Here is a 57671-nt window from a genome sequence, read left to right on the forward strand (position 1 = left end):
TGATGATCGGGAGAGCGATTGACGCCTCTCCGGAATTGATGAACCCGGTTCACGTAATTTCAAATCCGCGTTCGCCGTGCAGAGCATTGTCCAGGCCCTGGATCTCATCATCACGTTCAACGCGCAGGCCGCCGGTCAATGCCTTGGTGAGGTAGGCGACAATCCATGTTCCCACGGCGGTGAAAGCGGCGGTGGCGACAATGGAGACAAACTGGGTCCACAGCTGCCCGGGATGGCCGTAAAAAAGGCCGGCCTTGCCTTCGGTAATGGCGGGATTGGCAAAAAGCCCCGTGGCCAGGGCCCCCCAGACACCGCACATGCCGTGCACACCAAAAGCGTCCAGCGAATCGTCGTACCCGAGTCTTTGTTTGACGACGGTCACAAAAAAATACCCCAGTGAACCGGAAACCAGGCCGATAACCAACGCAGCGGGCAGGTTGACAAATCCGGCCGCCGGGGTGATGGCCACCAGCCCGGCGACCACACCAGAAGCAATCCCCAGCACGGTCGGTTTGCCGGTGACGATCCATTCGCAAAACATCCACACCAAGGCCGCCGTAGCAGCGGAGGTGTTGGTTACCAAAAAGGCCGATGCGGCCACCCCGTCGGCGGCCAGCTGGCTGCCCGCGTTGAAACCGAACCAGCCGAACCACAACAGCGCCGCACCCAATGCGGTGAGGGCGATACTGGAGGGGAACATGGACTCTTTACCATAGCCGACGCGTTTGCCCAACACCAGTGAAAGTACAAGGCCGGCCACACCGGCGTTGATATGCACCACATTACCACCGGCAAAGTCAAGGGCGCCCATCTCTCCCATCCATCCACCCCCCCACACCCAATGGGCAATGGGGCAGTATATGAAGGTGATCCATAGCAGGGTAAACACGATCCACGCGGAAAATTTCATGCGGTCGACAATGGATCCCAGCACAAGGGCCACGGTGATACCGGCAAAGGTCATTTGGAACAGCGCAAATACATAGGTGGGAATGGTGCCGGAGAGGCTGTCCACGCCGATACCGGCCATGAAAAAATGTTCCAGGCCGCCGATGATACCGGCCTGGCTCGGTCCGAAGGCGAGGGTATACCCCCACATCATCCAGATGACGCTGGCCAGACAGTAGGACACAAAGGTCATGGCCAGGGTGTTGAGCAGATTCTTGTAGCGTGACATGCCGCCGTAAAACAAGGCCAGCCCGGCCGGCGTCATCATCATCACCAGAGCCGTGGAGACGATCATCCACGCCGTGTCACCGCTATTGAGCACATCATCGGCAAACGCCGGAGTTGCCATCAATCCGAACAGCAAGGTCAGCCATATGGGTTTAAATTTCATGGTGTGTTTTCCTCATGGGTTTATTTTCCGGTTGAACGACCAATTATCGATCTCTCCATGAAAGATTGTTCAGCCATGGATCGGATCTTCACCCGGGAGAATTTCCTTGATGGCTGCCCTGACGGCCGCTACCTGCTGCGGTGCGTCCACCTTCTGGCCGTCAAAATCCCTCACATAAAATACATCCACCACCTGGTCGACTTTGGTAGCGATTTTGGCGACCCAGATATCCAGGCCACATTTAAAAAGGGCATCGGTCACCCGGTACAACAGGCCGGGAAAGTCGAATGTCACCACTTCGACAATGGTAAAAAAGCTGGATGTTGCATTGTCCACGACAATCTCGGTAGGGCGCTCAGCCGTATATGGACGGATCGGTGTGGCACCGTTCCTTTTGCGAAGCAATGCGCTGCCCAGATCCAGTCGGTCTGTCAAGGCATCCTCAAGATTCCGGCGGGCCCGCTCCCAGCGTTCATCTTCGAAAATCGGGTCCGGCGGGGGATTTACCTCGAAGACATCCAGGGCGATGTTGTTGCGCCAGGTAAAAATCTGTACGTCCAGGATGTCTATGTTGTTCAAGGTGAAAACGCCGGCTATTCTTGAGATGAGGCCGGGGCGGTCCTTGGCGCAAATGGTTACCGTGCGGGTATCCACGCCCGGGGACTTTTCAACCTTCCAGACAAAGGGGCGGTCGCCGATCGCCGCGTAAAGCTGCACATGTTTCGGAATGGTCTCCACAGGCGTATAGAGCAGATATCTTGGAGACATGAAGTTGAGCAACCTTTCCAGCTGGTCCGGCGCCATTTCTCCTGGCATGGCCTCGGCCACGGATTGCCGCTTCTTTTCCACGGTTCTCACGGCGCGGCCGGTGGCGAGTTCACCGTGCTCGAGAACGTTGAGCACCTTGAAAAATAGGTTCTTGAGCAGCGAAGATGTCCAGTCATTCCAGGCCTTGGGACCGGTGGCCATCGAGTCGGCAACGGTGAGCAGGTAGATCATTTTAAGTAGATCAATCTTCTGGATAATCCGGGCCATGGTGATGGCGGTCTCTTCATCGTTGATGTCCCGCCGTGTGGCCGTTTGAATCAGCAGCAGATGATGCTCAACGAGGAAGGCGACGGTTCTGGCTTCGATCGGGCCGGCGCCCTTTTTCAGCATTATTTTTTCGGCCAGATCCGCCCCCCGCTCGGAGTGGCCGCTTGCGGGATCTCCTTTGCCGATATCGTGGAGCAGGGCCGCCCAGTACAGCAGCTTTTTCTTTTTCAGCTCCTTGAATATGCTGTGGGCAAGCGGGTCCCCCGGTTTTTCAACATCGGCATCAAAACTTTTCAAGAATTTTATGGTGTATAGCAGATGGCGGGCCACCGGGTAGAGATGGTACTGATCGAACTGGATGCGGTTGACCACGGCTTTGAACTCGGGGATGAAGCGCACCAGAAAGCCGGTGTTAAGCATCTGGTTGAGTACTTCGAAAGTCCGCGTGGACCGGATCAGAATTCGCTCGAACTGCTTCACGATTTCAGGATCGCTCCTGAAGCTGCTGTTCACCAGGTGGCTGAAGTCCTTGACCAGCCGCTTGGCTTCGCTGTTCAGTGGCGATTTCTGGGCGGCACTCTCGGCAAAGATGTCCATCAACAGTCTAGGGTTGTTGAGAATCTTTTCCGGCGAGATGAAATTCAGCATGCCCCGATTGAATTTAAGGCCTGGGACCTGGGTGGTCTTCAGGCCTTTGTTTTTCCTTTTCAGTCGTTTGTTCTGTTCCATCTCGTAAAGGAACATCTCGTGCTGCTGTTTGACATACTCCATATGGCTGTGAAGTTGGCCCAGCAGCTGTTCCACGGGCAGGTGGCCGTTGACCGCCTGAACACCCATGACTTCCGCCAGCTTACGCTGCTGCTCCAGATGAATCTGATCACTTTTTCGATTCATCATCAGGTGAAACCGGTTTCTGACATTCCAGATGAAGCCAAGGGCGGCGCACAGGCGGGTGAAATCGGCATGGGAGAAATAGCCATAATACTCCAGATCCCGGCGCTGTTTGATGCCGGATTTGATTTTGGCAATCCACAGCATGGTATGATAGTCGCGCAATCCGCCCTGTCCCTCCTTGAAGTTGGGCTCCAGCAGGTAGGAAGAATCGCCGAAACGCCGGTGCCGTTCCCGGTTGGTTTCCACCAGCCAGGTGATGATCGTGTCGGGTTTGAGGTTGATGAACTTGGTCCGGACCTGATCCATCAGTTTCATAAACAACGGCGACATCCCGCAGATGAAACGGGCGTCCAAAACCGATGTGAGCACCTCGAAATCGGTGCGCGCCAAGGCGACGCACTCTTTGATGGAGCGCGTGGCATGGCCCACATCCAGGCCCATGTCCCACAACGGGTAGATGATCTCGCGGACCAGCTCTTCGGCCGCACGGGGCACCCTTTTTTCGAAAAGGAAAAGCAGGTCTATGTCAGAATAAACACACTGCTCGGCGCGACCGTATCCTCCCAGGGCAACCACCGCATATGGGTTTCGAGCGATATCCATCTTCGGACCCACGACGCTTTTTTCGTAGCTCTGGCGAAAATAGTCGTCTATGAGTCGGGCGTGGTCATCGAGGAACTCTGGCGCTTTGCCTGCCTGAAGGTCTGCGATGAGTGCGGCCCGCCCTTTTTTCAGGGTCAGGGAGACATCGGCGTAAAGGTTGTCGTGGATCTTGTCGGTCACATCCATATCCTTTGCGTTGGGCTAACGGGGATTGAGTACAGCAACCCGCGTGCCATCCAGTAGAGTTAACATTATATTTAATAATAAAGGCTGCTTGTACATTTTTGTAGAATCTGTGGAATTGTCGTGAAGGTTCCAAAAATGTAATTTAAATGTCGGAAAAGTTACAAAATTGGAATTGATGGGTCAAAATGAAAAACTGGTGGCAAATGACCGGTTCCAATGCAAAATGCACCTCGAAGCCGCTGGACCAGGCGCTTCAAGGTGCATTTTGGGGAGGAACGCAGGTGGATAGTCGATGTTATAAAAATTACGCAACCGATTCGATTATGACTGAATGGCCGGTTCTGTGGACGCGGCAAAGCTGGGTAATCCCGATGATGGCGGACCGGAAATGGATGAGATCCCGCCATGGGTGGAAACACCGAAATCCGGATAGGCAATACCACCATGCTCGGCGTAGTCCAACCCTTCCAGTTCTTCTTCCGGCGCAACCCTCAGTCCGATGGTCTTGTCAATCAATTTGAACATGAAGAAAGCCATGGGGAAGGTCCAGAGAAAGCACGCTGCAATGCCGAGCAGTTGAACACCGATGATGCTGCCGGTCGTGCCGCCGATGTTGAAGATGCCGGCGGCCAGGGTGCCCCATGCGCCACAAACGCCATGCACGGAAATGGCCCCGACCGGATCGTCAACTTTAATCCTGTCGAAAAAGATGACCGAGAAGACCACGATGACGCCGGCGGCAGCCCCGATAATGATAGCGCTGGAAGGCGACACATTGGCACAGCCTGCGGTGATGCCCACCAGGCCGGCCAAGGCGCCGTTGAGGCTCATGCCCACTTCGGGTTTGCCGAATTTCATCCAGGAGACGATCATGGCCAGGCAGGCTCCTGCGGCGGCGGCCAGGTTGGTGTTGACAAAGATCATGGCGATGCTTGTGTCTGCCGTGGTTGTGGAGCCGGGGTTGAAACCGAACCACCCTAACCACAGGATGAACACGCCCAGCGCAGCCAGAGGAAGGTTGTGGCCCATGATGGGCTTGGTTTTACCGTCTTTGGTGTATTTTCCCAGACGGGGGCCGAGAACGATGGCGCCCGCCAGGGCTGCCCAGCCCCCGACCGAGTGGACCACTGTGGAGCCGGCAAAATCGATGAAGCCGAAGCCTTCCAGCCATCCGCTGCCGTTGAGAAGGCTGCCCCAGGCCCAGGAACCGAAAATGGGGTAGATGATCGCAGAGACAACCATGCTGTAAAGAATATAGCCGGTGAATTTGGTGCGTTCCGCCATGGCACCGGAAACAATGGTGGCGGCTGTGGCGGCAAAGACCACCTGGAACATCCAGAAGGCCAGCACCCAGGGATCGCCGTCCGGTGTGAAGTCGCTGAGGAAAAAACCCGTGGTACCGAACCAGCCGGTGGAGGTGGCACCGAACATGAGGCCGAATCCGATGGCCCAGAAGGCGATCGAGCCGATGGAAAAGTCCATCAGGTTTTTCATCATGATATTGATGGCGTTCTTGGCGCGGGTGAAGCCCGCCTCAACCATGGCAAAGCCGGCCTGCATGAAAAACACCAGCGCGGCAGCCACCAGGGTCCACAGATAGTTGGCGTGGGTCTGAACCAGGTCGATGGCTGCCTTGTTGGTCAAAACGGTGGGCTCGGGATCGGCGGCCATGGCCGCGGGGACACTCATCAGGGCGAACAGGATCAGCAGGCTGAGGGTTTTCAGTTTCATTTTTGGCTCCTTTTTAAGATAGGGGTGGTGGTCATGTGAAAAAGTGGAAACACTTAAATGGCCTCCTTGCCCGACTCGCCGGTTCGGATGCGGTAGGCCCCTTCGATGGGCATGACGAAGATTTTACCGTCTCCCACACTGCCAGTTTTGGCCACCTCGATGATGGTCGAAACCACTTTGTCCGCCATGTCCGAATCCACAATCAGATCGATTTTGACTTTGGGTACGAAGTCGGTCTGGTATTCGGCGCCGCGATAGATTTCCTTGTGACCGCGCTGGCGCCCGAATCCTTTAACTTCGCTTACGGTCATGCCCGACACGCCGATGCGGTTTAGTGCGTCTTTCACATCATCCAGCTTGAATGGTTTGATAATCGTTTCGATCTTCTTCATGGGTGGCATCTCCTGAAAATTAAAAGGTTGCGCGATTCCGGGTATGGGCTGCTGGTTGCAGGGGTACACAGCAACCGATGTGCCACCACGGCCTAAAATAATGCAACCAACTTTAATAATTAGTAAAAATTAATCTTAACACCGAGTCAGGCCCAATGTTAAAATACATTTTTTATGATTTTGGGAAAATAAAATACAAAAACAGTAATAATAATAGAATAAATTACAATAATGTTATTTATGGTGCACACATTGCCCCGGATTGAATGTGAAGCGGATAGATGGCCGAAATTATCGCTTGAATTTTCTTGGGGATCTCCATAAGTTATGGCATTGTCGGTTTTCAATTCAAGGTGCGGCAGTCCCTATCAGGCGAGCCGCTTGAGCAGGTACAGGAGAAAAGAGAGATGACCGTGGCACGTAAGATCAACGACATCATGGCCAAATCGTCATGGATTCGCAAAATGTTCGAAGAAGGCGCCCGGCTCAAGGCCCAACACGGTGCGGAAAAGGTGTTTGATTTCAGCCTGGGCAACCCCAACCTTCCGCCGCCGGAAAAGTTCAATGAGATTCTGCGGGACACGGTGGATTCCTGCGGACTCGGTGATCATTGCTACATGCCCCAGGCCGGTTATCCCCAGGTGTGCGTCTCCATTGCCGATTACCTGACCAAAGAGCAGGGCGTAGACATCACCTTTGACCATATTATCATGACCTGCGGGGCTGCAGGTGCCCTCAACGTTATTTTCAAGGCCTTGCTGGACCCGGGTGACGAAGTGTTGACGCCCACACCGTGTTTTGTGGAGTATCGGTTCTATGCGGATAATCATGGCGGCGTTCTAAAAATGGTCAGCACCCGACCCGATTTCACCCTCGACCTCGACGCGCTGGAAGATGGCATAAGCGAAAAAACCAAGGTGGTATTGATCAATTCGCCCAACAACCCCACCGGTCAGATATACAGCCAAGCAAGCCTTGAGGGGTTGGGGAGGCTGCTGGTCGCAAAGAGCCGCGATTATGGGCGCATCATCTACCTGGTTTCCGATGAACCTTACCGAAAGATTGTTTACGACGATGCCCAGGTTCCCTCTATATTCCAATGTTATGACCAGAGTATTATTGCCACCTCGTATTCCAAGGACATCTCCATCCCGGGTGAACGCATCGGCTTTGCAGCGGTGAACCCTGCCGCCACCCATAAAAAAGAGCTGATGGCCGGCATGGCCCTGACCAACCGGATTCTGGGTTTTGTCAATGCACCGGCCCTGATGCAGCGGGTGGTCGCCTGCATGCAGGGGATGAGTGTAGACATCGGCGAGTACAAACACAAAAGAGATCTGTTGTGCAGCGGGCTGGCTGATGCCGGCTATCAATTTACCACGCCGGCGGGCGCGTTTTACCTGTTCCCGCGCACGCCGATTGCCGATGATGTGGCCTTTGTCAAAGCGCTGCAGCAGGAACTGATCCTCGTGGTTCCGGGCAGCGGTTTCGCCGGCCCCGGGCATTTCCGGATTGCCTTTTGCGTTGACGACCGGACCATCGTCAACGCTCTGCCGGGATTCAGGAAGGTTATGAAAAAATATCAGTAAGATAAAGGGAGGTGTGGCGCATGAAAATCTTGAAAATCGACCATTTGGGCATCGCGGTGAACAGCATCGATGACGGCAAGGCGTTCTGGTCGGGCGTTCTGGGGCTGGAATTCGAAGGCGCCGAAACCGTTGCCGAACAGAAGGTCACCACGGCTTTTTTCCCCGTTGGTGAAAGCGAAGTGGAACTGCTGGAGTCCACTGCACCGGACGGTCCGGTGGCCAAATATATCGAAAAGCGGGGCCAGGGCATTCAGCATGTGGCCTTCAGGGTCGAAAATATCGATGCCGCCCTGGCCGAACTGAAGGAAAAGGGGGTTCAACTGATCGATCAACAGCCCAGAATCGGTGCCGGTGGCGCCAAGATTGCCTTTTTGCACCCCAAGGCCACCAACGGCGTGCTGGTCGAGCTTTGCCAGCGCGACTGATTGGCCATGTTCCAGCATAAGCGGCGCTAGCCATTCATACCGGAGCGGCTGGCAGCCGCTCCGGTTAACCCCTGTTTGCGATCGACCCTGGTGAGGTCTGTTGCGCTGTGGTCAATTCGATGCAGCTTCAGCAGCAAGCATTTATCGTGGCTGGCGTCGACGCACGCAAGTCCCGTCCTTTATTTGGATCCAAACGCCCATCCATTCAAGTTTTACGGCAGTTGTTGTTTTCCATTTAGATGCAGTTGCCCATATTGGTCATACCAATAGCCGCTTTTAGCCGTTGTCATTGGAATCAAACGCAAATAATAAAATTCCAGGAGCCTTTCATGGAAAAGAAAGCCATCGCGTCTGCAACTATGCACCCAATGCTCTCCCCTTTACCTCCTGACCGGGCTAAAAAAGGAAAGGTTGTGTCGGCTGAAGAGGCTGTCCGCATCATCCGCAACGGTGATACCATCGCCACAGGCGGCTTCGTGGGCATCGGATTTCCCGAACAGATCGCCATCGCCCTGGAAGTGTATTTTCTGGAGCACGATCGTCCCCGGGACCTCAGCCTGGTCTATGCCGCCGGCCAGGGCGACGGCAAGGATCGAGGGCTGAACCATCTGGGGCACCTGGGCCTGGTGAAGCGGGTTGTCGGCGGCCACTGGGGATTGGTTCCCAAGCTGCAGAAACTGGCGCTGGACAACAAAATTGAAGCTTACAATCTGCCCCAGGGGGTCATTTCTCATATGTATCGGGACATTGCCGCCCACAAACCACGCACCATCACCACCGTCGGCCTGGGAACTTTCGTTGATCCGCTCAATGGCGGCGGAAAAATGAACGGTGTCACCACCGAGGACCTGGTGGAACGGGTGCAGTTCGATGGCAATGACTACCTGGCTTACAAGACTTTTCCGATTAACGTGGCCATTCTGCGTGGAACCACTGCCGACACGGACGGCAACATCACCATGGAGAAGGAAGCCCTCACCCTCGAAGCGCTGGCTATTGCCACGGCGGCCAGAAACTCCGGGGGGTTCGTCATGGTCCAGGTCGAGCGCGTGGCCGACCGTGGCACCTTGAACGCGCGGCAGGTAAAGATTCCCGGGATCATGGTGGACTGCGTGGTCGTCTCGGAGCCTGAAAACCACTGGCAGACCTTCGGCACCCGGTACGACCCCTCTTTCAGCAGTGAAATCAAGGTGCCGGTTCAATCCCTGCCGCCCATGCCGATGGGAGACCGCAAGATTATCGCCCGGCGGGCCGCCTTCGAGCTGATTCCCAACAGCGTGGTCAACCTGGGCATCGGCATGCCCGAAGGCGTCTCCAGTGTAGCCAACGAGGAAAAGATCATCGAATACCTGACCCTGACGGCGGAGCCGGGAGTGATCGGCGGATTGCCGGCCGGCGGCCTCAATTTCGGTGCCGCGGTCAACACCGAGGCCCTCATCGACCAACCTTCCCAGTTTGATTTCTACGACGGCGGCGGGCTGGATCTGGCCTTTCTGGGCCTGGCCCAGGCCGATGAAGCCGGCAATCTCAATGTGAGCCGGTTCGGCCCCAAGCTGGCCGGTGCCGGCGGATTCATCAACATCAGCCAGAGCGCCAAGCAAGTGGTCTTTGTGGGCACGTTCACCGCCGGCGGTCTCAAGGTTTCGGTCCGGGATCGCAAGTTGTCCATCGATCAGGAAGGCCGGCTGAAAAAGTTTGTCAAACAGGTTGAGCATGTTACCTTTTCCGGTGCTTACGCCGTATCCAAAAAACAGCCGGTGTACTATGTTACCGAACGATGCGTCTTCTCGCTGACGCCGCACGGCATGGAACTGGTCGAAGTCGCCCCGGGGATCGACCTGGACAAAGACATCCTGCAACACATGGAGTTCAAACCGGTGATCAAGGGGACACCGGCGCTCATGGACGAACGGATTTTCAGTCCCGAACCCATGGGGCTCAAGGAGCATCTGTTGGCCGTCTCCCTGGAAAAGCGCCTGGTCTATGATCAGCGTGAAAACCTTTTTTTCGTCAATTTCGAAGGCTATGCGATTCGCACCGTTGCGGATATCGAAAAAGTCCGGTCCGCCGTGGTTAAGGTTCTGGATCCCTTGCACCATCGGGTCTACGCCGTGGTCAATTATGATAATTTCAGCATTTTGCCGGAGTTGGTGGGCGCGTATACCGACATGGTCCAGGGACTGGTGAACCGCTATTACACCGGTGTTACCCGCTATACAACCAGCACCTTCCTGCGCATGAAAATCGGCGAAGCACTCCAGGAACGCAAGCTGGCGCCGCACATCTATGAAAGCCGGGAGGAGGCTGAAGCGGCGCTAAAAGGGAAAAGCCGGCCAATTCATGGGCCGCTGCACAATGAGCAGCCAATTTGACACATTTCGTACCCGATCCTGCTAAAGAAAAAAATGAATGCCGTTCATCCTCTGGAGCATAAAATTATTATTGACAGGCTCCGGGTAATATAATATTCGAACTGATCATTGGTATGACCATATGGTTTTCAAACCTTTTATCCTTCAACAAAAACGTTTGATGGTCCAGAAAGGAGGTGAATCCCTTCAACCTACCGGTTTCCGGCCGGTTGATTCGTTTTCGGTTCAGGTGCTCGCAACCCATTTGATCAAGAGGGAGGAAGACAGTCATGAAAAAAGCGTTTAGCAGCATGTTGTGCATTGCTTTTGTCCTTTGTTTTCTCACCACCGCCGCATTTGCGGCGGAAAAGCGTGAAAAGTTCGGAACGGACAAGCGCACCCCTGTGGCCAAAAAGATCGATTTCAAAACCTCTACCGAGACCATCCGCTGGAAGATGGTCATGCCTTGGGACAAGGGCATCCTTTTCTACGACATTGCGGCCCACTTCTGTGACAGTGTGCGTCTGGCTTCCGCCGGCCGCCTGGACATCAAGCCCTTCTCCGCCGGCGAACTGGTCCCGGCCATGCAGAGTCTCGACGCCGTGAGCCAGGGTGCTGCCCAGGTGGGTCACGATTGGCCCGGTTACTGGAAGGGTAAAAACGAAGCTTTCAACGCCTTTGCATCGGTGCCCTTCGGCCTGGACGCCGAAGGATACAACATCTGGCTATATGAGCGTGGCGGGCTGGAGTTGATGCAGGAACTTTACGGCAAGTTCAATCTTTTTGCCCTGCCCGGCGGCCAATGCGGTCAGGAGATGGGGCTTTTCTCCAGCAAGCGCGCCACCAAGATGGAAGATTTCAAGGGTATGCGCGTACGTACCGTGGGTTGGTACATGGACATCCTGAACAACCTGGGCGCTTCGGTCACCCCGCTGCCGGCCGGCGAGATCTACCTGGCCCTGGAGCGCGGCGTCATCGATGCGGCCGAGTTCTCCACACCGGCCATGAACGTGCCGCTGGGCTTCGACGAGATCACCAAGTACGTCATCCAGCCCGGGGTTCATCAGCCCGGTATTCAGTGCGCCCTTTTTTTCAATAAGGATGCATACGACAAGCTGCCCCAGGACCTGAAGTGGATCGTGGATATCGCCGCCAAGGAGACTCAGCTGTGGAGCTACAACTGGTCCAACAGTCTGAACCCCGAAGCGATCCGGCTGTTTAAAAAGAAGGTCGAGTTCGTCAAGATGGATACCGAAACGATGATCGAGTTCCGCAAGGTTACCAAAACGTATCTGGATGAAATCAAGGCGAAGTTCCCGGATGCCAAGAAAGCTTTGGAGTCCCAGGAAGCTTTCATCCAGGACTATGCCGAGTGGCGTGAGATCCGCGGCGGCGTCACGCCCTGGCCTTATGAAACATACGTCGGCGGCAAAACCATGGAGTAATCCGGCCATAGAAGCCATTGCGGCGATCCTGTCCTGCAGGACAGGATCGCCCACATCAGGGGAGATCGATTGATATGCTGGAAAAAACAGCCCATACCATCACCCAATTCAACCGCAAGGCCGGGGATTGGAGTTCCCTGCTCATGCTGCCCATGCTCTTTGTCGCGGTCTACGAAGTTTTCATGCGCTACGCCTTCAACGCGCCGACGTCATGGGGCTTCGAGTTGACCATCTTCATCTACGGCGTGCATTTCATCCTGGGATATTCCTATACCGATGCCCATAGCGGCCATGTGCGCGTGGATATCTTCAGCAGTCGCCTGGTACCCCGTAAAAAGGCCATTCTGGAGATCGTCACGCTGCTGGTTTTTTTCTTTCCCTTCATGACGCTGATGACGGTTTTCGCCGGCAAGTTCGCCCTCCTCTCCACGTCCATGAGGGAACTGGCCTCTACCAGTTGGGCGCCGCCCATCTGGCCTGTCAAGATCCTGATGGTTCTGGGTTTCTTTCTGCTCTGGCTGCAGGGCCTGGGCTCTCTGCTGCATAATCTTCATGTCGCCCTCAACGCGAAGGCCAATTGAGAACCGAAAGGGGTAATCACCCATGAGTGCCGAATTTCTCACGGTTGCCATGTTCACCATTTTGCTCCTCTCCATTGCCTTGGGGCACCCCCTGGCTTACACCCTGGCCGGAGTCGCCACCCTTTTTGGATTGATCGATTACGGTTTCAACTTTACCGGGCTCTTCATGCAGTTCGCCAACCTGGCCTGGGGTTTGATGAACAACTACACCCTGGTGGCAATCCCCCTGTTCATCTTCATGGCCAACCTGCTGGACTGCTCCAAGGTCTCAGACGAGCTTTTCGATGCCCTCTATGTGGTCTTGGGCGCCCTGAAAGGCGGCCTGGGACTGGCGGTCATCGGTGTCTGCACGGTCTTTGCCGCAACCACAGGCATTATCGGCGCTTCGGTGGTCGGGATGACCCTGCTGGCCGCGCCCCCCATGATCCAGCGCGGCTACCAGAAGGAACTGACCGCCGGCCTGATCTGTTCGGCCGGCAGCCTGGGGATTCTGATACCGCCCAGCATCATGATGGTTGTCTTTGCCGGTCTGGCCGGGATGAAGGAGACCACGGTCGGCAACCTCTTCGCCGCCGCGATCATCCCCGGCATCGTCCTTTCCGGACTGTTCATGCTCTACACCTGGACGCGCTGCACCCTCAACCCCTCACTGGGGCCCCCCATCAGTAAAGAGGAGGCCGCCAAGTACTCCGCCGCACAGAAGTGGGGCATGACGCTCAAATCCCTGCTGCCGCCGGCGGCCTTGATCTTTGCCGTCATGGGCACGATCCTGATGGGGGTGGCAACGGCCACCGAAGCGGCCGCCATGGGCGCCTTGGGGGCCCTGATTCTGGCCCTGATCAAACGCAAACTCACCTGGGAAGTGATCCGCAGAGCCTGCTCCGCCACACTTAAAACCACATCCATGGTGATGCTGCTGTTCATCGGCGGCACTTTTTTCAGCAGCGTTTTTCTGGGAATGGGCGGCGGGGACGTGGTCGCCGATCTTCTGGTCGGCTCGGGACTCAACCGCTGGGTTGTCTTCTTCATCATGATGTTCATCGTCTTCATCCTGGGGATGTTCATCGACTGGGCGGCCATATTGCTGATCACCGTGCCGATTTTTCTGCCCATCGCCATGGACATCGGCTTCGATCCGCTCTGGTTCGCCCTGGTGTTGTGCGTCAACCTGCAGTGCTCCTTTCTGACGCCGCCCTTCGGCTACGCGCTCTTTTATTTTGCCGGGGTGGCCCCCCCGGGTTACACCATGATGCACATTTACCGCGGGATCATTCCTTTTGTGATCCTGCAGGTCATCGGGTTGATCCTCATGGCCGTCTTTCCTTCGATGACACTGTGGCTGCCGGCTGTTTTCTTCGGCAGGTGATGCCGTTCACCTTAGAGGTGACCTATATGAAGACCCGCAATGATGCCGCCGGATCCGACACGGCTTATTTTTTCGGGACCTGCCTGATGGATGCCGTCTATCCCGATGCCGGGATGGCGGCCATCCGGCTGCTGCAAGCCCAGGGGTTGAAGGTTATTTTTCCCCGGGACCAGTCCTGCTGCGGCCAGCCGGCCTATAATTCGGGTTTTACCCGGGAGGCCAGGGCTGTCGCCCTCAAGCAGATCAGGGTGTTTGCCAAACCGTACCCGGTTGTGGTGCCGTCCGGATCCTGTGCCGGCATGATGAAGCACCACTACCCGAAATTGTTTTCCGGCACGCCGGAAGAAGAGGCCGCGCGCCGTTTTTCCGGCCGGGTTTATGAGCTGTCCGAGTATCTGGTCAGGGTGCTGGCGGTGAAGCTCGAAGACCGGGGCGACCCGTTGACGATCACCTGGCACAGCTCTTGTCACGCCTTGCGCGAGATGGATGTCATTCGGTATTCCAAGGCGTTGCTCGAACAGTTGAAAAACGTGACCCTGGTGGAACTGCAGCGCGAAACGGAATGCTGTGGGTTCGGTGGAACGTTTGCCGTCAAGCAGCCGTCGATCTCGGCCGCCATGGTCAAGGACAAGGTGGCGGATATCCGTCAAACCGGCGCCGCGACGCTCGTGGCCGGAGACTGCGGCTGCCTGATGAACATCACCGGAGCCATGGAACATGCCAATGTGGCGATCGCCGGCAAGCACCTGGCCGAATTCCTGTGGGAGAGAATCAATGGGCAATGAGACGGCATTCGACTTCGCACGCAATGTCGACGGTGCGCTGAAAGACGATCAGCTCCGCAAAAACCTGCGCAAGGCCATGGACATCCTGGTCGCCAAGCGTCAAGCGGTCTTTCCGGACAACGCAGCCCTGGAACAACTTCGCTCGGCCGGCAATGCCATCAAGCGTCGTGCACTGCAGCAGCTGCCCCGTCTGCTGGAGCAACTCGAAGCCAACTGCACCAAAAACGGCATCCAGGTCCACTGGGCTGAAGACACGGCCCAGGCAAATGGCATCGTGCTGGAGATCCTGCGTCGCCACGATGCCCACGACATCGTCAAGGGCAAGTCGATGGTGTCGGAGGAGATGCACCTGAACCATTTTCTCGAGGCACACCATATCGAAGCCATCGAGACCGATCTGGGCGAGTTCATTATCCAGCTCAACCACGAGACACCCTCGCACATCATCGTGCCGGCCATCCACAAGAACAAGGATGAGGTGGCCGCCATCTTCCACGACAAAATTCCGGACACGCCATACACGGAAAACGTGGAGGAGCTGACCGCCATCGCCAGACGGGTGCTGCGCAAGCGCTTTGCCGCGGCCAAGGTTGGACTCTCCGGCGTCAATTTTGCCATCGCTGAAACCGGGACCCTGCTGCTGGTGGAAAACGAGGGCAACGGCCGCATGTGCACCACGGCACCCGATGTGCACGTAGCCGTGATGGGACTGGAAAAGGTCATCGAGAAGCTTGCCGACGTGCCGCCCCTGCTGCGGCTGCTGACCGGATCGGCCACCGGGCAGATGATCACCACCTATGTCAACATGATCACATCACCCCGCCGTTCGGGTGAAAAGGACGGCCCCAGGGAGGTACACCTGGTCATTCTGGACAACGGCCGCTCGCGCATGCTGGCCGATCCAGAGTTCCGCCAGACCCTGCTTTGCATCCGCTGCGGCACCTGCCTGAACCATTGTCCCGTCTACGTTCGCATCGGCGGCCATGCCTACGGGCACGTCTATCCGGGTCCCATCGGCAAAATCCTGACCCCGCAAATGGAGGGGCTCGAACGGGCCGGGGTGCTGGCCACCGCATCCAGTCTTTGTGGCGCCTGCGGTGAAGTCTGCCCGGTGAAAATTCCGATTCCCGATTTAATCCGTCGCTTGAGAAATGAAAGCTACGACCAGGACGGCAGTGCCGTGGTGGCGGGTGGGGGCTACAAAAAAAATGTGGCCGAGACGCTGGTGTGGAAAGGCTGGGAACTGGTCAACCGTTCGCCGGTGCTCAATGAAATGGGCACCCGCCTGGCTGGAAAGATTGGAAAACGCATGCCCAAAGCCGGTCCACTCAAAAAATGGACACGCGTCCGCTCGTCGCCCAAAGTGGCCCGTACCAGCCTGCATGAATGTGTGCGCAAGGAAGGGGTGATAGATGAGTAATCCGCACAAGGCCCGTGATCGTATATTGGTCCGCCTGCATGCCGCCGGTACGGAGCAGACCGTGGTTCCAGAGGCGCCACTGCCGCAAGAGTTGTCGCTCGATCGGGATGCCAGGATGGAACACCTCGCAGCGATGATGACGGCCATGCGCACCGAGGTCCACATCGTGGAAACCGACACCTGGATCGACACGTTCAAGGAACTGGCCCGGGAGCGGGGCTGGAAACGGCTCCTGTACGGCCCGGGGGCGCCGATCGGCCCGGCAATCGAAGCGTCATGGACATCCAATGCCGAAGGACTGCCGGAATTGGTGGCCTATGTCGAGCCGGTGGAGACCTTCAAGGCGGATCTTTTTCAGATCGATGTCGGGATAACCAGCGTTCGCTCGGGGGTGGCCGACACCGGCGCTGTGGTCCTCTGGCCCACACCGAACGAACCGCGGCTGATGTCCCTGGTGCCGCCGGTCCACGTGGCGGTGCTCGATGCCGACACGATCTACAACTCGCTGGCCGAGATGATGACCGTCGAAAAATGGGCCGACGGCATGCCCACCAACGCCGTGTTGATATCCGGCCCGTCCAAGACCGCCGACATCGAGTTTACCTTGGTGTTCGGGGTCCACGGGCCTAAAGAACTGGTCCTGTTGATACGGAAATAAAAGGTAATTTGTCATGATCGCCGAATCGCTTGTGCGTCAGTTTAAAACCATCGTGGGTGACGATAACGCGTGGACCGATGCCACGGATCTGCACACCTACTCTTACGATGCCGCTGTCGTCGAACCGGTCCAGCCCGGACTGATCGTTCGGCCCACCACCATCGAGGCCCTGGGAAAGACGGTGCGTCTGTGCAACGACAACGGCGTGCCCCTGACTGTGCGGGGTGCCGGCACCAACCTGAGCGGCGGTACGGTGCCCCTTCCCGGCGGAGTGGTCATCGTTACCAACGGCATGAAAGCCATCCTGGAGATCAACGAAGCGGATATGTATGCCGTGGTCCAGCCCGGCGTGGTCACGGCCAAACTGGCCGCGGCCGTGGAAGCCAAAGGGCTGTTCTACCCGCCCGATCCCGGCAGCCAGGCTGTCTCGACCATCGGCGGCAACGTGGCCGAAAATGCCGGAGGGCTGCGCGGCCTGAAATACGGGGTCACCCGCGACTACGTGATGGGCATGAGCTTCTTCGACGTGGAGGGCCGCCTGGTGAAGTCCGGGTCCCGCACCGTCAAATGTGCCACCGGCTACAACCTCACCGGGTTGATGGTGGGCTCGGAAGGTACCCTGGGCGTTTTTTCCGAAATCATCCTCAAGCTGATCCCGCTGCCGGCCCATCGCAAGGCCATGATGGCCGTCTTCGACTCCCTGGAAAAGGCCTCCGAAACCGTGGCTGCCATCATCGCCGCGCGGATCGTTCCGGCCACATTGGAGTTCCTCGACAATTTCACCATCCGGGCGGTGGAAGATTTCAGCAAAGCCGGTCTGCCGAAAGACGCGGCGGCCATGCTGTTGGTGGAGATGGACGGGCATCCGGTGCAGGTGGAAGAAGACGCCGATCGGGTGGAGGCCCTTTGCCGGTCCATGGGTGCGACCTCGGTGCGTGTCGCCCGGGATGCGGCCGAACGGGACCGGGTCTGGGCAGCCCGCCGAGCCGCTCTCTCCGCCCTGGCCCAGCTGAAACCGACCCTGGTGCTGGAGGATGCAACGGTGCCCCGCAGCCGCCTTCCGGAAATGGTTGTCGCCATACAACAGATCGCCAACCGTTATGACCTGACCATCGGCACCTTCGGGCATGCCGGCGACGGTAATCTGCATCCTACCATCTTGACCGACAAACGGGACGCCGCCGAATGGGAGCGCGTGGAGAAGGCCATTGACGACATCTTTGACGAAGCGTTGAAAATGGGAGGGACCCTTTCCGGCGAGCATGGCACCGGTCTCGCCAAGTGCCGTTATTTGGAGAAGGAGACCAGCGCCGGAACCATCCTTTTCTCTTCTCGGATTAAACGCGCCATGGACCCCAACAACATTCTCAACCCGGGCAAAATCATCCCCGCAAAGGCATAGCACCATGGCATCCATGGAAGAACTGGCCCGCCTTATGCGGGAACTGGAAAATCAGCTCGTCGTTTGTATGAAATGCGGCATGTGCCAAGCGGTCTGCCCGGTGTTCGACCAGACCGGACGGGAAGCCGACGTGGCCCGCGGCAAGCTGGCGCTGCTGAACGGCCTGATGGAATCCATGTTCGACGATCCCGAGGGCGTCTACCAAAGACTCAACAAATGCCTGCTGTGCGGCTCCTGCGCCGCCAATTGCCCCAGCGGCGTCAGCGTGCAGGAAATTTTTCTCAAGGCCCGGGCCATTCTGACCGGCTTCATGGGGCTCTCGCCGGCCAAGCGCCTGATCCTGCAAGGCCTGCTGGCCAACCCCAAGCTGTTCGATCATCTGACCGAATGGGGGGCTCGCTTTCAAAGGATTTTTACCCGGCCGGTCAACGACATTATTGGGACTTCCTGTGCGCGGGTGATCTCCCCCCTGATCCAGGACCGCCATTTTCGGACCCTGGCAGCCGTTCCCTTTCATCGCCAGGTGCCGTCTCTGGACCGGCCGGCCGGTGCCTCGGGCCTCAAGGTGGCCCTGTTCACGGGCTGCCTCATCGACAAGATGTTTCCCAATATCGCCCACAGTACGCTGGAAGTGCTGGACTACTGCGGCGTGGGGGTCTACCTTCCCGAAAACCAGGGCTGCTGCGGCATTCCGGCCCTGTCCAGCGGTGATCTTCCCACTTTTCAAAAACTGCTGGGCCATAACCTGGAACGCTTCAATAACCAAGCGTTCGACTTTCTGGTCACCGCCTGCGCCACCTGCACATCCACCATCCGTGAAGTCTGGCCGAAGATGGCCGATGCACGCAGTCGCGATGCTGCCAGCCGGCTGGCCCGGCGGACCATGGACATCAATCAGTTCCTGGTCAAGGAGGCAAAACTCCAGCCCCTGAAGAACGCTACGGGTAAAGCGGGGACCGTCACCTACCACGATCCGTGCCATTTGAAGAAAAGCCTGAAGGTATTCAACGAACCGCGTGCCGTGATCAAGGCCACCTCCGGATGCACGTTGGTCGAGATGGCCGAGCCCGACTGGTGCTGCGGCATGGGTGGCAGTTTCAACCTTCAATATTATGACATCTCCAAAGGCATCGGAATGAAAAAAGCGGCCCAGATCATCGCCACCGGTGCCAATGTAGTCGCCACGGGATGTCCGGCTTGCATGATCCAGATTTCGGACATGCTCTCCCAGGCCGGCGCGAATGTTGCTGTACGGCATCCTATCGAACTGTATGCGGAAGCCCTGAAAAAATGAAAATCCGACTCAAGCCCATCAATCCCAAACGCATTTCCGATCAGGTGTTTGACCAGCTGCGGGAGCTGATCTTCCGCGGCGACTACCAGCCCGGCCAGAAAATCATGACCGAGCGGGAGCTCTCCGAAGCCCTGAACGTCAGCCGCAACTCCGTCCGGGAGGCCATTAACAAGCTGGTCACCCTGCGGTTCCTGGAGCAGCGCCAGGGGCAGGGTACCTTCGTGCGTTCGATGGACGAAACGGTGAAAATTCCGCTGGCCACGGTCATGGAGACCCAGGATGCCAGCCTGATCGACCTGATGGAAATGCGCATGGGGATTGAGTGCACCGCCGCGTCGCTGGCGTCCCAGCGGGCCAGTGCGGCCGATCTGGGTGCCATTGAAAAGGCCATCCACGATATGGAGACCGATACCCGCAGCGGCGGCCTGGGTACCGAGGGCGATCTTTCCTTTCACATGGCGATTGCTCTGGCAACCAAAAATCCCATGCAGATCTATATCATGAAGAATGTTTCTGACTTTCTGCACGTTGGAATCCGGGAAAACCTGCTGCACCTTTACCAGGACCCGGAGAACATCGTGGCGATTCTGCAACAGCACAGGGCGATCTTTCAGGCCATCCGCAGCGGTGATGCCGAGGCCGCCTACAAAACCATGCAAAATCATATCAATTATGTAATCCGCTTTTTCAGCAGCCGCCAATAAGGCAGCGGCATTTTTTGGGGGTCGTTTCCCCTGGCGGGCTTTTTCCTATCTGCTGCTCCGATACCAACTGCTGATAAAAAACTTGCACCCGCATGGTTTATGCGGACCCAATCCGTTTTGACTGCAGGCAATGAAATTGTCTTTTTCAATGGGGGCTGGTGGCCGTATCGATTTTACCAATTTGATTTTCCCGGCAACGGCGTTTACTTTGGCGGGAATGGCGGCAGATAGGGGGAATATGGCTGAATATGGGTCGGCTTGCATTGTACCCCGAATGACGGTATTGGATATCATAAGCCGATACCGCACAACCGAGGCGGTGTTCAGGGCGTGGGACAGTCGCGCGGGCGCGTGCATCTGCTGCGGGGCACTGTTTGATACGGTCCAGCAGCTGGCTGACCGATACAACCTGAATATGGGTCAGTTGATTAAAGAGCTCAATGCCGCCGCCGGTTTGACGGGTGAGGTCTCAAGGGAATGAAAACCCACACTGCCCCATTTACCCTCTGACCGGGAGAAACAACATGGCCGAAAATAACCCATCCCCTAAACCCCTTCGCCTGACTGAAACGGTCAAGGGGGCCGGCTGAGCGTCAAAACTGCCTCCAGGGGACCTGGACAAGGCATTATGCGGGCTGGATTTTCCAACAGACCCCAATGTGCTGGTGGGCCTTTCCCGGGCCGACGATGCAGGGGTCTACAAAGTGTCCGAGGATCTGGCCCTGATTCAGACGGTGGATTTTTTCACACCGGTGGTGGACGATCCCTACTGGTTTGGCCAGATCGCTGCCGCCAATGCACTGAGCGATGTCTATGCCATGGGCGGGGAGCCGAAAACAGCCATGAATCTGGTTTGCTTTCCGCTTAAACGCATGGCGCTGTCCGTCCTCAGGGAGGTGATCCAGGGAGGAATCGACAAGGTCAGAGAAGCGGGTGCGGTGTTGCTGGGCGGCCACAGTGTGGAGGACGAAGAACTCAAATACGGGCTCTCTGTGACCGGGTTTATCCATCCCAACCGGATTTTGACCAAACAGGGGCTCAAGGTGGGGGATCGCCTGGTGCTCACCAAACCACTGGGAACGGGTATCGTCAACACGGCCATCAAAGGCAATCTGGCTTCGGGAGAGATTACCCGGAAAGTCACCGCCATCATGGCCGCGCTGAACCGGACTGCCGCCACCGTGATGCGAGAGTACCCGGTGCATGCCTGTACGGACATCACCGGCTTCGGGCTCATCGGCCATCTGGCGGAAATGGTGCTGGGCACCGGATTAGGACTGAAGATCTTCCTGGAAAAACTGCCGATCATTGACGTCGCGCTCGGATTTGCAGCGATGGGCATGGTGCCGGGCGGCACGCACAAAAACCGCAGTTTCAGAACGTCGATGGTAGACATGGATGAGGGTGTGGATCCGGGTATGCAGGACATCATCTATGATCCTCAGACTTCAGGTGGCTTGTGCATTGCCGTTGCACCGACTTCGGCAGACGGCCTGGTGGACCATCTGCAAAGCGAAGGTGTGGAGCATGCGACCATCATCGGCGAGGTGGTGGATTACCCGGCAGGGATCATTCAGGTGATTTGACCTGCCACCACAAGGCAGCAGGAAAACAACATGCTGGATATCGTCACCGCCATGCAGGTGGCTGATAAGGTGATCAGCACCTGACGGTTTCACCGGAAATGGCACACCAGACGGCGTTTGATAGCGCATCCCCGCGGTTCCCGGAGTTCCAGCTTTGCTGCCGGGCTTGCTGCATGGACTGATCATGACCCTTTCGCACCTCAAACCGGCTGTTCCCAAGTGCTGGCTCTTTGCCGTTTCGGGAGTGGTGTGGAGTCTTGTCGGCCTCATGATGCTGGTCACCGGGCTCGGATGGCTGGCTCCTGAAGGGTTTATGCGTGGCACTGGATTTATGCTGGCTGGACTGGCGCTGGCTGCGATGGCTTTTCGCTGGGGGTTCAGCGGGATCGCCCGGAAAAACATCCGGCGGCTGCGGCGATTGCCGCAGCGGGGCTGTTTTTTTGCGTTCCAGGCCTGGCAAGGTTATCTGATCATCATGACGATGATTGCCTTTGGCGTTGTCCTGCGGCAGTCCTCGATCCCCAAAAGTGTTCAGGCCATCGTTTACACTGCTATCGGGGGAGCCCTGTTGATGGGCAGTCTGCATTATTATTTCCACCTGACGCGCATGATGCAAGGTGCAGCCCGCCGGTTTGCCGACCGACGCACCGGCGCCTAGGGCCTGTCAATTAATCGAATGTCAGAGACGATTTATCGATGTCCACGATGCGCTCCCCTTGCACATAATCCTTGGTTTCGTAGCGGGTGATGCCCATGAGCTTTTGGGTAATGGCACCCATGCGCTCCACCTGGGATTTGATTTTGGCGATTTTCAGATAAACGGGGTCACTCCGGTCCAGGATGCCGATCAGCAGCTCCGTGTGGCCGGAAATTGCCATCATGGGTTGGTTCAATTCGTGGCAGATGGCACCGGCGGTTTCCAGGACGGCCTGTAGCTTTTCGCGGTAGATCCGTTCGGATTCGCTGCGGTGGCGGTGGATGGCAACCTCGATGGAAACGATCAGACTGCGGGTTTCAAAGGGTTTGACCACGTATCCGAAGGGCTCCATGATTTTGGCCCGCTCCAATGTGGCCGGGTCGGTGTAGGCGGTCAGGTAAACCACGGGAATACGAAACCGGTCACGGATCAGGCCGGCGGCTTCGATGCCGTCCATTTCGCCTTTGAGGCGGATGTCCATGAGAACAAGGTCCGGTCGCATCTCCCCCGCATGGGCCACGGCTGTCTGACCGTCATGGGCGACGGCACAGATCGTGTAGCCGGTTTTTTCCAGGCGGCTTTTGATTTCCTGAGCCACGATGCCTTCGTCTTCCACAACCAGAATGGTCGCCGGTGTCATGTGAAAATTCCTTTTGGGGGTTGTTCGGGGATGTTCAGCGTGATGCTGAAGCGGGTTCCCTTGTCGGTTGTGATGGCAAGTGTACCATCCAGCTGCGTGGTCAGTGTATCGATAAGCCGAAGACCCAGGGTTTTTTTATCACCATCGACAGTCAGATGGGTAAGACCGACGCCGTCGTCGGCCACCACGATTTCCATCCGGCCAACGCCCGGGGTTCGAATAATCATGTCAATGGTTCCGCTGGCATCGGGCGGAAAGGCATGCTTGAGGGCGTTGGACACCAGCTCATTGATAATCAGGCCGCACGGTACGGCCATGTCCACGCCCAGGGCGATGTCATCCGCGCGGACCTTGAGGCGGATGTGGGCCGGATCAATCCCGTAGGCGTCAAACAAGTTGGCCGTCAGCCCCTGGACATAGCGGCCAAAGTCGATTTTGGCCAGATCGGTTGTGCCATAGAGCTGCTCGTGGATCAAGGCCATGGACTTGACCCGATTCTGGCTTGCCCGCAGAATTTCAACCCCCTTGGCATCCTGCATATGGTCTTCCTGCAGGTAAAGCAGGCTCGAGACGATCTGCAAATTGTTTTTCACCCGGTGGTGTATCTCCTTAAGCAGCGACTCCTTTTCCGATAGGGACTGCCGCAAGTGTTGGTCTGCAGCCAGCAGCTCCTTCTCAGCCGTCTGCCGTTCGAAAAGCTCCCGTTTCAATTCGGCGGTTTTCCGTCCGACCACCCGGTTTTGCCGAATGTAGCCGAGAAAAATGGCCGCCAGCAGCACGGCTACCCACATGAATACCCAAAAGAGGCTGGTCTGCACGGGGTTTTCCATGCCGACGGCATATGCCGGGCCGGCTGCCAAAATAATGGCTGCGATCCCGCAGGGGCGGCAGGCGGCGGCAATCGAGCGGGGGTGAAGGGCATGTCCGAAAAGCATCAGATCAGCAAATGAACCCGTTCTGCCAGGTCATGAATGGCCCGGGATGCTTTGCAGCCGGGCGTCTGTTCAATAAAGGGCACCTGGTCCAGCACCGCCTGGCGAACCGCCCGGTCTTCCGGAATACTGCCCAGGTGCGACAATTCAAGATTAAGAAACCGCTGGGTAACCCGTTTGATGGTATCCACGGTATGATTGCCCTCACGAATCCCGCGAACGAAATTGAGTACCACGTTGAACCGGTTGATGCCGTGATCCCGGGAAAGCAGTTTGATCAGTGCATAGGCATCGGTCATGGATGTGGGGTCAGGGCTTAGGATGAAAATATTGTGGTCGGAAAACCGATTGTACCACAGCACTGAAGACCCGATGCCGGCCGCCGTATCGATGATGACATAGTCAAAATCCGATGAGATTTCCTTAATAAACCCGGCCAGCCGTTTTTGCTGGCTTTCACCCAGCGACACCATTTCCGGCACACCTGAACTGCCTGGAAGCACCGCCAGGTTGGGGCGCGCGAAAATCAGTGCCTGCCGCGGAGTCGCGCCGCTTTCGAGGATGTCCCGGATATTGGCCTTGACCGACAATCGCAGCAGTACGTCTACGTTGGCCAATCCCATGTCACCGTCAACAACCAGGACGCGCCTGTGGTTGCGGGCCAGTGCAAGGGCGAAATTCACCGAAAAGCTGGTTTTGCCCACGCCGCCTTTACCGCTGCTCACACAAAGGGTCCGCGGCGTCTTTTTGCTCAAGGCCATGATGATTCCATTGGGTGCAAATTGGGGGTTGATTAAACTGTTACTCCCAATATCGGCCTCCAGCAAACTTTCTTTAACATGCGGTCAATATAAAGACCATGCGTGATTTTAAATAGTTTCAGGCCCTATTTATTAGAAAAACTAAAAATTATATTGACAAAAAATTAGTTTCATTTACTTTACGCGCTCACTCATTTCGGAGGCGTTTATGACCGATCAAGATACACTGGTGCATGCCCGTTTCATTTTTACCACAGGCAGGCTGATCCATGACCGAATCATGCGGATAACCGCTGGCGCCTGCATGAATGCCGCCAGGGATGATCGTTTCGCAGATTTGTCCGTACCGCAGATGAACATGCTGCTGATGATCCGGGTTCGCGAGGCGGTCTCGGTTACCGAATTGGCCACCCTTTTGGGTGTATCCCCGCCGTCGGTATCCACCATGGTGGACCGTCTGGTGGAACGGGGGCTATTGACCCGGGTACCCAGTGACCAGGATCGGCGTAAGGTCGTTATCCGGGTCTCCCCCGAGGCGCTCGAAGGAATTTCCCGAGTCGAGGAGATGATTTTGGGTGCTTTTGTGGAGATGGTCGAAGCGGTTGGGCCCGAAACCACCCAAAAATGGTGCCAGGTGCTCCAGCAGATCAAACAGGTTCTGAGCAGTAAATAACCATTACCTTAATCCAGGGTTATTGAAATGAATAGCAAGGAAGAAAGCCGGCCTAAAAAACACGTGATGATCCGAATTGCCGCCTGCATGCTGATTCTATTGTCGGGCTGGGCGGGAATGAACGGACTGGCCAGCCTTAAGGAGCCTCCCGCCGAAGCCAAAACCGAAGAACGGCCAATAAAGGTTCAGGTCACCACCGTTCAGCCCGGGGACTATCCGGTAGCCATCACCGGTTACGGTGAAGCCAGGGCGCTGACCGTGGTGACCATTTCACCGGAGGTCTCCGGCCGGGTGGTATATACCCATCCCAGCCTTAAGGCCGGGCAGATCATTCCCCCTGGCGAGGTCATGTTCCGAATCGACCCATCCGATTACCAGGCCGGTCTCCAGGAGGCCAGGGCCGGGGTTGACCAGTGGCGGACGGCTGTGGCGCGTTTGAAAAAGCAGTTGGCCATCGACACCCAGCGAATGAAAACCCTTGAAAGAAGTGCGCAACTGGCTAAAACCGAATTCGAGCGGATCAAGGGGTTGTTCGATGCGGACCGTGTGGGGACTCGGTCCGGTGTGGATCAGGCTGAGCGCGCCTATAACAGTGCCCTGGATCAGGCGGATCAGATTTCCCAGGCCGTAAGCCTTTACCCGTTGCAGATACGTGAAGCCGAAAGCAGTCTGGCGTCCATGCGGGCGCGCCTCTCGGTGGCGGAAACCAATCTGTCCCGCTGTACGATCACGGCCCCCTTCTATGCCCGAATCCAGTTCGCAGCGCTGGAGGTCGGCCAGTTTGTGTCCCCCGGGCAGACCGTATTGACCCTGGTCGATGATACAGTCCTGGAAATTCAGGTCTCTCTGGACAGCCGTGATGCCCGTCGGTGGCTGCAGTTTGAGCCGGTCAGCGACAGGCAACCCATCGCCTGGTTCACCGCGCTCAAGCCGGTCGAATGCACCATCCGTTGGACCGAAGATAAAACCGGATCGGCGTGGACCGGCATCCTGAACCGAGTGGTGAAGTTCGACCAGCAGACGCGGACCCTCACCGTGGCCGTGCGGGTCAACCCCCAATCTGCCATGGGCGACCGCCACCGATCGCTGCCGCTGGTGGAAGGGATGTTCTGCACGGTCGACATACCCGGCCGAACCATGCGCGCCGTATACCGATTGCCCCGCCAGGCGGTAAGCTTTGAAAACAAGGCCTATCTGGTCAATGCCGACAAGCGGCTCAAAACGGTGGATGTGCGCGTGGAACGCATCGAAGGGGAGCATGTGTATGTCGGCCAGGGGATCAACGCGGGTGACACGGTGATTCTCACCCGGCTCATCGACCCACTTGAAAATGCACTCCTTGATGTTGCCGAGGCCACGGGTGGCGGGGGGGCCGCATCATGAAACGGGTGCTTGCCGCATTTGCCAGGAACACCGTGTTTGCCAACATCATCCTGGTGATGATTTTGATCGCCGGCACCATCGCTACGGCCAACATGATCCGTGAAACCTTTCCCGAGTTTTCCCTGGACATGATCACCATTGCGGTGCCCTATCCCGGCGCCGATCCGGAAGAGGTGGAAGAGGGGATCAGCCGCAAGATCGAAGCGGCCATCGAGGGACTGCAGGGCATCAAGCAGTACACCACCGAATCGTCCGAAGGGCTGGGTTCGGCCAATATTGAAATCCGCGAGGACTACGAGGTGGACGAGGTTCTCGACCGGGTGCGCACCCAGGTCAACGCGATCTCCACCTTTCCGGTGGACGCGGAAAAGCCGGTGATCAGCGAGTTGCTGCTCAAGGATGTGGTGACGCTGCTTTACCTGTCCGGGGATATGTCCGAGCGGCGGATCAAGGAGTGGTCCGAGCAGGTCAAGGACGAAATACAGCAGCTACCCAATATATCACAGGTGGAAAGCTTCGGTGCGCGCGATTATGAAATCGCCATCGAAGTCTCCGAAGAGCGGCTGCGTCAATACGGCCTTGCCTTTTCCGACGTGACCGAAGCCGTCCGCAGCAGCAGCCTCAACTTGGCCGGCGGCACCATCCGGACCCGCGAAGAGGAGATCCGTGTGCGCACCATGGGGCGCAAGTATACGGGTGAGGAGTTGGCCTCGGTGGTGGTGCTGGCGCGTCCGGAGGGGGATGTGGTCACCTTAGGCCGGCTGGCCCATATCGACGACGGATTTGCCGAGGACCCCATTGCCGCGACCATCAATGGCGAGCCTGCCGTTTTGCTGATTGTATACAAAACACCCGAAGAAGATGCCCTGGTGATCTCGAAAACCATCCACCGGTACATCGACGAAAAGCAACAGCAGGTGCCGAAGGGTGCCAACATTGAGATCCTCTACGACAACACCGACATGCTCAGGGCGCGGATCGACCTGTTGATGAAAAACGGCATTATCGGCCTGTGCATTGTCTTTTTGCTGCTGTGGTGTTTTCTCAATGCACGGCTCTCCTTCTGGGCCGGCATGGGCATTCCCATTTCGATTGCCGGCGCCCTGGTCATCCTCTGGGCCATGGGCGGCACCATCAACATGATCTCTCTTTTCGGCCTGATTATGGTGCTGGGCATCGTGGTGGATGACGCCATCGTGGTGGGCGAGGCCATCTATGTCCACCGCATGCAGGGCAAGACAGCCCTGAAAGCCGCTGTCGACGGAGTCTCGGAGGTGGGGATGCCGGTGATTGCCGCCGTGCTCACCACCATTGTGGCTTTCACGCCCCTGTTCTACGTAGGCGGCATCATGGGGAAATTTATATCCATTTTGCCCGCGGTGGTGATCGCCTGCCTGGTGGTGTCGCTGGTTGAGTGCCTCTTTCTGCTGCCGGCCCATTTGAGCCACCTGCCGTCCCCCAACCGGCCCGCCGATCAGGAAAACAAGCTGGTCCGGCGGCTATCCCGTGTGCAACAAACCACCTCCCGGTGGATGGAGCTGTTTGTGGCCCGCGTGTACATGCCCTTTCTCAGCAAAGCCCTCCACTGGCGGTACATATCCCTGGCCACGGCCATCACCGTGCTCATGCTCACCGTCGGCCTGGTGCGCAGCGGAATCATCAGGTTCGAGGTTTTTCCCAAGCTGGACGGGTTCGTGATGACCGCCACGGCGGAGTTTCCCAGCGGCACCCCGCCTGAGGTCACCCGCCGGGCCATCGCAGAGGTTGAGGCATCCCTGACGCGGCTGGACAAAACCCTTCAGACCCGATCCGGCGATCCATTGGTCCGGGATCGGTTGACCCTGGTGGGCCAGACCCTGAGCGACTTGCCCCAGCTGGGACCGCAATATGGCTCCGTCCAGGCCATTTTACTGGATTCCGAAGCCCGGGGCATCCATACCGAAGAGCTGATGGTGCTCTGGGAAAAGGAGATCGGCACCCTGCCCGGCATCAAATCGCTCACTTTTACCGGCATGGAGGCCGGCCCGCCCGGTGATCCCATCGAAGTCTGGCTGCAGGGCCATGACATGGACGATATGTTGCGGGCCGCTGATGAGTTGATGGCGCGGCTGAGAAAATTCGACGGCGTGTACCAGATCCGCACCGACTTTTCTCCCGGCAAGAACGAGATGCGCCTGAGCCTCAAGCCGGAAGCGCGGGCGCTGGGACTCACCGTGGAGGATCTGGCTCGCCAGATCTACGCCGGCTACTATGGCGACGAAGCGCTCCGGCTTCAACGGGGCCGGGATGACATCCGGGTGAAGGTGCGCTACACCGCCGGGGAGCGCAACCGGCTGTCCGACCTGGACCAGGTTCGCATCCGCACCGCCGGCGGGCTTGAGGTGCCGCTCATGTCCGTCGCCGATGTCACCTTTGCCCCCGGATACTCCACCATTACCCGTACCGACGGCATGCGCCGGGTGGCGGTGAGCGCCGGTGTGGACACCCATAAAGCCAATGCCAACGAAATCTTTGCGGAGTTGTCGGCCAACTACTTCCCCGAGTTGAAGAAACGCCATCCCGGGATGTTCGTGGCCCTTCAGGGAGAGCAGAAGAAGATGCGCGAATCCTTCGGCAGCCTCTTCATCGGGTTTCCGCTGGCGGTGCTGGGCATCTTTATTGTCATCGCCACCATGTTCCGTTCCTACGCCCAGCCCATCGTGATCATGTTTACCGTACCTTTTGGTATAATCGGCGCCGTGTTCGGCCACATGCTCATGGGCTACGATCTGTCCATTATGAGCATCTTCGGTATGGTGGCCCTTACCGGGGTGGTGGTCAACGACGCGATTGTGCTCATCGAGCGCATCAACGAGAATATTGCCTGCGGCATACCTTTTTTTGATGCGATCCTTCAGGGAGGCACCCGGCGCTTCAGGGCTATTTTCCTGACGACATTGAGCACGGTGGGGGGGCTGGCCCCCTTGATTCTGGAGACCGATTTTCAGGCCAAGTTCCTTATTCCCATGGCGTTATCCATCGCCGCCGGGGTGGCCTTTGCCACCATGCTTACGCTGGTTCTAATTCCCAGCCTGCTGGTCATCCTGAATGACCTGCGGCTGGTGGTTCACCGTTTCAAACACGGCCATTGGCCCAAGCGTCTGGATGTGGAACCGGCCAGAAACCGGCATGAGGATCCCCTGGCCGATGACCAGGGGCAACAGCCATTGCCGACTGTGGATGTCTGCAAGGCGTGTCTCCCGAAAAATTGTTGAGCGGGGAAGGAAAATACCTTTTGCAGCAGAAAAAGAAAGTGTGAACCCAATGAAAAAACAGACCAGCTGGTTTATCTTACCCATGCTATGTTGGCTGGCTGCCCTGCCGCTGACCGGTTTTGCCCAGGAAACCAGCGCAGCGGTGCCTGACGCTGGGGGAAGTCCTGCCAGTGCCGATGCGGTTGGCTGGGAGGCCATGTCGACCCTTGATCTCGAAACCGCCGTCAGAATTGCTCTGACCGGTAATCCCGGTTTGGAAGCCGCCGCGGCCAGGGTCCGTCAGGCCAAGGCGCAGGTGGAACAGGCGCGTTCCGCCTACTGGCCACGACTGGATGCCAATGCCTCAGGTTCCCGGTTGGATCTCTCCAACACCGCCTATGAGGAGCGTCTGGCCGCTACCCGGTTTTTTATCCCGGGTGCTTCCATCGATGATCCCGAAAACTATTACCATGCGGATCTGACCGCAACCTGGACGCTGTTTGACGGATTCGAACGCAAATTTTCCAATGCCGCGGCCAATTATGGAGAACAATCCAGCAGCGCCGCATTGAATGATGCCCGCCGGCTGTTGATTTCCGCTGTGGCAGATGCTTATTTTTCGGCCCAGCTTGCCTTGGAGAACATTTCCATCGCCAAGGCCGACGAGGCCTTCAACCAACGGCAGCTTGCCGATGCCGAAGCCCGCCAGCGTGTGGGCACCGGTGCGCTGAGCGACGTGCTCAACTTTCAGGTGCGCAAAAACCAGGCCAAAACCACCCGCATCAACCAGGAATACCGGCTCGAGATCGCCCGCTACGGGTTGGCCGCCCTGCTGGGGCTTCCCGACTCCCGGCTTCCGGTAAACATGCAGCTGGCCCCTCTCACCCCGGAGACGGCCGCGGAGCTCTCCATCCCACCGGTGGATGCGCTGATCGCCACTGCCATGGAACATCGCCCGGATATCCAGCAGACCCAGTGGAGCATCAAACAGACCGAGGCACAGGTCAAAATCGCCCAGTCCGACAACTATCCCACGGTTGTCCTGGCGGGAAGCCTGGACGGCGAACGGGTCGATGACCCGGGGTTCGGGCAGGATGATTTCGGCAACCGCGTCCAGGTAGGCCTTGCTTACAACTTATTTGCCGGCGGTTTTACCCGGGCAAAGGTCCGGGAGGTCCAGAACCGGCGGGTGGAGCTTGAAAAACGTCTGGAGGAGCTGATGCTTTCAGCCAAATCCGAGATCCGCAGCTCCGCGGCGCTGGTAGCGACCGCCCAAAGCCAGGTGGCGCTTCAGCGCGAAAATTACGACCTGGTTCAGCGTACCCGGGATCTGGTCGAAAAGGAATATAACGCCGGCCAGGGGTCTCTCGTTCGCCTCAACGAGGCCCAGAGGGATCTGACCACCGCCCAGAGCAACCTAGCCCTGGCCCTGGTCGGCCTGCGCCAGGCCTGGATAGCGCTTGAGACCCGCACGGGAAATGTCCTGGCCACCTATGGACCGACCCAGTAGGTGGCACTTGCCTGTAGCTCCTCTTCCAGGACGGCAGGACCAACGCGGCGGCGTTTACGGCATCGGCAATAGGCTTGCGCAATGCGTCTTGGTTTTTAATCAGGCAGGCCAACCGAAATTGCCGCGCCATCTGCGGCGGCTTTGCCACAGCCAGGCGATACAGATGCAGGCCGCAAAAAAAGCACTCAGCGCTCCGGCTTCAGGCAACACATCCACCAGGTTCCCTCCTCTGACGAACACATCCAGGGCCCCGTTCAACCCCCAGGCCAGGGGAGAGATGACGCTGATGGTCTGCATGAATTCCGGCATGGCGTAAACCGGCACCATGATCCCCCCTATGGCAGCGGCGATGACGATGGAGATGGGACCGAACATGGAGGCCTGTTCGTAGGAGTCGACCACCGTTCCCAGCAGCGTGCCGTATCCCGTGGCTGCCAGAATGGCGCTGGCGATCATCACCAGAAGGGCCAGGGGCGTGCCGCCCATCTCCAGGGGTGGGGTTCCCCAAAGCGGCAGCACCCATTTGCCGATGCATCCGATCAAGGTGCATTGGACCAGGCAAATTCCCATATAAGCGAGGATTCGTCCTGACGCCAGGGTCAGGTAAGCTACCGGCATGGCCAGCAGGCGTTGGTGGGTTCCATTGATGCGTTCCTGGATAAAGGCGCCGGCCATGGGCAGAACAATGAAAAAGATGCCGAACAGGCACCACGCCGGCACGTTCTGTTGTACCGAGGTGGGGAGGACTGCCCGCATTTCACCCAGTGCCCCGCCGTCTTCAACCCGCAGCAAGGGGAGGTCGGACCATTTTAACTGCAGATCCATCTGCGGCGGCGGAACATTTAAACCGGCAACTGGCTCAAGGGCTGCCGTTATTGACCGGTTGATGCGTTCGGGCAGTATCCGGGCCAGGGCGGCCATCTTTTCGTTCACCTCCAGCCTGAGCGTCATCAGATCCAGGAGGTGTCTCACCGCCGAGCGGAACCCTCCCAGAACGGTCGGATCGAAATAGACTTCGATTACCGGTGGCGGGGCCATGGCCCCGCCTGCGCCTTCCGCGGAAAGACTCTCCAGGGCACTCTGCCGGGCGCGGTTCTGGACCGCACCGGTCAATCCGGATGGAATGATCAGGCAGAGCGGGTAGGCGCCCCTGGCAACGAGACCCAGCGCTTGCTGCCGGTCCGGCGTCCTGCCGTCCAAAGCTTCGATCACCAAGACCCCATGGGTGTCCTTGAGGGCGTCTGCAATCTGACGGCCCAAGGTCTGTCCATCGCCGTCGATGAGCAGGATGCGGGTCTGGCTCTCCCCGATGGCTTTCAGGGCGTTTTCCTGGACCAGGGTGATTACCACCACCAGCACCGCCGGCATGACGAAGAGCACCAGCAGCCCCGCGCGGTCGCGGACAAGTAGCAAGAGTTCCTTTTGAATGACGGCGATCAGCTGCAGCATGTTATCCATCCCTTAACTGTTTTCCGGTCAGGTTAAGAAACAGTTCACCCAGATCACCGACGCCGGCGTCCTGGACCAGCAGCTGGTCCAGCCTTCCTTCGCTCAGAATCCGCCCCTGGTCCATAATGGCGATCCGTGAGCACAACCGCTGGGCCTCTTCCATGTAGTGGGTTGTGTACAGTATCGTGGTGCCATGATCCCTCAGTGTTTCGATTCTCGTCAGGATCAGGTGGCGCGACTGGGCATCGATGCCCACGGTGGGTTCATCCAGGAAGAGAACCTGCGGTTGGTGAAGAATTCCCACTGCCAGGTTCGCCCGGCGCTTCATTCCACCGGAAAAGGTGCCGACCCGCTGGTCAGCCCTGGTTTCCAGCCCTACCGCCAGCAGGGTTTCCTCGATCCGCCGGTTCAGAAGCGTGCCTTCCAAACCGTGGAGTTTGCCGAAAAAGCGCATGTTTTCACGGGTGGTTAATGCCGGATAAAGGGCGATCTCCTGGGGAACCAGACCGATGATCCGGCGCACGGCGCGCTGTTGACGCAGCAGGTCGTAGCCTTTGATGACGACCGAACCGGATCCGGGGTTCAGTATTGTGCTCAGGATCGCGATGGCAGTGGTTTTGCCGGCACCGTTGGGTCCTAGAAGGCCGAACACCTCGCCTGCATGCAAACGCAGATTCAATCCATCCACTGCCGGGTGTGCACTCCCCGGATAGTGATGGGTCAGTCCCCTGGCTTCCAAAGCGGGTGGGGTGGACACGGAAAGGGTGCGTTTCTTACTCACGACTGCATACCCGTCAATTCAATATGGTCCAGGCGTAGGTGTTTCCCACGCCCAGTTTCAGGCAGACAATGGAACGGTCGGCCGGCAATTCCCGGGCCGGCACCGGCTGGGCTGAGCCGCTGCCGGGGTAGATCCGGTTTTTTCTGCGGCTTAAGGCGGCAATGGCAGTGTTAAAGGCGCTGTCGATGGCCAGATCACCGTAAACATGGGAGTAGCAGGCAGTGCGGGCGCCCGGCAAAAGCCATTTTCCATAATCCGCCCGGGTGGCGGCAAGCCCACCTTCTGCCAAAAAATAAATGTCCCCCATGGGTCGTTGGCGTGGTTCTGCACAGATGCGCCCCAGCGACGTTTCGTGGATAAGGGCGTAGGGGGTCGATACGGTATCGGCCGCTTTGAGGACGAAAAAGCAAGCCCCTTCCCCGGCCAAGGGTGCCGGCATCTCTGTAGGGTCTATTTTCTTCAGCGTATCCTGGGTCTGCCGATGAACATGCCACGCATACGCATGGGCATGGCTCAGTTGGTCGACCCCACCTACGAGCACGGCATCCACTCGCTGTTGCTGCAGCCAGGTAACGCCGGTCATCAGGGCCGAGGGAAAGGAGAGGTCCTCATGGGTAATGGAATGATTGGGTCCCATCTCCCCCAGTGCGATGGATATGTAAGCGGCGGCTGCATTGTGCACCGAATTTGAAAAGCGGATCGGTGATCCGCAGATCTCTTCCTTGTCTTCGAAGGGGTACTGAAAATCGTAATTGTTGCCGGTTGCGCCGTTGCCGGTGGCCACGATGATACCCATGCGCCCGCGCCTGCTTTTATCCAGGAGTTCGGCGTCGGCCATGGCCTCGAAAGCGGCCAGCAGCCCCAGCCGATTATAGTGGTCCATCCGGCGAAGGACCCGCGTGGGAACATAATCGGCCAATGGACTGGTGTCTGCCGTCAGGCATGGCACCTGGATAGGTCCCTGATGGGTCAAAATGGGAACTTGGGTCGCTGCCACCCGGTTGCCGTCGAGGGCCTTTTCCAGCGCGGGCAACCCGCTGCCAAAGCCTCCCACCACGCCGATGCCGCATATGACCACCTTCATGATAAGCATCCTTTTGATCCGAGGACCAGGACCGAATTGCTGCCTCCGAAGGCCAGGGTTTGGGTCAGGGCCACGCTTCCGTGTACGGGCGTCTGGATGGCCACAGGATGGGCGGGCATCTGCGGGTCCGGGGTCTCATAACCAGCCGTGGCGGGAAGGACGGCACGCGTCAGGCAGCCCAAGGTGAGTGCCGCTTCGATGGGCCCGGCAGCACCCAGGGCATGTCCAGTGTAGCCCTTGGTGGAAAGAAAGGGCTTGCCGGGAAAAAGATCGGCAATAATCTGGCTTTCCACCCGATCGTTGCCGAGGGTACCGGTGCCGTGGGCGTTGATAAAGCAGATTTGATCGGCAGGGGTTCCGGCAGTGGCGAGCGCTTCGCCAATGGCCAGGCGCAGCCCCTGGCCGTCGGGCCGCGGCTGGGTAAAGTGATGGGCGTCGGCAGCGCCGCCATAACCGAGGATGTACCCCACCGGGTCGATCTGCCATGACCGGCAAAAGGCGGGTGATGCCAGAAGGAAGATCGAAGCCCCTTCGCCCAGGTTCAGCCCTTTTCGATACCGGTCGAAGGGCCGGCAGGGGTGTTCATCGTTGATAAAAAGGGACTTGAATCCATAGTAAACCCGAGGGGTGAGTTCGTCGGCCCCCCCTGCGATCACGGCATCGCAGTACCCTGCGGCGATCCAGGCGGCGGCGATGCCGATGGCGTCGCTGCCGGCCGAGCAGGCATTGGCCACGGTCTGCTGAGGGCCGGACAGGTCCCAGGTATTGGCTACCAGGCTGGTGGGGTTGGTGGCCAAAAAACGGTCCCGCGGCAGCAGAAACGAACCGGTCTTGGTTTGTCCGATCTCATATCCGGCGGTGACGCCGATGTTGGTGCCCACACAGACGCCTACCCGCTGCCGCGCCAGGCTGTCGGGTTTCAGATGCGCCTGGGCCACGGCCTGCTGGGCGGCGATAAGGGTCATCCGGCAGGTGCGCGGCAAGGTGGGGCAAAAAGGCCACGGGTCCAGGAATCGATCGGGTACTTCGAATACCGGTTGTGAGGTCTCACAATGGGACGGGAATCGGCTGGGAAGGCCGAAGTTGCGGCTGCCGGTATAAAGGGCTTGCATGCAGCCATCGTAGGTGGCACCCAGTGCACAGATACAACCCACACCGGCAATGGCGACAGGATTCATGGATCAGCCCTGCAGCAGCCCTTCAGCCGGGCCTCGATGAAGGCCGCCAGGGTGTTGATGGACTGAAAGGCCGCACGGGCTTCGTTCATTTCTTTCATGGGAATGTTGAAATTCTGTTCCACCTGGTAGACGATTTCCAGCGCATCGATGGAATCCAGTCCCAGCCGGCCGCCGAAGAGCGCTTCGTCATCGTCGATGGTTTCCGCTGTAAAATCCTCCAGATTGAGTTCAACCACCAGGATCTCCTTGAGCCGATGTTGAATCGTCATGGTGCCGGGGTTCCTTCGACCAATTTGGAAACAGTTATTTAATGTGATCCTGATTCTCCGGTTCCTGCCGGTGCCTCAAACGATCTGCAACAACTTCCGGTAGACTGACGACTCGCCGTCGGCACATTCGTTTAGAAGGTTCGCCATGGCTTCGTAAGTGTCCTCCCCCGAAGCCCTTCCCTTGCAAAGGCGCCCACCGATCACGGCAAATTTGCGCCAGCGGTCACCGACATCGGTCATAACTCGGGACAGCTCCAAAAGCTGGGGGTTTTCCAAAAGGGCAGCGGCCTCCTGAAGAAACGCGGCAAACATGAACCTGAAACCGGCACCTCCCGTGCCCAGCTCTTCCTGCATGCGGATCAACTGCCCCACATACAGCAGCGCGCGCTTTTCGCCCAGTTTTTTAGGCCATTTTTTGACTTGACCGGCAAGAAAGCGAATACCCCGTATGCCGATCACCGGACCCGGCGTGCTAAGCATGCGGCGACACACTTCCCGGATGCCTTTGCAGGCGGCAGGCGCCGGATCCACCTGCCGGGGCACCTGTTTCAGGTGGTACATGGTGCCCTTGGGGGCCATGGCGCCCTTGGCGAAGCGGGCTTTGAGCAGGTCGCTGCGGCCACAGCGTTCGGGACTCGGAAAGACCGGATCACTGATGATGTAGTCATTGCCTTCTTTGCCATAAACCACAAGGTTGTGCATGTTAAAGTGAAATCTGAAGGCCGGCGGAAAATAGGGCAGCCAATACCCGCCGGTGCGGCAGGCCACCGGGATGCCCTGCTCCAGCCGTTCATCCAGAGCTTCCATGGCCTTGTCCGGATTCCTGAATTTCTGCGAGTGTACCTGGCATCCCAACCGTTTGGCGACCCGTTTGAAGATGCCTCCCACCTCGCAGCGGTAGGTGGTCAGGGGGAGATTGTTGATCCGGATGAATGGCAGATATCCGAAGAACATGCCGGAACCTATTCCAAAGGCCATGGCTTCGCTGATGTCAACGCCGTAATGGTGGAGCAGGTTCGAGCAGACGCCGCTTTCGCAGTGGGCCGATTGTCTGTGGGTAAAATCAATTTTCACAACCGCCTGTGCGGCGGGATTCGAAGGGGCCGAAAAGCCTGGGTTTAAATTTTTCATTGGTTTCGAGTCACCGGCGTGTGGATTTCAGGGACTGTTTTCAGCTCCTGGACGGAGATGTCGAAAACGTCGGCGTAGCGTTGCAGCCAAGCAGGTGCCAGGCGGCTGAAGGGTCCGGTCTTCAGGTGCAGCCAGACCTTCAGCCGGCCAACTCCCGCATACTTGGCAAGCAGGCTTATGCCCATCTGGTGGCAGGCCATGTGGTAGGCCAGGGGACTGGCCTGGCCGGCACGAACCTTTCTCAGTGCATCGACGGCGGCTTCGTCAATCAGCTCCCAGGCCTGGCCGTTGGCGATATTTTTGGGGTTCCATCCCGCGCTGCCAGCCAGGACATAATTTCCCTGGTCATCCACGGCGTAGCAAATTTCCCGGCGGTGATCGTTCATCATGCCCGGATCCTGGGGGACTTCATCAATTTTCATGGGTGCAATTCCGATCCTTGGCTGTCAGACGACGGTCAAGTGCATGAAACAGTGGGAAAACCGTCCGCTTTCCGGAACGAAACCCAACAGCCGCTGGCCGGGTTTCAGCCTGCCCGAGGAAAACAGCGCCTCCAGAATGATAAAGATGGATGCACTGCCGGTATTGCCCGTTTCGGCCAGGTTGGTGAACCAGCGGTCGTAGGGAATCTCGAACCCGATGGCCGCCATGGCATTGAAGAACTTGTCCCGGAAATAGACCGATGAGTAATGGGGCACAAACCAGTCCACTTTTTCTGCCTGAAGTCCGTGTTTGTCAATGCTGGCCTGTAATGCGCGTTGCATGGTGGCCACGATGTGGACCTCCAGAAGGCGGATATCCTGTTTGACCGCCATGAGGCACTTTTCATCCTCGGGCGCAATTGCTTCTACCACCCGCCATCCGGACACGTTGCCCGCCTCGCCCTTGATCCCGCCGCCGTACATGCAGGTTTCCAACTCACCGGCATAAGAGAGGTTGTCGATCCAGTCCACCCTCAGGGAAATCCCCGCGGGGTTGGGTGAGTCGCTCAGCAGGGCGGCGCCGGCGCCGTCGGAAAGCATCCAGCGCAGGAAGTCGCTGTCGAAGGCCAGGGTGGGGCGTCTGGCTACATCGGCAAGCGGGTTTTCCGTCGAACTGAAAAAATTGGATCGCATGAAGGAGGAGGAGAGCTCGGATCCAACGCTGACTGCATTGGTGCTCATTCGGGTGGCCACATTCATGCAGGCGTACTTGAAGGCGGTCATGCCGGAGATACAGATTCCGGCGGTGGTTACCGCCTCCAGCGGCGGCAGGCCCAGTTCACCCAGCACCATAAGGGCGTGGCCGGGAAAAAGCAGGTCCGGGCTGGTGGTACCGCAGCACAGGCACTGGATGTCGGTGAGGTTGAATCCCTCCCCTTCCGCCAGCCCCTTGACTGCCTCGGCAGCCAGCTGGGCATTGGTGTGGGTCAGGGCCTGCGTGTGACGGTCCACAGCGTAGTATCGCTTCAGAATGCCGTTATTTTTCAATACGATCCGTTTGGCCCGGGACGGCACCTGATCTACCTGTCCCAGCACGGTTTCAATCTCGTCGTTGGAAACCGGGGAATTAGGCAAAAATGCCGACAGGCGGTTAATAAACACGCGCATCAATCATTTTCCTTTCGCGCATGGGCCCCACCCGAATGCAGCTGGGCAAGGCAGTGTTCCAAAAGCCCTGAATAGCGTCGGTAAAACTGCGCTTCCGCCATCCTGGTGGCTACCACGGCATTGGTAAAAGTATAATAATCCAGGTTGTCGATGGTGATATGAGACCGCAACTCCTGGTGAAGGGGGGTCCCCGGAATGGGGGTCAGAACGGCCGGGATGGGCAGATCGATGTCGCTTTGTTCAATAAAGCGTTCCAGTCGATCGAAATCCGCATCCGCATAATCCGGTGATACGATGAAATCGCCGACAATGCGGATGCCCAGATTCTTTAATATGCGGATAGCCTCGATGTTGTTGTGTACGGTATTGCGCTTGTTCAGCAGCGACAGTCGCTGATCGCTTATTTCTTCAAATCCGATGACAGCCGCCGCCAGTCCGGCTTTGCGCCAGCATTCGAACAATCCGGGGTGGCGGACCACTGTATCCGAACGGACATCGGCCACCAGGGGTTTGCGGACCCCGGCGGCCATAAGTTGATGGGCCAGATCGGTTGCGATCTCCACATTCCCGAACGTGTTGGCATCCACCAGGCGGATCGTGTCCACATCGCCAAGCGCCATAACATCCCTGACCACCGCAGCGTTGCTGTGCAGCAGGTACCGGTTTGCGGTCATGTTGGGAATGCAGCAGAAGGCGCAGCTGTGGGTGCAGCCGAAGGCCGAGGCAACGAAACCGGTCTTGCCGCCCACCCCACGCATTACGTAGGTATTGCGGTGCTGGTTGACCAGGTCATAGCGGGGGACACGATTATCCACAAGATCCGCGGTGGTATAACGGCGCGGTGTAAAGGGTTGCGGTACCCCTGCACAAATGGTGCGGATACCGGGGATATCGGGTTTTCCGCCCGCTTCCAGCGTGTCGATCAGTTGCCGGAAGCTGAGTTTCCCCAACCCGGTGACCACGTAATCCACGTAGGGTTGGCTGAAGAAATCGGGGTCGCAGGAGGCGTGATGGCCACCCACCACAACCACGGCGCCGAAGCGCAGCTTGAGTGATTCGGCAAGGGCGAGAACCGTGTTGGCCTCACAGGTGACCCCCGTCAGCCCGACAACGTCGGGAGTGAAGGGGAGGCGCTCCGGCGCAAGTCCATGGGGATCCGCCTTGAGGTCAGTAATGGCCACCGGGTGACCATCGAGATTTCCGGCCAAGGTTTCCAGAGAAAGCGGCTCACCGCGAAAAATCATCTTGATGGCGTTGATCCCGTAGTTTTCTTCGGGGATACTGCGACCGCAATTGGGGGGGTTGACCAGTAAAATTTTCATATGTTGCTATGGTTGATATCCATTATTTACCCGCTTCACCGCGGACAAACCCCATGGTCGGGTCCAGGGCGGTGGTCTTTTTCGCAGGGAGGCGGTGAGCCCCTTGCCTAATCGGATCATCTCGAACCATGTCCATTAACGGGATTCATGCTAAAAAATCAACTCCTAAACCCATCAACAGCGATGGGTTTAGGGTTTAAGATGTTCGTGCACGATTATAACTAGTTAAAAATATTTTATATAATTACTTAATCGGATCAGATCGAAGGCGCCTGGAAAGTTTTCGGCCGGGGTATACCCGGGAAGTGTTTGAAATTTATAATCCTGCTTGTCTGGCTACCCCATTGGTGGTAGAGCGATCCACCTATTGCATGATCTGATGAACCACGGGAGGTTGCCGCGCTTATGGATCACGTAAAAAAAAATCCCATGTACCTTTACCTGGTTGTGCTCACCATCGGCTCAACGGTGGGGCTTCAGGCGTGGACGACCCTGTTCAACAACTTTGCCGTGGAAGTGGCCAGGCTGGATGGCGACGCCATCGGCGCCGTCCAGTCCATCCGTGAGATCCCCGGATTTCTGGCCCTTCTGGCTATTTTTATCATTCGACTCATCCCGGAGCACCGTCTCTCCGCCCTGTCCATCCTGCTGCTGGGATTGGGCATTGCCGCCACCGGGTGGTTCCCCTCCTTTGCGGGACTGGCCCTGACAACCCTGGTAATGAGCTTCGGGTTCCACTATTATGAAACCACCAACATGTCCCTCACGCTCCAATATTTCGACAAGCAGGTATCGCCGTGGGTGTTCGGTAAACTGCGCAGCATTTCCGCCGCGTCGAGCATCATCGTGGGGGTGTTTATCTTTTTCATGGCTACCGCGTTGGACTTTGCCCGCATGTACGTGATCATCGGAGGGGTCATCGTGGCATTGGCCCTGTGGGGTTTTACCCGCAGGCCAACCAGCGCCGACATCTTGCCCCAGCACAAACGGATGATCTTTCGCAAACGCTACAGCCTCTACTATTTTCTCACCTTTATGGCCGGTGCCCGGCGCCAGATATTTATCGCCTTTGCGGTGCTGCTGTTGGTGCAAAAATTCGGGTATTCGGTCCAGGCGGTGACATTTTTGTTCGTGCTCAACAATGCCATCAATTACTTTCTCAGCCCCACCATCGGCCGGGCCATTATCCGCTTTGGTGAGCGCAAAGTGCTCACCCTCGAATACGCCAGTTTGGTTGCCGTTTTCCTGGCGTACGCCTTTACTGAATCCAAATGGGTGGCCGGTGGACTTTACATCCTCGACCATATATTTTTTAATTTTGCCATAGCCATGCACACCTTTTTCCAGAAGGTGGGTGATCCCGGCGACGTAGCACCCACCATGGCTGTAGGCTTCACGATCAACCATATTGCCGCCGTCATTCTGCCGGCCATCGGCGGATATTTCTGGATTGTTGATTACCGCATCCCTTTTATCGCCGGTGCCTGCATGGCGCTGATATCTCTGACTGCCGTCCAGTGGATCCGTACAACGCCCGTGAAGCCTGTTGCGATCGATTCGCTTTAGAGACCCCCGTTAACACCAAAATTTCTGGCGTGGCGGAGGATGTCGACATCCGCCAGGCCGGGAATGACTCCAGCGGCGATTGGGCGTTTTTGCAACCGGAAACCTGGCGCCATCCGTTTTCAGACTTGACAACAGGCGGCGGGTGGAATAAAAAGAATTTCGCCTAACGACCGGTCGGTAAATTTGTTGATCGCTCACTCGCTCGGCAAATTGCCACCCGCCATCGCTCGTTGCCCCGGGAGCCTGAAACCTTATGGCCGATATGAAAGCGACCATTAAATCCGTATCCATCGACCTTTTTTTCAAAAAGGGATATTTTGCCACCAGTATCAGTGATATTGCCAGGGGCAGCGGCATTCAAAAGGCCAGCATCTACTACCATTACGACAGCAAAGCGGAACTGTTATTTCAAATTTTAAAATCCACTATGGATGACCTGACCACCACCCTCAAGCAGCACCTGACTGCTGCTGAGGGTACAGAGCAACGGATTCGGGCGGCAGTGCGCGGCCATGTGTGCTTTCATCTGGAGCGGCAGAAGGAAAATTTTATTGCCAACAGTGAACTTCGGGGGCTCATTGCTGAACATTACCGGGCCATTGTGAACATGCGGGACGAATACGAATCGATTTTTCAGGAACTTATCCGACAGGGCACAGAGGAGGGCCTGTTTGCCGATGTGGACATCAAGATCCTCTCCTATGCCATCTTAACCCTGTGCACGGCCGGTGCCACCTGGTACGACCCCAACGGACGGCTGACGGTGAATGAGATCGCCGACATTTATGAAAACTTTATTATCAGTGGGTTAAAGCAGGGTCGCCTCAGCGCCCCTGCCAGTTGCTGAAAAAGATATCTCCAACGGTACTGAAAAGTTGCAGGCGCCGCATTTATCCAGTGCGGTAATTCCGGCCCCGCTGCTGCGGAAAGGAGGTCGTCGTGGATTTTGATTTGACCAGAGAACAGGAAATGATTCGCAAAGAAGTCCGCAAGTTTGCCCAGAGCGAGATCGCACCGGTGGCGCTGGAGCTTGACGAAGCGGAGAAATTTTCCATCGAACTCACCCGGAAAATGGGGGAGATCGGCCTGTTCGGTATGTTTGTCTCTGAAAATTACGAAGGCCAGTCCATGGACTACATCTCCTACATCATCGCTGTAGAGGAGATTGCCCGCGTGGACGGCTCCCAGGCGGCTACCATTGCCGCAGGAAACTCACTGGGTATCGGCCCGCTCTACTATTTTGGCAGCGAGCAGCAGAAACAGAAATACCTGCCCAAGCTCTGCACCGGCGAGGCGTTGTGGGGGTTCGGGCTTACCGAACCTACGGCCGGTTCCGACGCGGGCGGATCGAAGACCACAGCGGTGCGTGACGGTGATGCCTGGGTCATCAATGGTTCCAAGATATTCATCACCAACGCGGCCAGTGATATGACCCTGGGGGTGACGGTACAGGCCATCACCGGTACCCGTCCCAACGGCAAACCCGAATACACCTGTTTTATTGTGGAGAGCGGTACCCGGGGTTTCAAAGCCGTGCCCATGAAAATGAAAATGATGTGGCGCTCCTCGAATACGGCGGAGCTTTACTTCGATGATGTCCGTGTGCCGGCGGAAAATATTTTAGGCCAGCAGGGTGACGGGTTTCACCAGATGCTCAAGACCCTTGACGGCGGACGGCTCTCCATCGCGGCCATGGGGTTGGGGGGTGCACAGGGTGCCTATGATGCGGCCTTGAAATACGCCCAAAAGCGGGAGCAGTTCGGTCAGCCCATTTCCAAATTCCAGGCCGTGGCCTTCAAGCTGGCGGACAGCGCCATGGAGATCGAGTGCGGCCGCAACCTGCTTTACAAGGCCTGCTGGCTGCGAGACCATAAGCGCCCCTTCGAAAAAGAGGCCGCCATGGCCAAGCTCTACTGTTCTGAGCTCATGGGGCGGGTGGCCAATCACGCCGTGCAGATTCACGGTGGATATGGATTGATGAAAGAGTACGATGTGGAGCGGTTCTACCGCGACCAGAAGCTTCTGGACATCGGGGAAGGTACCTCGGAAGTTCAGCGCATCGTCATTTCCCGCTACATCGGATGCTGATTTTTTAAAACCAACCCATCCTTTTACGGAGGATTGCATGAACGACGCGATTTTACTTGTCCAGCAACAAGACGGGGTAACCGTCATCACCTTGAACCGGCCCGAGGTGATGAATGCGTTCAATTTTGCGCTGCTGCATGCGTTGGCTGCCAAAATCAACGCAGTCCGCTTCGACCCCAGTGTGCGCGTGATCATCATTACCGGAGCCGGCGATCGGGCCTTTTGCTCCGGTGCAGACCTGAAGGAGCGGGCCGCCTTGACCCCCGTGCAGGTCAAGGAATACATCTTTACCATCCGCAATCTGTTCACGGCCATCGAACAGCTCAACAAGCCGGTAATCGCTGCGGTCAACGGCATTGCCCTGGGCGGTGGAACCGAACTGGCCCTGGCATCGGACATTCGCATCGCCTCGGAAACCGCTACCATGGGACTCACCGAAACCCGGCTGGCCATTATCCCCGGCGCCGGCGGTACACAGCGCTTGCCGCGCCTGGTGGGCAAGGGCAAAGCCAAAGAGCTGATCTTTACCGGCAAGCGTGTTGGTGCCGCCGAGGCTTCAAAGATGGGTCTGGTAAATAGGGTCTGCGCACCTGAGGCCCTTCTCGACACCTGTCGGCAGATGGCTGCCGAGATCTGCGAAACCGGCCCCGTGGCCATCGAACAGGCCAAATACGCCATCAACTTCGGTATGGAAACCGACCTTTCCACGGGTCTGGCTATCGAATCCAACGCCTATTGGGTCTGCATTCCCACCGCAGACAGGCTGGAAGGTCTGGCTGCCTTTAAAGAGAAGCGAAAACCAGTCTACAAGGGGTATTGACTATTGACCGGACAAGTAAAAAAGCACAAGCAACCGGTGTGCTGGGGGTTGTGCATCCATTCAGAAAATACAATAAGGAGGCCGAATGACCGAATATGATTATTGGAAAATCTTTCCGAGAATGCCCAAGAAAGTCACCCTTGGTGACATCACCGTCCGTGACGGTTTTCAGCATCTGGAAAAATTCATCTCCACCCGGGCCAAGATATTTTACGCCGAAGAGATGATTTTTGCCGGCTGCCGCAATATAGAGGTGACCAACTTGGGGAACCCCTACCTCATGCCTCAGTTCAGTGACGCGGAACAGATCCTGGCCCACCTGCGCAGTGACCGTTTTCGCGGCCGATGTCAAAAAAAAGGCATCAATCCGGATGACATTACGATCACCGCCGTGACCATTCGGGAGCCGGGTGTGGACCGGGCCATCGCGCTGGCTAAGAAAGGTGTCGGCCCGGATCGCTGCCTGATGATGGTGTCCACCGAAGAGGAACACCATTTTGCCAATTCAGGTCTGACTCTGCCCGAATACTGGAGAGAATGCGAAAGGGCCATCCGCAAATGCCGCGAGGCGGGTCTTCAGATGTGCGGCACCGTCAGCACCATCTGGGGCAGCCCCATTGCCGGGGCCACCGAATTGAAAGACGCGGTAGAATTCACCAAACGCTGGCTGGAAATCGGCGCCACCGACATCGAGCATGCCGACCACGACGGCAGCGCCTCGGCGCCGGAGGTGTACCGCTATTTTTCCATGATTCTCGATGAAATTCCCGACACCTCGGTGCACATTGCCCATTTTCACGAAACCAAGCGGGTGGCCTCTGCTTCGGTTCTCGCGGCCCTTCAGGCAGGCATTTGTCATTTTGAAGGCACCCTTGGGGGGCTGGGTGGCCAGCCGGCTAACTTCCTGGATGACTGCCCGGTGCCGGGAACCGGTGAATACTATTACGAAGATCCCCGCTACGTAGGATTGACCTGTCTCGAGGATATGTTGGTGCAGATCGATGAAATGGGCATCCAACACGGCTACAACGTGGATCGCGTATTGTGGCTCGGGCGTCAGTTGGAACGGACCGTGGGCCACCGCCTTAGAAGTGAGGCGGTGGTCAACGGGCGAACGCTCAAGCAGGGACATCCCAAATTTGCGCGACCGGGATTGAAAAGGTTGAAAGAAAAGCTGTCGGAGGCGCCGGACCAGAAGCTGCCTGCTGAATGGGCGCAACGGGCGGTCCTGCCGGAGCGCTATCTTCCCTGATGGACTTGACCCCCGCTTGAAACCGGGGCGAATTCGGCCGTTTATTTAACTGCTACCCTGTAGCGAACCCACCAGGAAAATCGGGAGGATTCCCGAACCAGGAGCATTGCCATGGAAACAGGCGCAAAGAAGCCCCACATCAACGTGGACTATTTCGAAGACCTGACCGGAAAAATCAAGGAAAATGCCTGCTGCCAGCCCGAAGGGAGCCGCGAGGATATCGGCCAGCGAATCAAAGCCATCCGTGAAGCCAAGGGCCTTTCCCTGGACCAACTGTCCCACATGACCGGTTTTGATGTTGAACTATTGTCCAGCATCGAACGCTGCGAGGTTCAGCCCCAGTTGGGAACGGCCATCAAGCTGTCCAAAGCGTTGGACAGCGCGTTTGGCCGGCTGGTGTCTGGGGTGGGGGAAAAGCTCTATTCCATCACCCGGAAGGATGAACGGAAAATAGTTTCCCGCTCCACCTCACTGAAGGGAAAGCAGCAGGCTTACACCTATCGGAGCCTCGCACCGGAAGTAAAAGGGCGGCATATGGAATCCCTTATCGTTCAGTTGGAAGAGGCGCCGGACACGGAACGCTCCATCCACGACGGTGAAGAGTTCATCTACGTGCTCGACGGTGGGGTCTCTCTTGACATCGGGGACGATCATTTCGATCTCTCCCCGGGAGACAGCGCCTACTATCTGTCCACCATCCCGCATCTGATTGCCGCCGCCAGCGGCCAGGCCACTATTCTTGCAGTGCTTTACGGCGGGTAGTACGCCCGCCACCACAAAGAATGCGCTCATCCCGCCGGTATCCATGCCGGGATGAGCGCGATCCATCCTAGAAGCGATTGATAACGGTAACGCCTGTTTGGTCATGGCGGTCCATGACGGTCAAAAAAGCGATGCCCTCCTCCAGGCTCACGATTCGGCCGATAAGCTTTTCCGGGTGCAGTTTGCCGGCCGCAATCATGTCCAGCAGTCGTCCATATTCAAAAGCCTGCATACCGTGGCTGCCGATAATTTCCAGTTCATGGGCAACGACACGGTCCATGGGGATTGAGGGATGACGATGCTTGCTGTCAAGGAGGCCCACCTGGAGATGCTTGCCCCGTTTTCTAAGACTGGCAATGGAATCGAAACAGGTCCTTGGGCTGCCCAGGGCATCCATGGACACGTGGGCTCCGCCGCGCGAAAGGTCGCGGACGGCTTCCACCGTGTTGTCCACGCAACACGCATTGACCGTCTCTGTTGCGCCCATGCGGCGAGCCATATCCAGTTTTTCATCCCTGATGTCGACGGCCACCACCTGCGCACCCAGGGCGTTGGCGATCATGATGGCGGACAGGCCCACCCCGCCGCAGCCGAACACGGCCACCCATTGCCCTGCCATGACCCTGCCCTGGGCGGCGATGGCCCGAAAGGCAGTTGCAAACCGGCATCCCAGGCTGGCTGCAGTGATAAAATCCATGGAGGCCGGCAGGCGGACCAGATTGATGTCGGCATAGCGAACGGCTACATATTCGGCAAAGGATCCCCAGCCGGTGAACCCCGGCTGGAACTGGTGATCGCAGACCTGATGATTGCCTGAAAGACACTGAGGGCAGCCCCCGCAACCGCAGACAAACGGCAGGGTGACCCGATCTCCGGGCTTCCAGAAGGCAACCCCGCTGCCGACAGTCTGGACAACACCGGCAAGTTCATGGCCGGGTACATGGGGCAGGGTGATATCCGCATCGTGACCCTTCCAGCCATGCCAGTCGCTCAAACACACGCCCGTGGCTTCGACTTTGATCACCACGCCACCTTCCGGCGGACTGGGATCGGGCAGGGCCTCCAGCGTTACGGGACCTTCGAAGGTTTGATAGAATGCGGCTCGCATGTAAGTTCCTTTCATCCGCAGATTAAATTAAAAACCCGATTATTAGGGCGCTAAACAGCTGAAATAAAAAAGGCGAACTTTCCGCGTGGCATGGAGCCCGGTGGAAAATTCGCCTGAATTGTCAATTTGACCCCGCCAGACCGGCTGGGGTTAAAAAGCCACCTTGCGCTGTTCCAGTTGAACGATTTTCGGATTCATGAAAATGAGCAGTTCGTTGTTGTCAACCGCTTCCGAGTTGCTTTGAAACATCCAGCCTAGCACCGGAATTTTATGAAGGCCGGGAAAGGCGGTTTTTCCTGATGATGCCGTGGCTTTGATGATGCCGCCGATCACAATGGTATCGCCGTCGTTAACCAGAAGTTGGGTTTGGGCCTCATTGGTGGAGATGATCGGGACCCCGTCAACAAGCCCGGTCACGTCATTTTTCTGAATTAAAATGTTCATTGAAATCCGATTGTCCGGCGTCACGTGGGGCGTGACCTCAAGCAGCAGATCCACATCTTTAAACTTTACCGAAGACCCGCCAGCCGAATCACGCTCCAGATATCCGTATTCCTGGCCCTGTTTAATTCTTGCCATTTTATTGTTCAGGGTAACAATTTTTGGTGAAGAGAGGATTTTACCGTTGCCATTGGTTTCGAGGGCCGTGAGTTGCGCATCCAATGAAAACGGCGTGTTCAAAATGCGGGTTAGGTTAAACCCGATACCGTTCGAGGAGGCAGTCGGGAAATTCATGGCCACGTCTCCAAGTGCGGAGATTTTACCATCGTTAATTCCAATGGGGCCTACACTCGCCGACCAGCTAAAGCCCAGTTCTTTGGAAAAGCTTTCACTGACTTCGACAACCCGGGCTTCAATGATAACCTGGGATGTCACCTTATCGATCTGGTTGGCGATCTCCTGGGCCTGGGCAATTTTTTCAGTGGTGTCGGTGATGATGATTTGATTGTTCTTGCTGTCAACCGAAACCGACCCGCGTCCCTTGGTTATAATATTTTGGAGGTGGGGGAGCACTTCACTGGTTGCATCGGAGTAGCTGATAGGAATGTAGCGCGTCTCCAAGGGCTCGAGTGCGATGATCTGTTCTTTTTCTTTTTGCATTGCAGCAATTTGGGCTTTGCGGAGATCATTTTCCGCCTTCAGGGTTGCCAATGTGGCAATCCGAATAATATCACCCTCAACGATCATGCCGAGCTGGTTCATTCTCAGCACCAGATCCATCACCTGGTCCCATGGCACCGGTTTGTCAAGCGTAAGGGTAACCTTGCCATTCACATCCTTGTCGATGGCAAAGTTTTTGCCGCTGACTTCCCGAAGGATCCGGAAGACATTTTTGATATCGGTTTGGAAAAAATCGAGGGCAATTTTCTCGCCCGTATAATTTTTGACTCGTTTGGTTACAACCATGGCCTGGTCTGCTTCGAAATCGATTTCAGGCACTTTTGGGCTTGAAGGCGCATCCATGGATGCGAGGGCTTGTTTGTCGCTCGGGATCTGGGTTTCGCCTGCAGCTGGTTGCGTCTTGGTAGACGCTGAAACAACAGAGCCGAACCCGATGGTCTCTTCGAGCGCCCTTTTCCAGGCAGGAAGATTGGTTTCGTCGGCAGGTGCAGGTGGTACGGTGGATGGCTCAAAGTGGATTAACAGCAACGTCCCGACCTGCTCCGCGTAATAGGAGACTTGCTCGCGCAGTTCGATGGAGAATAACGAAAAATCCTTCATCGACGGCAGCTGGATGGGCATGATGCGATTGACGGCACTTTCGAACCGTGTGGTTAACATGGGGCGTTGTCTGAATTCCGCGATATTGGCATTCATAAGGCGCAGTTCAAGCAGTTTATCAGTTATTTTCTGAAGGTTGTAATCCACCTTGTCGGTTGTTTCGATGGACAAGGTGGACCGCCCGCCTTCTTCTCCAAGAAAATCGATACGGTTCACCCATATCTTATTTTCCTGCCCGACGGGAATGCCGGTGCCTTGGAATGTATTGGACGGTTTAACCGTTTGAACGGCATGCGGTTTAGCTGGTTGGGCCGCTTGCGTCAGCGCCGGTTGGGACGTTGTTTCAGCCTGGGTCGACGGAACGCTGCTGCTCTCCGGTGATGGAACGTCAGGCTTGGCGAACTTGATTTTAAGCCCGTTGCCGTCTTGAACGACATTGTAGGCAACGTCTGCAGCCAGGAGAATCTCGATGCGCGAGGTTTTGTTTTTAGCTTCGATCTGATTGGCGTGAATGGAAGATACGGGGTTGCCCGTGGACATTACATCCGGGTTGGCAACGTTCAAGCGTGTGTTGGGGAAATAGAGAACAACGCCGAGGGGTAACGGCTGCTTGACGGAGGTGTATGTCAACGGTTCGGTCCCATTGATCCACACGTTTATCGAATCCGTGTCTTCTGACAAGCCGATAGCTGTAATTTCCATCGATTGGGAGGGGTCGGCATCGGCCACCCCGGTTTGGCGACCGGAATCCTGGGTTGCGCATCCTGTAACAAAGAAGGCGACAGCCAAACTTAGGCCAAAAACAAGTGTCAATCTCTTGGAAACGTTGATCCTGAAGTTGCGCATATCACTCTCCAGCCGGTTTCTGAAGTTTTATTTCGGTATTTTGAAGAACAAGTTCTCCCATGAGGTTTTCTAATTCTTCTTCAACAATCACGCTATTGGCGTTGATCTGGGCCACAATTCCTGAATTCAAGCCGATATAAGTGCCCTTTCTAATGATGTAGCCTTTGCCGCTGCTATCTTCCACAAGTGCCCTATTTCCGGATGAAGCCCGAATAATGGCGACTAATTTAAGCTGATTGAGGCCAATTCTTTCCAATGGCGTTTGGGCTATGCGCTTCTTTTTTTTCTTTTTGTCAACCTGGTCAGAAGCGGCTGCTTCACTATCCTCATCCTTTGCAAAAATGGGGATAAACGGGTTCAGCCGTTCCGCGGGATCGTAGATGCGGGTGAGCGCACTTGATTCTTTATCGTCGACTTCGGTTTTTTCAACGGAGGCCTCTGCCTTGGCTTCATCGCTTTTCGGTTCCGCCTGGATCGGATTCTGAACCGAAATTTTCTTGCTGACGACCTGCGCTTTGGATTGCTCCTTTTGATCATCACAGTTCAAGAGAAAGCACGAAATCAGCAGAAAAACAGCTACACTGGCAGATAATGGTCTGAATTGCATTCGCATGGCTTTACCGCTTCTTTTTCCTGGTCGACTTTTGAGGAGGTGTGTCGGGAGCTTCAATGAATTTATAAGTGACCGCCGTGCATGTTGTCGTCATGTCCGTTGGTTGCTTGCCCGGCGTCATGTTGATATCCCTGATGTTTACAATCCGGTTCAACTCGGCCACACTTTCGAAAAATGTCGCCACGCCGTGATAATCCCCAGTGACTTTAATGGCCACAGGTATCTCGGCGTAAAAATCTTTTTTAACTTCAGGCTTGGGCTGAAACAGAACAAAATTGAGGCCCGAGTCTTTGCCGGCCTTGGAAATGCCGGTCAGCAGGGTCGGGATTTCTTCATTTTCAGGCAACGCCCGCATTACGATTTTGAATTGTTCTTCGGCGTCCTGCATTTTTTTCCTGTATTCATTCAGCTGTCGGGCGTTTTTTTTGGCGACTTCCAACTCTTTTTCGATTTTTGACAGATTCGTGTTGAGTTTGTCGATTTGTTTGAATTTCGGCAGATATGAAAAGTAGACGAAAGCACCGATCAGCAGTATCAGTACGCCAGCCCAGATAGCCATCCGCTGAATTCTGGAAAGCTGTTCAAGCTTATCGAAAATCGGATTAACTTTTTCAATGGGAGCCGCTATGGCCTTCTTCATTTCCACAACACCTATTTAGTTTGTTTATCAAGGGGAGCTTTACGAAAACGGATATCAAACCTTTTAAGCTGCAGCCCCTTGACAGAAGCATCCTGGTTGATGGACAAAAGTTTGACATCCACATACTTCTGGGAGGATTCAATCCGCGTCATGTACTCTGCGATCGTCGGGTTGTCCAATGCGATACCGACGACTTTAACGTTGCCTGATTTTTCTTCCAACCCCGTGAGCCACATGCGTTTTTCAATCGCAAGTCTGGACATGTCATCCAGCAGTTCAACGGGCGCTTTTCTGGTGAGATCCAAGGATTTGATGACTTCAATTTTTTTATTCAGAACGTCCAGCTTTTTTTTGATATCCGCGATTTCCTGGTTGATTTTGTTGTACTTTTCAACCTGTGCCTTGGTCTCTGCGATTTGTTTGTCCAGCGTTTTGATCTTGCCGGACAACAGGTGGTTGAACCAGGCGGCAACAATCACAACAAGAACAAGTGACAACAGAAATATGGACACCTGTCTTCTTATGTTCTCTTTTTTCCGGGCGGCTCGAAATGGGAGTAAATTAATCCGTATCATTTATCATCAACTTTTCTCGTTGCCAATCCCATGCTGATTGAAGCCTGGGGGGCTATGCGTTTTAGGAATTCCACATCAAACCTGTTTTGATCGATATGCAAACCCTCAAAGGGATTGATGGTCGTCACTTCAGCAGAGGTTTCGACAGATAATAACTGCCTGAATTCTTTTATGTTACCTCCACCACCACTGAGGATTATCTTCTTAATCTGATCATCGGGGTAGGTTGAATAAAAGAAGTCCAGGGCACGCCTAATTTCTGTACACCAGTCCGACACGACGGAGGAAACAATGTCCGAAAGATCACCGGCAGTAATTTTTTCGGATTGGTCGCCGAACTTGATCTGCTCGGCCTCTTCGAGGGAACAGTCGATAAGGGATGCTATTTTCTGATTAATCTGGCCACAACCGAGGGAAACATCTCTCATGAAAACAGATTGTTTACCTTTAAGAATATTCAATGAAGTCTTGCTTGCACCAATATCGATAAGTGCCGTGTTTTCATTTTCGGCCGGCGTATAATTGAATTCATAAATGTTTTGAAGGGCAAACGCATCCACATCAATGATGCAGGGGTTGAGCCCGGCCATTTGGGCAAGGTTCACATAGTCGTTGACCATTTCCTTTTTTGCAGCAACCAGCAGTACATTCATCTGGTTGGGATTGCTTTCATTTTCACCCAGAATTTGAAAGTCCAGGTTTACATCTGAGATATCAAACGGGATGTATTGTTCCGCTTCAAAGCTGATGGTGTCCTGCAGTTGTTCTTCCGACATGGCCTGAACATTGATCTTTTTTACGATGACTGAGTAGCCGCCAACCGAGAGGGCAACGTTATGGCCTTTTATGCCATAGTTCTTAAACAACTGGCGGATGGTGTCCGAGACTTGTTCCGCATCTTTTATGGTGCCATCTTCAATCAGGCCCGGAGCGATGTCGATAATACCAAAACGTTCGAGGGTGCCGCCCTTTTTCGTCTCGGATATCTCAGCCGCTTTAATCGATCTGGATCCGATGTCAAGGCCAATTAGCCGGTCTTTTTTTCCAAAAAACATGGTTAGCTCTTCTATTCGCCAAAAATTTTTTTACTGTCCGAAAGGCTGTAACCAAGAGCCAGCAAAATTTTTCTTTTGGTTTCCAGCCGACACGGTTTTCCCTCTTCGATCCGCGTAATCGTTATGGGCGAGACATTCGCTTCCCTCGCCAGCTCCGACTTGCTCATCAAAAGGGACTCCCTAATTTCTTTTAATGCGTTCTTCACCATTTGAACCATCGTCTTATGGCAATCAAAAAAGTAATCACAAGGTTCGCTTTTCAATAAGGACTCTGGATTGCTGTTTGTCAGTTTGGAGACAATTGCTGACGCTCGATTCCGATTCAAGACCCAAAACATCTCTTTGTCAAGCAAAATTATACGACTTTTATGCATAATTTTGTTCACTTAAGCTATATTGTGGCTTCCTATAACTCATTACCCTTATCTTGAGCGCCGACGGGTTCGGTTTTTCCCCTAGCCGGCGTTGGCATGCGGACATGAACCCGTGCAGGGAAAATAGTTTATGGATATAGGCATTTAATTCACAGTGCATTGACAGGATACTCCGGTTTCTTTATATGCTCATAGGGTCTTGACTGACCATTTACTGTTCAATTCGGCATTAACCGGGAAAACTTTAGTACCATGTGGCCTCCCCCCCAAAAAAAACTATTGCCGCCCAATGCGCCTGGGTTACCGCATCGGATGCGTGTTCGATCACGCATATTTGCCCAGACCGACCTGAAATCTATGGCAGATAAGAAAATTTCATGAAACCCGCAAACATTTCAGAACGGGCCCAGCCCTTTCGTCTGGTAAAATATTTTACGTTTTCCAGCCTTGTTGTCATTCTAATCGGGACCATTACCCTTTCCGTGCTCAACACCCACTGGGTACGTTCCATGCAATACCAGGAAAGCGAAGACTATGCCTTGCTGCTTATCGAGAACCTGAACCATCAGGTTTTTTTGCAGTTTATTCTCCCGGTGGGGATAAAGTATGGAAAAATTGAACTGAGGAATCAGGAACAGTTTGAGAGAATGGACAGCGTTGTCCGCAGTACATTGCACAGTTTTAAAGTTGAAATGGTCAATATCTACAGCAAGAATGACATCATTGCATACAGTTTTTCACCTGAACTGGTGGGGCTTGAGAATATCGGAGGCAGCTTTTACAATAACGCATTAGCAGGCAAATCGTCTTCCAAGCTGGTCCAAAGCGGTTCATTCTGGGAAATCCTACTGGGGATTCCCAAAGAGATTAAAATCGTCACATTTGCTCCCTTGAGAGCCGAGAAACCGCTTTCCCCCCTCTCCGGTCCAGTTTTGGGCGTTGTCGAAATCAGGCAGGATCTGTCCAGTGATTACCAAAAAATTTTCAAGTTTCAGGTACTGGTGATCTGCACGATCAGCGTGGTCATGGGGATTCTGCTGGTGACCTTGATCTTTGTGGTCAAGCGGGGCGAGGACATCATCGAGAAACGGGCTCTTGAGCGAATACGGCTTAAAGATCAGTTGGCCAGGGCCAAGCATATGTCATCACTGGGGGAGATGGTAGCCGGTGTCTCCCATGAGATCAGAAATCCGCTCGGGATTATCAGCAGTTCTGCAGAATTGCTGAAAAAAAAGATGGACCCCCAGGACGCCTTGAATGCCATTGCCGATATCATCGTGGCGGAAGCCCGGCGGTTGAACAGTATTATTACTGATTTTTTAAATTTCGCGCGTCCCAAAACACCCAACCGGAGGCCCTGTCGAATTGATACTGTGATTGCTAAAAATATCCATTTCCTTGAATCGCAGATAAACAACAACGGATACGCTGTCAGAACCTATTTCGAGGATAACATTCCCTCGATTTTGGCTGATGGGGACATGCTCTACCAGGCGTTTCTCAATTTATTGATCAACGCGATGCAGGCCATGCCCCAGGGGGGTGTCATCGAAGTGACTGTTGAAACGGGTGATGGCTCTTTGTGGGTCTATATCGAGGATGAAGGTGAGGGCGTTTCCGCATCGGTCATGGAAAAGATCTGGGACCCATTTTTCACCACGAAAGAAAAAGGCACGGGGTTGGGGTTGGGAATCGTAAGGAACATTATCGAGTCCCACCACGGGTTGATTCGGATTGACAATCGACCCGGAAAAGGGGCCCGGGTTTCTGTCAAATTTCCGTTAAGTCAGGAGAATCTGTAATGGAAACAATCCTCATTGTTGACGATGAGAAGAATTACACGCTCATTCTTGCCGCCGTTCTTGAAGATGCTGGATTTGAGACGCTGGCTGCCAACAGCGGCCCGGAAGCGCTTGCTATTCTTTCTGAATCCGATGTTGATCTGGTGCTGACGGATATGAAAATGCCGGCCATGGACGGCATTGAGCTTCTTGAGTGCATCAAAAAAGAAGATGCGGATCTTCCGGTAATCATGATGACCGCCCACGGCACCGTCGAAAAAGCAGTGGAGGCCATGCAGAAAGGGGCCTATAGCTACATTCTCAAGCCCTTCGACAATGAACGGCTCGTTCTTTTTGCAACCAAGGCCGTTTCCATGTTCCGTGTGGTCAAGGAGAACCGCCAGCTCCGCAGTGCCGTGGAGAGCCGCTACAGCTTTCATAATATCATCGGCAAAAGCAAAGCCATGCAGGATGTCTTTCACCTTGTCCGGAAAGTCGCACCGGCTGCGGCAACGGTCCTCATCGAAGGCGCCAGCGGTACGGGAAAAGAACTGGTGGCCAATGCCTTGCATTTCAACAGCCCCAGAAAGGAGAAGCCATTTGTAGCGGTCAATTGTTCCGCACTGGTCGAATCTTTATTGGAGAGCGAATTGTTTGGCCATGAAAGAGGCGCCTTCACCGGGGCGGTTTCCATGAAAAAAGGGCGCTTTGAAATCGCAGACGGGGGGTCACTGTTTCTGGATGAGATCGGCGAACTCTCCGCGGGCCTGCAGGTTAAACTGCTTCGCGTGCTCCAGGAACGGGTGATCGAACGGGTAGGCGGGGTAAAGCCGATTCCTGTTAACATCCGTCTGATTGCAGCGACCAACAAATCCCTCAAGGCGGAGGTGGCCGATGGTAATTTCCGGGAAGACCTTTTTTACCGGCTTAACGTCGTCCCCATTACCCTGCCGCCGCTGCGCGAGCGGTTGGAGGATATCCGGCCCCTGGTGGGGCATTTCATCGCCAAATACAGTGGTGAGCGCAGTACAGGGCCGCCGGTGATCGGCATTGACCGGGAAGTGGAGCGGCTGTTTTACGAATACGACTGGCCGGGAAATGTCCGCGAACTTGAAAATGTCATCGAGCGGGCTGTGGTGATGAGTCCTGAGGAGATCATTCAGGTGTCTGATCTGCCAAAAGATTTCATCGACAATGCCCACAGCACCCTGCATATGGACGGCATTCCTGTGGATGCCAATCTATATGACACCCTGGCACTTGTTGAAAAAAACATGATCATCCGGGCCTTGAAAAAAGCCAACTACGTTCAGGCCCGCGCAGCTGATTTTTTAGGCATCGGCAAAAGTGGCTTAAATCAAAAAATAAAAAAATACAGGCTGTTTAACCGCTGACTGTTTCCTTTACCAGCTCGCTGTACAGGCTGTCAGGAAAATCGGCTAAAAGTTGTTTGTACATGCTGGTGCTTTTCGCTTTGTCGCCGCCGGCATCATAAAGCCAGGCCAGGTTGAAAAGCGCCCCGCTCTGCATGGTCTTGTCCTTGTCCGACGCGATCATTTCAAAATAACGAATTGCCTGATCGTAATCTTTTTTGAAAACATATGCGTGCCCAAGGCCGCTCAATATGAGGTTTTTCAACGCCGGAAACTGGGTGAAGTCATCCAGCGCCCTAGTGTACATGACAATGGCAGTGTCGACGTCACCGCCATGGTAGCAAATGTCCCCATATAGGATCCGCGCAATTTTTGCCGCGTTTTTGGAGCCATATCCATTAAAAATTGCATTAAAATCGGCCTTCACCCGGTCATAGGCCGTCTTGGGATCGGTGTCCTGAAGGGCTGCTGAATACATGTTGACCGCTTTTTCAACCAGCTCAGAGGCCCGATTTTCATTCCTTTCGGAAACCTGGCGCACCGTTGCCGCGGTGATCAAGAGCACGAGAACAACTCCCGTGCAGATCAGAATCATTTTGGCATTGGATCTTCCGAAGGCGATCAGTTTCCCTGAAAATGTAATAAACTGATCGGGTTCTTTCAAAAGCTGTTTGCGTG

At 55.9% G+C, this 57671-nt stretch carries 52 protein-coding genes (2 of these 52 only partly in view); 27 read left to right on the forward strand and 25 right to left on the reverse strand.

The genetic code is table 11. The annotated features are described in order from the left end of the window. Nucleotides 1-49 precede the first annotated feature (49 nt). The 4 genes from R6V78_RS07630 to R6V78_RS07645 form a co-directional block, all read right to left on the reverse strand. Nucleotides 50-1339, reverse strand: coding sequence for an ammonium transporter (locus tag R6V78_RS07630; protein WP_410288744.1), 1290 nt, complete (start codon nucleotides 1337-1339; stop codon nucleotides 50-52). A 69-nt stretch (nucleotides 1340-1408) separates the two neighbouring features. After that, entirely contained in the window at nucleotides 1409-4051 is a 2643-nt protein-coding gene (gene glnD / locus R6V78_RS07635; protein ID WP_410288745.1) for a [protein-PII] uridylyltransferase, read from the reverse strand. A gap of 327 nt (nucleotides 4052-4378) precedes the next feature. Beyond that, nucleotides 4379-5788, reverse strand: a complete 1410-nt coding sequence (locus tag R6V78_RS07640; protein ID WP_410288746.1) for an ammonium transporter — start codon at nucleotides 5786-5788, stop codon at nucleotides 4379-4381. A 53-nt stretch (nucleotides 5789-5841) separates the two neighbouring features. Then, nucleotides 5842-6180, reverse strand: coding sequence for a P-II family nitrogen regulator (locus R6V78_RS07645; RefSeq protein WP_410288747.1), 339 nt, complete (start codon nucleotides 6178-6180; stop codon nucleotides 5842-5844). Between the two features lie 407 nt (nucleotides 6181-6587). Between R6V78_RS07645 and R6V78_RS07650 the strand changes: the two genes are divergently transcribed. From R6V78_RS07650 to R6V78_RS07720, 15 genes are all read left to right on the forward strand, one after another. Beyond that, nucleotides 6588-7769 carry a pyridoxal phosphate-dependent aminotransferase gene (locus R6V78_RS07650; RefSeq protein WP_410288748.1) on the forward strand — a complete coding sequence of 394 codons (1182 nt, stop codon included), beginning with the start codon at nucleotides 6588-6590 and terminating at the stop codon, nucleotides 7767-7769. Nucleotides 7770-7789: 20 nt separating this feature from the next. Then, the gene (mce, locus tag R6V78_RS07655) at nucleotides 7790-8194 is read left to right on the forward strand and encodes a methylmalonyl-CoA epimerase (protein ID WP_410288749.1); all 405 of its coding nucleotides are present in this window, start codon (nucleotides 7790-7792) and stop codon (nucleotides 8192-8194) included. 329 nt (nucleotides 8195-8523) lie between these two features. Further along, nucleotides 8524-10566: an acyl CoA:acetate/3-ketoacid CoA transferase gene (locus R6V78_RS07660; RefSeq protein ID WP_410288750.1), complete on the forward strand. Its 2043-nt coding sequence runs from the start codon at nucleotides 8524-8526 to the stop codon at nucleotides 10564-10566. A gap of 269 nt (nucleotides 10567-10835) precedes the next feature. After that, a complete protein-coding gene (locus R6V78_RS07665; RefSeq protein WP_410288751.1) occupies nucleotides 10836-11990 on the forward strand; it encodes a TRAP transporter substrate-binding protein in 1155 nt (384 codons plus the stop codon). A 74-nt stretch (nucleotides 11991-12064) separates the two neighbouring features. After that, nucleotides 12065-12571 (forward strand): TRAP transporter small permease subunit, encoded by a 507-nt coding sequence (locus tag R6V78_RS07670; RefSeq protein ID WP_410288752.1) that lies wholly within the window; start codon nucleotides 12065-12067, stop codon nucleotides 12569-12571. A 22-nt stretch (nucleotides 12572-12593) separates the two neighbouring features. Beyond that, entirely contained in the window at nucleotides 12594-13937 is a 1344-nt protein-coding gene (locus tag R6V78_RS07675) for a TRAP transporter large permease subunit (RefSeq protein WP_410288753.1), read from the forward strand. A 26-nt stretch (nucleotides 13938-13963) separates the two neighbouring features. Further along, entirely contained in the window at nucleotides 13964-14722 is a 759-nt protein-coding gene (locus tag R6V78_RS07680; protein ID WP_410288754.1) for a (Fe-S)-binding protein, read from the forward strand. Further along, complete coding sequence (locus R6V78_RS07685) at nucleotides 14712-16142, forward strand: LutB/LldF family L-lactate oxidation iron-sulfur protein (protein ID WP_410288755.1); 1431 nt, start codon at nucleotides 14712-14714, stop codon at nucleotides 16140-16142. Before R6V78_RS07680 ends, R6V78_RS07685 begins: the two co-directional genes overlap by 11 nt. Then, nucleotides 16135-16800, forward strand: a complete 666-nt coding sequence (locus R6V78_RS07690; RefSeq protein ID WP_410288756.1) for a lactate utilization protein C — start codon at nucleotides 16135-16137, stop codon at nucleotides 16798-16800. The genes R6V78_RS07685 and R6V78_RS07690 overlap by 8 nt, the downstream gene beginning before the upstream one ends. Nucleotides 16801-16813: 13 nt before the next feature. Beyond that, nucleotides 16814-18202 (forward strand): FAD-binding oxidoreductase, encoded by a 1389-nt coding sequence (locus tag R6V78_RS07695; protein WP_410288757.1) that lies wholly within the window; start codon nucleotides 16814-16816, stop codon nucleotides 18200-18202. Nucleotides 18203-18206: 4 nt separating this feature from the next. Continuing rightward, nucleotides 18207-19496: a (Fe-S)-binding protein gene (locus R6V78_RS07700; RefSeq protein ID WP_410288758.1), complete on the forward strand. Its 1290-nt coding sequence runs from the start codon at nucleotides 18207-18209 to the stop codon at nucleotides 19494-19496. Beyond that, nucleotides 19493-20200 (forward strand): FadR/GntR family transcriptional regulator, encoded by a 708-nt coding sequence (locus R6V78_RS07705; RefSeq protein WP_410288759.1) that lies wholly within the window; start codon nucleotides 19493-19495, stop codon nucleotides 20198-20200. The genes R6V78_RS07700 and R6V78_RS07705 overlap by 4 nt, the downstream gene beginning before the upstream one ends. A 238-nt stretch (nucleotides 20201-20438) precedes the next feature. Beyond that, a complete protein-coding gene (locus tag R6V78_RS07710) occupies nucleotides 20439-20681 on the forward strand; it encodes a hypothetical protein (protein WP_410288760.1) in 243 nt (80 codons plus the stop codon). 43 nt (nucleotides 20682-20724) lie between these two features. Then, the gene (gene selD / locus R6V78_RS07715; protein ID WP_410288761.1) at nucleotides 20725-21786 is read left to right on the forward strand and encodes a selenide, water dikinase SelD; all 1062 of its coding nucleotides are present in this window, start codon (nucleotides 20725-20727) and stop codon (nucleotides 21784-21786) included. 184 nt (nucleotides 21787-21970) lie between these two features. Then, nucleotides 21971-22444, forward strand: a complete 474-nt coding sequence (locus tag R6V78_RS07720; RefSeq protein ID WP_410288762.1) for a hypothetical protein — start codon at nucleotides 21971-21973, stop codon at nucleotides 22442-22444. Nucleotides 22445-22454: 10 nt separating this feature from the next. Here the strand turns inward: R6V78_RS07720 and R6V78_RS07725 are convergent, their stop codons facing one another. The 3 genes from R6V78_RS07725 to R6V78_RS07735 are packed head-to-tail and all read right to left on the reverse strand — an operon-like array spanning nucleotide 22455 to nucleotide 24816. Next, nucleotides 22455-23123 (reverse strand): response regulator, encoded by a 669-nt coding sequence (locus tag R6V78_RS07725; RefSeq protein ID WP_410288763.1) that lies wholly within the window; start codon nucleotides 23121-23123, stop codon nucleotides 22455-22457. Further along, on the reverse strand, nucleotides 23120-24058 hold the full coding sequence (locus R6V78_RS07730) for a sensor histidine kinase (RefSeq protein WP_410288764.1): 939 nt from the start codon (nucleotides 24056-24058) through the stop codon (nucleotides 23120-23122). Before R6V78_RS07730 ends, R6V78_RS07725 begins: the two co-directional genes overlap by 4 nt. Beyond that, the gene (locus R6V78_RS07735; protein ID WP_410288765.1) at nucleotides 24058-24816 is read right to left on the reverse strand and encodes a MinD/ParA family protein; all 759 of its coding nucleotides are present in this window, start codon (nucleotides 24814-24816) and stop codon (nucleotides 24058-24060) included. The genes R6V78_RS07730 and R6V78_RS07735 overlap by 1 nt, the downstream gene beginning before the upstream one ends. A 208-nt stretch (nucleotides 24817-25024) precedes the next feature. Between R6V78_RS07735 and R6V78_RS07740 the strand changes: the two genes are divergently transcribed. From R6V78_RS07740 to R6V78_RS07755, 4 genes are read left to right on the forward strand one after another with little or no spacing between them, the layout of a single operon-like run. Beyond that, entirely contained in the window at nucleotides 25025-25489 is a 465-nt protein-coding gene (locus R6V78_RS07740; RefSeq protein ID WP_410288766.1) for a MarR family winged helix-turn-helix transcriptional regulator, read from the forward strand. A gap of 27 nt (nucleotides 25490-25516) precedes the next feature. Beyond that, complete coding sequence (locus tag R6V78_RS07745) at nucleotides 25517-26872, forward strand: efflux RND transporter periplasmic adaptor subunit (RefSeq protein ID WP_410288767.1); 1356 nt, start codon at nucleotides 25517-25519, stop codon at nucleotides 26870-26872. Continuing rightward, complete coding sequence (locus R6V78_RS07750; protein WP_410288768.1) at nucleotides 26869-30126, forward strand: efflux RND transporter permease subunit; 3258 nt, start codon at nucleotides 26869-26871, stop codon at nucleotides 30124-30126. Before R6V78_RS07745 ends, R6V78_RS07750 begins: the two co-directional genes overlap by 4 nt. Nucleotides 30127-30175: 49 nt before the next feature. Then, nucleotides 30176-31615 carry a TolC family protein gene (locus R6V78_RS07755; RefSeq protein ID WP_410288769.1) on the forward strand — a complete coding sequence of 480 codons (1440 nt, stop codon included), beginning with the start codon at nucleotides 30176-30178 and terminating at the stop codon, nucleotides 31613-31615. A 99-nt stretch (nucleotides 31616-31714) separates the two neighbouring features. Here the strand turns inward: R6V78_RS07755 and R6V78_RS07760 are convergent, their stop codons facing one another. From R6V78_RS07760 to R6V78_RS07800, 9 genes are all read right to left on the reverse strand, one after another. Continuing rightward, the gene (locus R6V78_RS07760) at nucleotides 31715-33073 is read right to left on the reverse strand and encodes an ABC transporter permease (RefSeq protein ID WP_410288770.1); all 1359 of its coding nucleotides are present in this window, start codon (nucleotides 33071-33073) and stop codon (nucleotides 31715-31717) included. Further along, nucleotides 33066-33845, reverse strand: coding sequence for an ABC transporter ATP-binding protein (locus tag R6V78_RS07765; RefSeq protein ID WP_410288771.1), 780 nt, complete (start codon nucleotides 33843-33845; stop codon nucleotides 33066-33068). The genes R6V78_RS07760 and R6V78_RS07765 overlap by 8 nt, the downstream gene beginning before the upstream one ends. 13 nt (nucleotides 33846-33858) lie before the next feature. After that, a complete protein-coding gene (locus tag R6V78_RS07770; protein WP_410288772.1) occupies nucleotides 33859-34929 on the reverse strand; it encodes a beta-ketoacyl synthase N-terminal-like domain-containing protein in 1071 nt (356 codons plus the stop codon). Beyond that, complete coding sequence (locus R6V78_RS07775; RefSeq protein ID WP_410288773.1) at nucleotides 34926-36107, reverse strand: beta-ketoacyl synthase N-terminal-like domain-containing protein; 1182 nt, start codon at nucleotides 36105-36107, stop codon at nucleotides 34926-34928. Before R6V78_RS07775 ends, R6V78_RS07770 begins: the two co-directional genes overlap by 4 nt. Continuing rightward, nucleotides 36104-36376, reverse strand: a complete 273-nt coding sequence (locus R6V78_RS07780) for a phosphopantetheine-binding protein (protein WP_410288774.1) — start codon at nucleotides 36374-36376, stop codon at nucleotides 36104-36106. Before R6V78_RS07780 ends, R6V78_RS07775 begins: the two co-directional genes overlap by 4 nt. Before the next feature lie 75 nt (nucleotides 36377-36451). Then, nucleotides 36452-37450, reverse strand: coding sequence for a BtrH N-terminal domain-containing protein (locus tag R6V78_RS07785; RefSeq protein ID WP_410288775.1), 999 nt, complete (start codon nucleotides 37448-37450; stop codon nucleotides 36452-36454). A gap of 53 nt (nucleotides 37451-37503) precedes the next feature. Then, nucleotides 37504-37929 (reverse strand): hypothetical protein, encoded by a 426-nt coding sequence (locus R6V78_RS07790; protein WP_410288776.1) that lies wholly within the window; start codon nucleotides 37927-37929, stop codon nucleotides 37504-37506. Nucleotides 37930-37953: 24 nt separating this feature from the next. Then, nucleotides 37954-39096, reverse strand: coding sequence for a beta-ketoacyl-ACP synthase III (locus R6V78_RS07795; RefSeq protein ID WP_410288777.1), 1143 nt, complete (start codon nucleotides 39094-39096; stop codon nucleotides 37954-37956). Beyond that, the gene (locus R6V78_RS07800) at nucleotides 39096-40418 is read right to left on the reverse strand and encodes a B12-binding domain-containing radical SAM protein (protein ID WP_410288778.1); all 1323 of its coding nucleotides are present in this window, start codon (nucleotides 40416-40418) and stop codon (nucleotides 39096-39098) included. The genes R6V78_RS07795 and R6V78_RS07800 overlap by 1 nt, the downstream gene beginning before the upstream one ends. Before the next feature lie 405 nt (nucleotides 40419-40823). Between R6V78_RS07800 and R6V78_RS07805 the strand changes: the two genes are divergently transcribed. The 6 genes from R6V78_RS07805 (at nucleotide 40824) to R6V78_RS07830 (ending at nucleotide 46906) form a co-directional block, all read left to right on the forward strand. Beyond that, nucleotides 40824-41984 carry an MFS transporter gene (locus tag R6V78_RS07805; RefSeq protein WP_410288779.1) on the forward strand — a complete coding sequence of 387 codons (1161 nt, stop codon included), beginning with the start codon at nucleotides 40824-40826 and terminating at the stop codon, nucleotides 41982-41984. Nucleotides 41985-42237: 253 nt separating this feature from the next. Next, nucleotides 42238-42831, forward strand: a complete 594-nt coding sequence (locus tag R6V78_RS07810; RefSeq protein WP_410288780.1) for a TetR/AcrR family transcriptional regulator — start codon at nucleotides 42238-42240, stop codon at nucleotides 42829-42831. Nucleotides 42832-42923: 92 nt separating this feature from the next. Further along, nucleotides 42924-44072: an acyl-CoA dehydrogenase family protein gene (locus R6V78_RS07815; protein ID WP_410288781.1), complete on the forward strand. Its 1149-nt coding sequence runs from the start codon at nucleotides 42924-42926 to the stop codon at nucleotides 44070-44072. Nucleotides 44073-44109: 37 nt separating this feature from the next. Then, on the forward strand, nucleotides 44110-44892 hold the full coding sequence (locus tag R6V78_RS07820) for an enoyl-CoA hydratase-related protein (RefSeq protein WP_410288782.1): 783 nt from the start codon (nucleotides 44110-44112) through the stop codon (nucleotides 44890-44892). Between the two features lie 85 nt (nucleotides 44893-44977). Beyond that, complete coding sequence (locus R6V78_RS07825; protein WP_410288783.1) at nucleotides 44978-46144, forward strand: pyruvate carboxyltransferase; 1167 nt, start codon at nucleotides 44978-44980, stop codon at nucleotides 46142-46144. Nucleotides 46145-46255: 111 nt separating this feature from the next. Then, nucleotides 46256-46906: a cupin domain-containing protein gene (locus tag R6V78_RS07830; RefSeq protein ID WP_410288784.1), complete on the forward strand. Its 651-nt coding sequence runs from the start codon at nucleotides 46256-46258 to the stop codon at nucleotides 46904-46906. 67 nt (nucleotides 46907-46973) lie between these two features. Here R6V78_RS07830 and R6V78_RS07835 read toward each other — a convergent pair whose 3' ends face one another. The 7 genes from R6V78_RS07835 to R6V78_RS07865 form a co-directional block, all read right to left on the reverse strand. After that, nucleotides 46974-48014 carry a zinc-dependent alcohol dehydrogenase family protein gene (locus R6V78_RS07835; protein WP_410288785.1) on the reverse strand — a complete coding sequence of 347 codons (1041 nt, stop codon included), beginning with the start codon at nucleotides 48012-48014 and terminating at the stop codon, nucleotides 46974-46976. Nucleotides 48015-48164: 150 nt separating this feature from the next. Next, on the reverse strand, nucleotides 48165-50582 hold the full coding sequence (locus R6V78_RS07840) for a type IV pilus secretin PilQ (protein WP_410288786.1): 2418 nt from the start codon (nucleotides 50580-50582) through the stop codon (nucleotides 48165-48167). Nucleotide 50583: 1 nt separating this feature from the next. Beyond that, nucleotides 50584-51195, reverse strand: a complete 612-nt coding sequence (locus R6V78_RS07845) for a pilus assembly protein PilP (RefSeq protein WP_410288787.1) — start codon at nucleotides 51193-51195, stop codon at nucleotides 50584-50586. A gap of 4 nt (nucleotides 51196-51199) precedes the next feature. Continuing rightward, nucleotides 51200-51835, reverse strand: coding sequence for a type 4a pilus biogenesis protein PilO (locus tag R6V78_RS07850; RefSeq protein ID WP_410288788.1), 636 nt, complete (start codon nucleotides 51833-51835; stop codon nucleotides 51200-51202). 11 nt (nucleotides 51836-51846) lie between these two features. Then, nucleotides 51847-52347, reverse strand: a complete 501-nt coding sequence (locus R6V78_RS07855) for a PilN domain-containing protein (RefSeq protein ID WP_410288789.1) — start codon at nucleotides 52345-52347, stop codon at nucleotides 51847-51849. 59 nt (nucleotides 52348-52406) lie between these two features. Beyond that, a complete protein-coding gene (pilM, locus tag R6V78_RS07860) occupies nucleotides 52407-53465 on the reverse strand; it encodes a type IV pilus assembly protein PilM (protein WP_410288790.1) in 1059 nt (352 codons plus the stop codon). Between the two features lie 11 nt (nucleotides 53466-53476). Continuing rightward, entirely contained in the window at nucleotides 53477-53839 is a 363-nt protein-coding gene (locus tag R6V78_RS07865) for a helix-turn-helix transcriptional regulator (protein ID WP_410288791.1), read from the reverse strand. 377 nt (nucleotides 53840-54216) lie between these two features. Here R6V78_RS07865 and R6V78_RS07870 point away from each other — a divergent pair, with 377 nt between their 5' ends. Both R6V78_RS07870 and R6V78_RS07875 read left to right on the forward strand, forming a co-directional pair. Then, nucleotides 54217-55641, forward strand: a complete 1425-nt coding sequence (locus R6V78_RS07870) for a two-component system sensor histidine kinase NtrB (RefSeq protein WP_410288792.1) — start codon at nucleotides 54217-54219, stop codon at nucleotides 55639-55641. Further along, entirely contained in the window at nucleotides 55641-57014 is a 1374-nt protein-coding gene (locus R6V78_RS07875; protein WP_410288793.1) for a sigma-54-dependent transcriptional regulator, read from the forward strand. The genes R6V78_RS07870 and R6V78_RS07875 overlap by 1 nt, the downstream gene beginning before the upstream one ends. Here the strand turns inward: R6V78_RS07875 and R6V78_RS07880 are convergent. Further along, nucleotides 57004-57671, reverse strand: the 3' portion of a protein-coding gene (locus tag R6V78_RS07880) for a tetratricopeptide repeat protein (RefSeq protein ID WP_410288794.1). It continues 19 nt past the right edge of the window; the window shows 668 of its 687 coding nt (coding positions 20-687); its start codon lies beyond the right edge, outside the window; it ends in the stop codon at nucleotides 57004-57006. The genes R6V78_RS07875 and R6V78_RS07880 overlap by 11 nt on opposite strands. Continuing rightward, nucleotides 57654-57671, reverse strand: the 3' end of a protein-coding gene (locus R6V78_RS07885; RefSeq protein ID WP_410288795.1) for an adenosine kinase. The gene runs 1008 nt beyond the window's last position; only the last 18 of its 1026 coding nucleotides appear in the window; its start codon lies off the right edge, out of view; the stop codon is at nucleotides 57654-57656. Before R6V78_RS07885 ends, R6V78_RS07880 begins: the two co-directional genes overlap by 37 nt.

This window comes from Desulfosarcina sp., assembly GCF_046496365.1.
GTDB lineage: Bacteria > Desulfobacterota > Desulfobacteria > Desulfobacterales > Desulfosarcinaceae > Desulfosarcina.

What these genes read in the sequence shown, in the direction of transcription:
- R6V78_RS07780 (WP_410288774.1), bottom strand. Translation starts at nt 36,376, where the DNA reads ATGACGATTCAACATCGGCTCAAGGAGATCCTGGTGGTTGAACTCAAT.
- R6V78_RS07800 (WP_410288778.1), bottom strand. Translation starts at nt 40,418, where the DNA reads ATGAAAATTTTACTGGTCAACCCCCCCAATTGCGGTCGCAGTATCCCC.
- R6V78_RS07810 (WP_410288780.1), top strand. Translation starts at nt 42,238, where the DNA reads ATGGCCGATATGAAAGCGACCATTAAATCCGTATCCATCGACCTTTTT.
- R6V78_RS07830 (WP_410288784.1), top strand. Translation starts at nt 46,256, where the DNA reads ATGGAAACAGGCGCAAAGAAGCCCCACATCAACGTGGACTATTTCGAA.
- R6V78_RS07670 (WP_410288752.1), top strand. Translation starts at nt 12,065, where the DNA reads ATGCTGGAAAAAACAGCCCATACCATCACCCAATTCAACCGCAAGGCC.
- R6V78_RS07750 (WP_410288768.1), top strand. Translation starts at nt 26,869, where the DNA reads ATGAAACGGGTGCTTGCCGCATTTGCCAGGAACACCGTGTTTGCCAAC.
- R6V78_RS07730 (WP_410288764.1), bottom strand. Translation starts at nt 24,058, where the DNA reads ATGCTTTTCGGACATGCCCTTCACCCCCGCTCGATTGCCGCCGCCTGC.
- R6V78_RS07695 (WP_410288757.1), top strand. Translation starts at nt 16,814, where the DNA reads ATGATCGCCGAATCGCTTGTGCGTCAGTTTAAAACCATCGTGGGTGAC.
- R6V78_RS07640 (WP_410288746.1), bottom strand. Translation starts at nt 5,788, where the DNA reads ATGAAACTGAAAACCCTCAGCCTGCTGATCCTGTTCGCCCTGATGAGT.
- R6V78_RS07760 (WP_410288770.1), bottom strand. Translation starts at nt 33,073, where the DNA reads ATGGATAACATGCTGCAGCTGATCGCCGTCATTCAAAAGGAACTCTTG.
- R6V78_RS07660 (WP_410288750.1), top strand. Translation starts at nt 8,524, where the DNA reads ATGGAAAAGAAAGCCATCGCGTCTGCAACTATGCACCCAATGCTCTCC.
- R6V78_RS07630 (WP_410288744.1), bottom strand. Translation starts at nt 1,339, where the DNA reads ATGAAATTTAAACCCATATGGCTGACCTTGCTGTTCGGATTGATGGCA.
- R6V78_RS07675 (WP_410288753.1), top strand. Translation starts at nt 12,594, where the DNA reads ATGAGTGCCGAATTTCTCACGGTTGCCATGTTCACCATTTTGCTCCTC.
- R6V78_RS07690 (WP_410288756.1), top strand. Translation starts at nt 16,135, where the DNA reads ATGAGTAATCCGCACAAGGCCCGTGATCGTATATTGGTCCGCCTGCAT.
- R6V78_RS07665 (WP_410288751.1), top strand. Translation starts at nt 10,836, where the DNA reads ATGAAAAAAGCGTTTAGCAGCATGTTGTGCATTGCTTTTGTCCTTTGT.
- R6V78_RS07805 (WP_410288779.1), top strand. Translation starts at nt 40,824, where the DNA reads ATGGATCACGTAAAAAAAAATCCCATGTACCTTTACCTGGTTGTGCTC.
- R6V78_RS07650 (WP_410288748.1), top strand. Translation starts at nt 6,588, where the DNA reads ATGACCGTGGCACGTAAGATCAACGACATCATGGCCAAATCGTCATGG.
- R6V78_RS07685 (WP_410288755.1), top strand. Translation starts at nt 14,712, where the DNA reads ATGGGCAATGAGACGGCATTCGACTTCGCACGCAATGTCGACGGTGCG.
- R6V78_RS07745 (WP_410288767.1), top strand. Translation starts at nt 25,517, where the DNA reads ATGAATAGCAAGGAAGAAAGCCGGCCTAAAAAACACGTGATGATCCGA.
- R6V78_RS07700 (WP_410288758.1), top strand. Translation starts at nt 18,207, where the DNA reads ATGGCATCCATGGAAGAACTGGCCCGCCTTATGCGGGAACTGGAAAAT.
- R6V78_RS07775 (WP_410288773.1), bottom strand. Translation starts at nt 36,107, where the DNA reads ATGAATCCTGTCGCCATTGCCGGTGTGGGTTGTATCTGTGCACTGGGT.
- R6V78_RS07770 (WP_410288772.1), bottom strand. Translation starts at nt 34,929, where the DNA reads ATGAAGGTGGTCATATGCGGCATCGGCGTGGTGGGAGGCTTTGGCAGC.
- R6V78_RS07865 (WP_410288791.1), bottom strand. Translation starts at nt 53,839, where the DNA reads ATGCATAAAAGTCGTATAATTTTGCTTGACAAAGAGATGTTTTGGGTC.
- R6V78_RS07735 (WP_410288765.1), bottom strand. Translation starts at nt 24,816, where the DNA reads ATGGCCTTGAGCAAAAAGACGCCGCGGACCCTTTGTGTGAGCAGCGGT.
- R6V78_RS07840 (WP_410288786.1), bottom strand. Translation starts at nt 50,582, where the DNA reads ATGCGCAACTTCAGGATCAACGTTTCCAAGAGATTGACACTTGTTTTT.
- R6V78_RS07755 (WP_410288769.1), top strand. Translation starts at nt 30,176, where the DNA reads ATGAAAAAACAGACCAGCTGGTTTATCTTACCCATGCTATGTTGGCTG.
- R6V78_RS07790 (WP_410288776.1), bottom strand. Translation starts at nt 37,929, where the DNA reads ATGAAAATTGATGAAGTCCCCCAGGATCCGGGCATGATGAACGATCAC.
- R6V78_RS07870 (WP_410288792.1), top strand. Translation starts at nt 54,217, where the DNA reads ATGAAACCCGCAAACATTTCAGAACGGGCCCAGCCCTTTCGTCTGGTA.
- R6V78_RS07740 (WP_410288766.1), top strand. Translation starts at nt 25,025, where the DNA reads ATGACCGATCAAGATACACTGGTGCATGCCCGTTTCATTTTTACCACA.
- pilM (WP_410288790.1), bottom strand. Translation starts at nt 53,465, where the DNA reads ATGTTTTTTGGAAAAAAAGACCGGCTAATTGGCCTTGACATCGGATCC.
- mce (WP_410288749.1), top strand. Translation starts at nt 7,790, where the DNA reads ATGAAAATCTTGAAAATCGACCATTTGGGCATCGCGGTGAACAGCATC.
- R6V78_RS07725 (WP_410288763.1), bottom strand. Translation starts at nt 23,123, where the DNA reads ATGACACCGGCGACCATTCTGGTTGTGGAAGACGAAGGCATCGTGGCT.
- R6V78_RS07795 (WP_410288777.1), bottom strand. Translation starts at nt 39,096, where the DNA reads ATGCGCGTGTTTATTAACCGCCTGTCGGCATTTTTGCCTAATTCCCCG.
- R6V78_RS07645 (WP_410288747.1), bottom strand. Translation starts at nt 6,180, where the DNA reads ATGAAGAAGATCGAAACGATTATCAAACCATTCAAGCTGGATGATGTG.
- R6V78_RS07710 (WP_410288760.1), top strand. Translation starts at nt 20,439, where the DNA reads ATGGCTGAATATGGGTCGGCTTGCATTGTACCCCGAATGACGGTATTG.
- R6V78_RS07720 (WP_410288762.1), top strand. Translation starts at nt 21,971, where the DNA reads ATGACCCTTTCGCACCTCAAACCGGCTGTTCCCAAGTGCTGGCTCTTT.
- R6V78_RS07875 (WP_410288793.1), top strand. Translation starts at nt 55,641, where the DNA reads ATGGAAACAATCCTCATTGTTGACGATGAGAAGAATTACACGCTCATT.
- R6V78_RS07845 (WP_410288787.1), bottom strand. Translation starts at nt 51,195, where the DNA reads ATGCGAATGCAATTCAGACCATTATCTGCCAGTGTAGCTGTTTTTCTG.
- R6V78_RS07825 (WP_410288783.1), top strand. Translation starts at nt 44,978, where the DNA reads ATGACCGAATATGATTATTGGAAAATCTTTCCGAGAATGCCCAAGAAA.
- R6V78_RS07835 (WP_410288785.1), bottom strand. Translation starts at nt 48,014, where the DNA reads ATGCGAGCCGCATTCTATCAAACCTTCGAAGGTCCCGTAACGCTGGAG.
- R6V78_RS07705 (WP_410288759.1), top strand. Translation starts at nt 19,493, where the DNA reads ATGAAAATCCGACTCAAGCCCATCAATCCCAAACGCATTTCCGATCAG.
- R6V78_RS07680 (WP_410288754.1), top strand. Translation starts at nt 13,964, where the DNA reads ATGAAGACCCGCAATGATGCCGCCGGATCCGACACGGCTTATTTTTTC.
- R6V78_RS07820 (WP_410288782.1), top strand. Translation starts at nt 44,110, where the DNA reads ATGAACGACGCGATTTTACTTGTCCAGCAACAAGACGGGGTAACCGTC.
- R6V78_RS07850 (WP_410288788.1), bottom strand. Translation starts at nt 51,835, where the DNA reads ATGAAGAAGGCCATAGCGGCTCCCATTGAAAAAGTTAATCCGATTTTC.